General features: G+C 41.7%; 48 protein-coding genes and 1 pseudogene (1 of these 49 running past the window's edge). 28 read left to right on the forward strand and 21 right to left on the reverse strand.

The genetic code is table 11. The annotated features are described in order from the left end of the window. The 7 genes from C3007_RS08300 to C3007_RS08330 form a co-directional block, all read left to right on the forward strand. Positions 1–1,413: tetratricopeptide repeat protein (locus C3007_RS08300; RefSeq protein ID WP_123772540.1), on the forward strand; the 1,413-nt coding region annotated here is incomplete at its 5' end. Positions 1,414–1,714: 301 nt separating this feature from the next. Further along, entirely contained in the window at positions 1,715–2,884 is a 1,170-nt protein-coding gene (gene rlmN / locus C3007_RS08305) for a dual-specificity RNA methyltransferase RlmN (RefSeq protein WP_103854013.1), read from the forward strand. A 30-nt stretch (positions 2,885–2,914) separates the two neighbouring features. After that, entirely contained in the window at positions 2,915–3,466 is a 552-nt protein-coding gene (gene pilW, locus C3007_RS08310) for a type IV pilus biogenesis/stability protein PilW (protein ID WP_103854014.1), read from the forward strand. A gap of 228 nt (positions 3,467–3,694) precedes the next feature. Then, on the forward strand, positions 3,695–4,759 hold the full coding sequence (locus tag C3007_RS08315; protein ID WP_103854015.1) for a RodZ domain-containing protein: 1,065 nt from the start codon (positions 3,695–3,697) through the stop codon (positions 4,757–4,759). Between the two features lie 31 nt (positions 4,760–4,790). Then, positions 4,791–5,897, forward strand: a complete 1,107-nt coding sequence (gene ispG / locus C3007_RS08320) for a flavodoxin-dependent (E)-4-hydroxy-3-methylbut-2-enyl-diphosphate synthase (RefSeq protein ID WP_103854016.1) — start codon at positions 4,791–4,793, stop codon at positions 5,895–5,897. Between the two features lie 10 nt (positions 5,898–5,907). Beyond that, entirely contained in the window at positions 5,908–7,176 is a 1,269-nt protein-coding gene (gene hisS, locus C3007_RS08325) for a histidine--tRNA ligase (RefSeq protein ID WP_103854017.1), read from the forward strand. Positions 7,177–7,188: 12 nt separating this feature from the next. Continuing rightward, the gene (locus tag C3007_RS08330; RefSeq protein WP_103854018.1) at positions 7,189–7,800 is read left to right on the forward strand and encodes a YfgM family protein; all 612 of its coding nucleotides are present in this window, start codon (positions 7,189–7,191) and stop codon (positions 7,798–7,800) included. 318 nt (positions 7,801–8,118) lie between these two features. Here C3007_RS08330 and era read toward each other — a convergent pair whose 3' ends face one another. The 4 genes from era to lepA are packed head-to-tail and all read right to left on the reverse strand — an operon-like array spanning position 8,119 to position 12,581. Beyond that, positions 8,119–9,042 (reverse strand): GTPase Era, encoded by a 924-nt coding sequence (gene era / locus C3007_RS08335; RefSeq protein ID WP_103854019.1) that lies wholly within the window; start codon positions 9,040–9,042, stop codon positions 8,119–8,121. Next, positions 9,039–9,725 (reverse strand): ribonuclease III, encoded by a 687-nt coding sequence (rnc, locus tag C3007_RS08340; protein WP_103854020.1) that lies wholly within the window; start codon positions 9,723–9,725, stop codon positions 9,039–9,041. The genes era and rnc overlap by 4 nt, the downstream gene beginning before the upstream one ends. An 18-nt stretch (positions 9,726–9,743) precedes the next feature. Then, positions 9,744–10,775 (reverse strand): signal peptidase I, encoded by a 1,032-nt coding sequence (lepB, locus tag C3007_RS08345; protein WP_103854021.1) that lies wholly within the window; start codon positions 10,773–10,775, stop codon positions 9,744–9,746. Positions 10,776–10,787: 12 nt separating this feature from the next. Continuing rightward, positions 10,788–12,581, reverse strand: coding sequence for a translation elongation factor 4 (lepA, locus tag C3007_RS08350; protein ID WP_103854022.1), 1,794 nt, complete (start codon positions 12,579–12,581; stop codon positions 10,788–10,790). Positions 12,582–12,907: 326 nt separating this feature from the next. Between lepA and C3007_RS08355 the strand changes: the two genes are divergently transcribed. The 4 genes from C3007_RS08355 to metK all read left to right on the forward strand — a co-directional run bounded on the left by C3007_RS08355 (position 12,908) and on the right by metK (position 18,645). Continuing rightward, on the forward strand, positions 12,908–14,782 hold the full coding sequence (locus C3007_RS08355) for an LTA synthase family protein (RefSeq protein ID WP_243397679.1): 1,875 nt from the start codon (positions 12,908–12,910) through the stop codon (positions 14,780–14,782). A gap of 136 nt (positions 14,783–14,918) precedes the next feature. Then, entirely contained in the window at positions 14,919–15,821 is a 903-nt protein-coding gene (gene corC / locus C3007_RS08360) for a CNNM family magnesium/cobalt transport protein CorC (RefSeq protein ID WP_103854024.1), read from the forward strand. Further along, positions 15,818–17,356: an apolipoprotein N-acyltransferase gene (lnt, locus tag C3007_RS08365; protein WP_103854025.1), complete on the forward strand. Its 1,539-nt coding sequence runs from the start codon at positions 15,818–15,820 to the stop codon at positions 17,354–17,356. Before corC ends, lnt begins: the two co-directional genes overlap by 4 nt. A 134-nt stretch (positions 17,357–17,490) precedes the next feature. Next, entirely contained in the window at positions 17,491–18,645 is a 1,155-nt protein-coding gene (gene metK / locus C3007_RS08370) for a methionine adenosyltransferase (protein WP_103854026.1), read from the forward strand. Between the two features lie 361 nt (positions 18,646–19,006). On the opposite strand, the gene C3007_RS08375 is transcribed toward metK, so the two are convergent. The 8 genes and pseudogenes from C3007_RS08375 to lexA form a co-directional block, all read right to left on the reverse strand. After that, the gene (locus C3007_RS08375) at positions 19,007–19,528 is read right to left on the reverse strand and encodes a DUF5358 domain-containing protein (protein ID WP_243397678.1); all 522 of its coding nucleotides are present in this window, start codon (positions 19,526–19,528) and stop codon (positions 19,007–19,009) included. 29 nt (positions 19,529–19,557) lie between these two features. Continuing rightward, positions 19,558–20,298 (reverse strand): 23S rRNA (guanosine(2251)-2'-O)-methyltransferase RlmB, encoded by a 741-nt coding sequence (gene rlmB / locus C3007_RS08380; protein ID WP_103854028.1) that lies wholly within the window; start codon positions 20,296–20,298, stop codon positions 19,558–19,560. Between the two features lie 88 nt (positions 20,299–20,386). Then, positions 20,387–22,756: pseudogene (gene rnr, locus C3007_RS08385) on the reverse strand (ribonuclease R); the annotation flags it as partial. Between the two features lie 222 nt (positions 22,757–22,978). Then, a complete protein-coding gene (gene rplI, locus C3007_RS08390; RefSeq protein WP_103854029.1) occupies positions 22,979–23,428 on the reverse strand; it encodes a 50S ribosomal protein L9 in 450 nt (149 codons plus the stop codon). 17 nt (positions 23,429–23,445) lie between these two features. Next, positions 23,446–23,670 (reverse strand): 30S ribosomal protein S18, encoded by a 225-nt coding sequence (rpsR, locus tag C3007_RS08395; RefSeq protein WP_035687245.1) that lies wholly within the window; start codon positions 23,668–23,670, stop codon positions 23,446–23,448. 12 nt (positions 23,671–23,682) lie between these two features. Then, positions 23,683–24,009: a primosomal replication protein N gene (priB, locus tag C3007_RS08400; protein ID WP_103854030.1), complete on the reverse strand. Its 327-nt coding sequence runs from the start codon at positions 24,007–24,009 to the stop codon at positions 23,683–23,685. Continuing rightward, a complete protein-coding gene (gene rpsF, locus C3007_RS08405; RefSeq protein ID WP_103854031.1) occupies positions 23,996–24,373 on the reverse strand; it encodes a 30S ribosomal protein S6 in 378 nt (125 codons plus the stop codon). Before rpsF ends, priB begins: the two co-directional genes overlap by 14 nt. Before the next feature lie 416 nt (positions 24,374–24,789). Further along, a complete protein-coding gene (gene lexA, locus C3007_RS08410) occupies positions 24,790–25,425 on the reverse strand; it encodes a transcriptional repressor LexA (protein ID WP_165779971.1) in 636 nt (211 codons plus the stop codon). Positions 25,426–25,649: 224 nt separating this feature from the next. On the opposite strand from lexA, the gene plsB reads away from it, so the two are divergent. Next, positions 25,650–28,082 (forward strand): glycerol-3-phosphate 1-O-acyltransferase PlsB, encoded by a 2,433-nt coding sequence (gene plsB / locus C3007_RS08415; RefSeq protein WP_103854032.1) that lies wholly within the window; start codon positions 25,650–25,652, stop codon positions 28,080–28,082. Positions 28,083–28,389: 307 nt separating this feature from the next. Here the strand turns inward: plsB and recN are convergent, their stop codons facing one another. Both recN and C3007_RS08425 read right to left on the reverse strand, forming a co-directional pair. Continuing rightward, positions 28,390–30,066: a DNA repair protein RecN gene (gene recN / locus C3007_RS08420; protein WP_103854033.1), complete on the reverse strand. Its 1,677-nt coding sequence runs from the start codon at positions 30,064–30,066 to the stop codon at positions 28,390–28,392. Between the two features lie 77 nt (positions 30,067–30,143). Beyond that, positions 30,144–31,061: an NAD(+) kinase gene (locus C3007_RS08425; protein ID WP_103854034.1), complete on the reverse strand. Its 918-nt coding sequence runs from the start codon at positions 31,059–31,061 to the stop codon at positions 30,144–30,146. A 202-nt stretch (positions 31,062–31,263) separates the two neighbouring features. Here C3007_RS08425 and grpE point away from each other — a divergent pair, with 202 nt between their 5' ends. After that, positions 31,264–31,875: a nucleotide exchange factor GrpE gene (gene grpE, locus C3007_RS08430; protein ID WP_103854035.1), complete on the forward strand. Its 612-nt coding sequence runs from the start codon at positions 31,264–31,266 to the stop codon at positions 31,873–31,875. A gap of 46 nt (positions 31,876–31,921) precedes the next feature. Here grpE and tadA read toward each other — a convergent pair whose 3' ends face one another. The 5 genes from tadA to rppH all read right to left on the reverse strand — a co-directional run bounded on the left by tadA (position 31,922) and on the right by rppH (position 35,640). Further along, positions 31,922–32,458 carry a tRNA adenosine(34) deaminase TadA gene (gene tadA / locus C3007_RS08435; RefSeq protein WP_103854036.1) on the reverse strand — a complete coding sequence of 179 codons (537 nt, stop codon included), beginning with the start codon at positions 32,456–32,458 and terminating at the stop codon, positions 31,922–31,924. A gap of 99 nt (positions 32,459–32,557) precedes the next feature. Continuing rightward, positions 32,558–33,409, reverse strand: a complete 852-nt coding sequence (locus C3007_RS08440; RefSeq protein WP_103854037.1) for a thymidylate synthase — start codon at positions 33,407–33,409, stop codon at positions 32,558–32,560. A 12-nt stretch (positions 33,410–33,421) separates the two neighbouring features. Continuing rightward, on the reverse strand, positions 33,422–34,222 hold the full coding sequence (lgt, locus tag C3007_RS08445; protein WP_103854038.1) for a prolipoprotein diacylglyceryl transferase: 801 nt from the start codon (positions 34,220–34,222) through the stop codon (positions 33,422–33,424). 9 nt (positions 34,223–34,231) lie between these two features. Then, positions 34,232–35,023, reverse strand: a complete 792-nt coding sequence (locus C3007_RS08450; protein ID WP_103854039.1) for a sulfite exporter TauE/SafE family protein — start codon at positions 35,021–35,023, stop codon at positions 34,232–34,234. Beyond that, complete coding sequence (gene rppH / locus C3007_RS08455) at positions 35,023–35,640, reverse strand: RNA pyrophosphohydrolase (RefSeq protein ID WP_103854040.1); 618 nt, start codon at positions 35,638–35,640, stop codon at positions 35,023–35,025. The genes C3007_RS08450 and rppH overlap by 1 nt, the downstream gene beginning before the upstream one ends. Positions 35,641–36,300: 660 nt before the next feature. On the opposite strand from rppH, the gene C3007_RS08460 reads away from it, so the two are divergent. After that, positions 36,301–36,921, forward strand: a complete 621-nt coding sequence (locus C3007_RS08460; protein ID WP_103854041.1) for a cation diffusion facilitator family transporter — start codon at positions 36,301–36,303, stop codon at positions 36,919–36,921. 79 nt (positions 36,922–37,000) lie between these two features. Here the strand turns inward: C3007_RS08460 and ampD are convergent, their stop codons facing one another. Next, on the reverse strand, positions 37,001–37,555 hold the full coding sequence (ampD, locus tag C3007_RS08465) for a 1,6-anhydro-N-acetylmuramyl-L-alanine amidase AmpD (RefSeq protein WP_103854067.1): 555 nt from the start codon (positions 37,553–37,555) through the stop codon (positions 37,001–37,003). A gap of 142 nt (positions 37,556–37,697) precedes the next feature. Between ampD and ppdD the strand changes: the two genes are divergently transcribed. Next, the gene (gene ppdD, locus C3007_RS08470) at positions 37,698–38,132 is read left to right on the forward strand and encodes a prepilin peptidase-dependent pilin (protein WP_103854042.1); all 435 of its coding nucleotides are present in this window, start codon (positions 37,698–37,700) and stop codon (positions 38,130–38,132) included. Between the two features lie 12 nt (positions 38,133–38,144). Further along, entirely contained in the window at positions 38,145–39,560 is a 1,416-nt protein-coding gene (locus C3007_RS08475) for a GspE/PulE family protein (protein ID WP_103854043.1), read from the forward strand. Between the two features lie 46 nt (positions 39,561–39,606). Here C3007_RS08475 and C3007_RS08480 read toward each other — a convergent pair whose 3' ends face one another. Then, positions 39,607–44,484 (reverse strand): exo-alpha-sialidase, encoded by a 4,878-nt coding sequence (locus tag C3007_RS08480; protein ID WP_103854044.1) that lies wholly within the window; start codon positions 44,482–44,484, stop codon positions 39,607–39,609. A gap of 284 nt (positions 44,485–44,768) precedes the next feature. Here C3007_RS08480 and C3007_RS08485 point away from each other — a divergent pair, with 284 nt between their 5' ends. The 12 genes from C3007_RS08485 to murD all read left to right on the forward strand — a co-directional run. Next, positions 44,769–45,872, forward strand: coding sequence for a PhoH family protein (locus C3007_RS08485; protein WP_103854068.1), 1,104 nt, complete (start codon positions 44,769–44,771; stop codon positions 45,870–45,872). Next, a complete protein-coding gene (ybeY, locus tag C3007_RS08490; protein WP_103854045.1) occupies positions 45,869–46,336 on the forward strand; it encodes an rRNA maturation RNase YbeY in 468 nt (155 codons plus the stop codon). Before C3007_RS08485 ends, ybeY begins: the two co-directional genes overlap by 4 nt. 2 nt (positions 46,337–46,338) lie before the next feature. Next, positions 46,339–48,339, forward strand: a complete 2,001-nt coding sequence (locus C3007_RS08495) for a tRNA(Met) cytidine acetyltransferase TmcA (RefSeq protein ID WP_103854046.1) — start codon at positions 46,339–46,341, stop codon at positions 48,337–48,339. Between the two features lie 48 nt (positions 48,340–48,387). Next, positions 48,388–48,549 carry a DUF5363 domain-containing protein gene (locus C3007_RS11570; protein WP_164550720.1) on the forward strand — a complete coding sequence of 54 codons (162 nt, stop codon included), beginning with the start codon at positions 48,388–48,390 and terminating at the stop codon, positions 48,547–48,549. Positions 48,550–48,808: 259 nt separating this feature from the next. Next, positions 48,809–49,267 (forward strand): division/cell wall cluster transcriptional repressor MraZ, encoded by a 459-nt coding sequence (gene mraZ, locus C3007_RS08500; RefSeq protein WP_103854047.1) that lies wholly within the window; start codon positions 48,809–48,811, stop codon positions 49,265–49,267. Between the two features lie 111 nt (positions 49,268–49,378). Further along, complete coding sequence (rsmH, locus tag C3007_RS08505) at positions 49,379–50,344, forward strand: 16S rRNA (cytosine(1402)-N(4))-methyltransferase RsmH (RefSeq protein ID WP_103854048.1); 966 nt, start codon at positions 49,379–49,381, stop codon at positions 50,342–50,344. Positions 50,345–50,346: 2 nt separating this feature from the next. Further along, positions 50,347–50,667 (forward strand): cell division protein FtsL, encoded by a 321-nt coding sequence (ftsL, locus tag C3007_RS08510; protein WP_103854049.1) that lies wholly within the window; start codon positions 50,347–50,349, stop codon positions 50,665–50,667. 22 nt (positions 50,668–50,689) lie between these two features. Next, positions 50,690–52,492, forward strand: coding sequence for a peptidoglycan glycosyltransferase FtsI (ftsI, locus tag C3007_RS08515; protein WP_103854050.1), 1,803 nt, complete (start codon positions 50,690–50,692; stop codon positions 52,490–52,492). 20 nt (positions 52,493–52,512) lie between these two features. Then, positions 52,513–53,988, forward strand: coding sequence for a UDP-N-acetylmuramoyl-L-alanyl-D-glutamate--2,6-diaminopimelate ligase (gene murE, locus C3007_RS08520; protein ID WP_103854051.1), 1,476 nt, complete (start codon positions 52,513–52,515; stop codon positions 53,986–53,988). Then, positions 53,985–55,367: a UDP-N-acetylmuramoyl-tripeptide--D-alanyl-D-alanine ligase gene (gene murF / locus C3007_RS08525; RefSeq protein ID WP_103854052.1), complete on the forward strand. Its 1,383-nt coding sequence runs from the start codon at positions 53,985–53,987 to the stop codon at positions 55,365–55,367. The genes murE and murF overlap by 4 nt, the downstream gene beginning before the upstream one ends. Further along, positions 55,361–56,443 carry a phospho-N-acetylmuramoyl-pentapeptide-transferase gene (gene mraY, locus C3007_RS08530; RefSeq protein WP_103854053.1) on the forward strand — a complete coding sequence of 361 codons (1,083 nt, stop codon included), beginning with the start codon at positions 55,361–55,363 and terminating at the stop codon, positions 56,441–56,443. Before murF ends, mraY begins: the two co-directional genes overlap by 7 nt. A gap of 18 nt (positions 56,444–56,461) precedes the next feature. After that, positions 56,462–57,671: the 5' portion of a UDP-N-acetylmuramoyl-L-alanine--D-glutamate ligase gene (murD, locus tag C3007_RS08535; protein ID WP_103854054.1), read on the forward strand. The gene runs 101 nt beyond the window's last position; 1,210 of the gene's 1,311 nt are visible here — the first part of the coding sequence; the start codon lies at positions 56,462–56,464; its stop codon lies beyond the right edge, outside the window.

A 57,671-nucleotide genomic window follows, 5' to 3' on the forward strand; every position in this document is an offset into this window, starting at 1 on the left:
GAAGAGAAAGCGATAGAAACTTGGTCAAGTATAGATCGTGAAGATGATAAGGAGGTTTATGCTAAGAGTCGTTTGAGTTTAGGTTTTTTATATAAAGAAATTAATAACGAAGAGAAAGCGATAGAAACTTGGTCAAGTATAAATCGTGAAGATGATAAGGAAACTTATGCGAAGAGTCGTTTTAATTTAGGTGTTGTGTATAATCAGAATAAAAATACTAAGGAGGCAATAAAGAGTTGGTTAAGTATAAATTGTGAAGATGATAAGGGTATTTATAGTCAAAGTCAGTTTTTTCTTGGAAAGCTATATCGAAAAAATCAGAAAAATGAAGAAGCAAAAAAATGTTATAAAAATATAGTTAATTTTGGAGATGGTACCTTTGTTTATCAAGCTAATATATATTTAAGAATTCTAGAAATAGGTTATGAAAATAAGAAAAAGAAATTGACAGAGTTATCTGAAACAATAGATTTAATACTTAATGAATTACTTGTAGATCCAGATAAGGGTTTAGCCGATTGTTCAGAAGTTGCTCATTATAATCGTGCTTCTACCGCGTTTCTTTTATTAGGAGATAAGAAAAAGGCTAGTAGTTTTCGATTAAGTTCAATTAGAGGGGTAAATGATCCAAAAGAAGGAATGATGTTATATGAATATTTGAAATTAGATAAACTCGTTGAGCAGAGAGAGTTTATTTCCTTTATTAGTTGTTTTACTTTTAATCATGATAGTCTTAATCAGTTTAGGCTTTATGGTAAAGAAAATAATAGAGAGGCATCAGGTGTTAGTTTGGTTTTTAATGTGAATAAATTTTTTAGTTCTAAATATTTAGATAGATTTTCATCTTTTTCAACATTGGATGAGAATTTAGGAGCTAGAAAAGATAGTCCTGAAGAAAATAAGTTTCCTCTTTATCGTTGTATTTATATTGATCCTAAAAGTGATTATCTATCTATTGCTAAAAGAAGTAAGATTACTTTCTTTAGGCAGTATGAGGATGGGAAAGAGAAATGGGAAGAATATCAAGATAAATTAGAAAAGAGAGAAAATGCTGTAAGGAAAAAATTTAACTCAGTAAAAGAAATTATGAGTAAGATTGATAGTAATGACAATGAAGTCAAAGAATTAATACACGATATATTAATGCCTCTACAGTATTTAGTTAAGCATTATGCTTTTGAGGAAGAGCAGGAATGTAGAATGGTAAGCATACGTTCTTTAATAAAAGACTCGAAAATAAAGATAGATGAACAATATAATTCTATGTATATAGAATATCCTATTAGCGTTAGGGATGCTGTGGAAAAAGTCTATCTATCTATTGGTGCTAGAGATAAAGAGCCTTTTTTCATTAGAAAATTGGGTGATCATAGAAAAGTAGTACTTTCAGAAAACCCATTCAGACAAAAGTAAACAGTGAAAAATTCTCAAAAATCCCACCGCACTTTGTTTTTTGAGATTTTATTGTGTTCTCTAAAATTTTTGCGATCGTTATCGCAAAGAAAGTGCGGTGGTTTTTTCTTTTATTTTTCTTTTGGCTAAAATAGCGTTCAGGTTAGGCTGAAATTGCTAGATTAATCAAATAGAACTCTGTACAATCGCAACTCATTTTTTAAGCGGTAGAAATTTTCTTAATTTATAGCGGGTAAACTTAGCCTGAAAAAGCGAAAAAGTTTAGCTATATCAATGCCGTAATGTGTAATAACGAGGCTTTATGTTAGAACAGAATACAACTCAACAAGAAGGCTGCCAGCCTTCAGCAGAACCTAAGAAAAAAATCAATTTAATGAATTTAACACGTCAGCAAATGCGTGAATTTTTTCAAGAACTAGGGGAAAAACCGTTTCGTGCGGATCAATTAGTCAAATGGATTTACCATTTTGGTGAAGACAATTTTGACAATATGACGAATATTAACAAGAAGTTACGCGAAAAATTAAAAGCCGTAGCGGAAATTAAAGCGCCAGAAGTGGCGGTGGAGCAGCGTTCTGCGGACGGCACGATCAAATGGGCAATGCAGGTGGGCGATCAGCAGGTGGAAACCGTGTATATTCCTGAAGCTGATCGTGCGACCCTTTGTGTGTCTTCCCAAGTGGGCTGTGCGTTGGCTTGTACTTTTTGTTCCACCGCACAACAAGGGTTTAACCGCAATTTAACCGTAGCAGAAATTATCGGGCAAGTGTGGCGTGCCTCAAAAATCATTGGTAATTTTGGTGTAACGGGTGTGCGTCCTATCACGAATGTGGTGATGATGGGAATGGGCGAGCCTTTGCTTAACGTGGCAAATGTAGTGCCAGCTATGGAAATTATGCTTGATGATTTTGCTTACGGTTTATCAAAGCGCCGTGTTACCCTTTCCACTTCTGGGGTTGTGCCGGCCTTGGATAAATTGAGCGAAATGATTGATGTGGCATTGGCTATTTCTTTGCACGCACCAAATGATGAATTGCGTGATGAAATTGTGCCGCTCAATAAAAAATATAACATCAAAACCTTGATGGATTCCGTTAATCGTTATTTATCGGTGTCTAACGCTAATCACGGTAAAGTAACCATTGAATATGTGATGTTGGATCACGTTAATGACAGCGTAGAACACGCCCATCAGTTAGCGGAAGTATTGAAAAATACGCCTTGTAAGATCAACTTAATTCCTTGGAACCCGTTCCCTGAAGCACCTTATGCGAAAAGTTCTAATACGCGTATTGATCGTTTCCAGAAAACGTTGATGGAATATGGATTCACGGTTATTGTACGTAAAACCCGTGGTGATGATATTGATGCTGCCTGCGGACAGTTAGCTGGCGATGTGATTGACCGCACGAAACGCACCGCACAGAAAAAGCGTTTTGGCAGCCCAATTAATGCAGTGCAAGTGCAATAAGTAGAAATTATTAACAAAGGAGAGAGAAAAATGAAAATGCGTCAATGTTATCTGGTTATGCTTTTTTCTCTCTTGCTTTGCGCTTGCGTTTCACCACAAACAAGCCAAGAAGATTTTGACAAGCAACAAGCCGCAAAAGCCAGAGTGGAGCTGGGTATTGGCTATTTAGAACAGCGAGAGCTGAGTTTAGCTAAACAAAATCTGGATAAAGCGTTGGCTTATGCGCCTAATTATTATTTAGTGCATTCTGCATTGGCTTATTTTTATCAACTACAAGGCGATAATGAGCGAGCCGAAAACGCCTATTTAACCGCATTAAAATTAGATGATAAGCAAGGCAACGTGTTCAACAATTACGCCGTGTTTTTATGCAAACAAGGCCGTTTTACACAGGCCTATCAGCAATTTCAACAAGCCTTAAATTCACCCAATTATTATCAACAAACGGATACCTACGAAAATCTCGCCCTTTGCGCTTTAGCAGAAAAAAATACCGCACTTTATCAACAGTATCGGGAATTGCTAGAAAAAGTAGCACCAGCCCGTGCCAAATTGCTGCCTTTAAGTGTGATGCAACAATAAATTTCTCTTAGGTTTTTGGGAAAATTAAAGCCGTTTTTCATTGCCGATTTGCATCACCCGATTTTCTTTCTTAATTCGTAAGAAATTCATTGATTAATGGTTGCAAAACGGGAATGACAACTTTAAACTTTACCTTTTGAATTTTAACGCTGAGTGCCTTGATTTTCGCATTTTGTTAATGTGTCGCGCTGAGTGAAATACTACAATTAAATTTTAAGAGAATTCCTTATGGCAACCTCAAATGAGAACCAAGAAACCATTCAACAAAGTTTAGGCGAACATTTTCGCCAAGCGCGAGAAGCATTAAATTTATCGTTAGAGGATGTTTCTAAACAGCTCAATTTACGTCCTTCAATTTTAGAACGCTTGGAAAATAATGAGTTTACTCATAGTTCTATTTCAGCAACTTACATCAAGGGGTATATCCGCAATTACGCAAAATATTTGCGTTTACCTGAAAGCCTTTGGTCGTCCGTAGTAAATTCCCTTGAGGAAACAACGAAAAATGATTTAACTCGTGGCGTGCGTGCAACTCAAGCTGTGAATGAATATTCTTCACATAACCGTTGGATCGGTTGGGTATCAGCGATTGTTGTTATTGCTTTGTTAGCTGTAACCGCGCTTTGGTGGTGGGAAAACTATCAAAAATCGAATGCAGAACGTGATGATCTAGTGCAAAACTATGTAGAAACACAGCAAGAAAACAGTACGCAAAATAATAGTGCAACCTCACAAGAAAACGTGATTGCACTTACACCTAAAGCCATTGATGCGGAAAAAACAGCACAAAATTCTACCGCACTTTCTCAACCTGTTGCGGCACAGCAGCCTACACCGGCAGAAGAAAATAAAACAAGTCCAAAAACGAGTGTAGAGAATGCGCAGCCACAAGTTACAGCTGTTCAATCTGTGAGTGCAGAAAATACGGATCGCCAAGCGGCGCAATCTGAAACTTCAGCACAAGTATTACAATCAGAAATGAATAAAATTAATGCAGGTGAAAATCTCAGTGCAGTGAAAAGTGCGGAAGAAAATTCAGAAGTTTCTACCGCTGCAACCAATGATGTGTTGCGCATTGAAGTAACTGGCGCGAGCTGTTGGATTCGTGTGCGTGATGCGAATCGCAAAGTGCTAGCAGAAAAACTGTATAAACAAGGTGAAGTGCTAAGTTTTGATCAAGATATGCTTTATGATTTAATCATTGGCGTACCAAGCAACGTAAAAATTACTTATAAAGGCGAGGCTTATCCACTTAAAGTTGATGGCCGTGTCGCAAGATTCAAATTGCAATAAGCAAAGAGAAAGAGATTACAAAGAGATAGCAATGTCGTCATTTAAACCGAATATTAAACGTCGTGAATCGACAAAAATTTATGTAGGCAACGTTCCAGTGGGTGGTGATGCACCGATTGCAGTGCAATCTATGACTAACACACGCACCACGGACGTAGAAGCCACAGTCGCACAAATTAAAGCCCTTGAGCGTGTCGGTGCAGACATCGTGCGCGTTTCTGTGCCAACAATGGACGCCGCAGAAGCCTTCAAATTAATTAAGCAACAAGTGAATGTGCCATTGGTGGCAGATATTCATTTTGATTATCGAATCGCCTTGAAAGTGGCGGAATATGGCGTGGATTGTTTGCGTATTAACCCTGGTAATATCGGGCGTGAGGATCGTATTCGTGCCGTGGTGGATTGTGCCAAAGATAAGAATATTCCGATTCGTATTGGTGTCAATGCAGGATCGTTGGAGCGTGATATTCAAGAGAAATTTGGTGAACCTACGCCTGAAGCCTTGCTAGAAAGTGCCTTACGCCACGTTGAGATCCTTGATCGTCTTAACTTCGATCAATTTAAAGTGAGCGTGAAAGCGTCTGATGTCTTCCTTGCGGTAGAAAGTTACCGTTTATTAGCAAAAGCGATCAAACAGCCGTTGCATTTAGGGATTACCGAAGCAGGTGGCGCAAGAGCAGGAGCGGTGAAATCTGCTGTTGGCTTAGGAATGTTATTGGCGGAAGGCATTGGCGATACTTTGCGCGTTTCGTTAGCCGCTGATCCCGTAGAAGAAATTAAAGTAGGGTTTGATATTTTGAAATCCTTGCGCATTCGTTCGCGCGGGATTAATTTTATTGCTTGCCCAACTTGTTCTCGTCAAGAATTTGACGTGATCGGCACAGTAAATGCCCTTGAGCAACGCCTTGAAGACATCATCACACCAATGGACGTATCAATCATTGGCTGCGTGGTGAATGGGCCAGGCGAGGCACTTGTGTCAGATCTTGGCGTTACTGGCGGTAACAAGAAAAGTGGTTATTATGTTGATGGCGAACGTCAAAAAGAGCGTTTTGATAACGAAGATTTAATCAACCAATTAGAAGCGAAGATCCGTGCGAAAGTCGCACAGCAAGATCCAAAAAATCGAATTATTTAAGGAAAATATTGTGGCAAAAACAATTCAAGCAATTCGTGGAATGAATGACTGCGCACCAACGGAAAGCCCGTTGTGGCAATGGGTGGAAGACAAAGTGCGTAACGTTCTGCAAAGTTATGGTTATTCTGAAGTGCGTATGCCGATTGTCGAAAGCACCCCGCTTTTTGCGCGCGCCATTGGTGAAGTTACCGATGTGGTTTCAAAAGAAATGTACACCTTTTGGGATAATGATGAGCAGCTTACCCTTCGCCCTGAAGGCACAGCAGGTTGCGTACGCGCTGCCATTGAACACGGTTGGATTTATAATAACGAACAGCGTTTGTGGTATATGGGGCCAATGTTCCGCCACGAACGCCCACAAAAAGGGCGCTATCGTCAGTTCCATCAAGCTGGGGTAGAAGTGTTTGGCATTTCTAATCCTGAAATTGACGCGGAATTAATCTTGCTTACCGCGCGTTTATGGAAAGAATTAGGCATCGATCAGCACGTCAGCTTACAGCTTAATTCTATTGGTTCATTAGAAGCGCGCAAAAATTATCGCTCTGCGTTGGTTGAATTTTTACAGCAACATATTGATTTATTAAGCGATGAAGAAAAAGAGCGGTTAGAAAAAAATCCGTTGCGTATTTTGGATAGCAAAAATCAAGCGTTGCAAGAAGTGCTTAACGGCGCACCTAAATTGTTAGATTATTTAGATGAAGAAAGTCGCACGCATTTTGCCCAGCTTTGTACCTTGCTTGATGAAATGGGGATTGCTTATGAAGTGAATCCAAAATTAGTGCGCGGCTTGGATTATTACAACAAAACTGTGTTTGAATGGGTAACCAGCGCCCTCGGCGCACAAGGTACAGTGTGCGGTGGTGGCCGTTATGATGGCTTGGTTGAACAGCTTGGTGGGCACGCCACCACAGGCGTTGGCTTTGCAATGGGCTTAGAGCGTTTAGTCTTATTGGTGCAAGAAGTGAATCAGCATATTGACCTACCAAGAGCGGTGGATATTTATGTGGTTCATACGGGAGAAGGCACAACCTTGCCGGCTTTCCAATTGGCCGAAAAACTTCGCACAGATTTACCGCACTTACGCATAATGACACATTGTAGCGGCGGAAATTTCAAGAAACAGTTTAAGCGCGCAGATAAAGTGGGCGCAAAATTTGCCCTTGTTATTGGCGAAAGTGAAGCACAAAATCAGCAAGTGGTGGTAAAAGATTTGCTTGGTGGCGAACAGCAAGTTTTAGCGCAAGCTGATGTGGTAGATTTTTTAAAGACAGCATTTTAATAAGGAAACATTATGGCTTATAGCATTGAAGAAGAACAAGAACTGAATGAACTGAAAACTTGGTGGAAAGAAAATGGCAAATTGGTTGTCGCGATTTTCGTGCTAACCCTTGCAGGCGTTTTTGGTTGGCGTTATTGGCAATCTCATCAAATTGCGCAAAATCAACAACGTTCAGCGCAGTATGAGCAACTTGTTAGCCAATTTCAGGCGGATAAAGCGAATGTGGCGAGCGTAGAACAATTCGCACAAAGCAATGACAAAACTGCTTATGCCGTGTTTGCCTTATTAGATGCCGCCAGTATTTCTGTGCAAAAACAAGATTTCGCGCAAGCAGAAAATTTGTTAAAACAAGCCTTAGCCAATGCAGATGATGACATCTTGCGTTCGGTAAGTGCATTACGCTTGGCTGCAGTGCAGTTCCAACAGCAGCAATTTGATAATGCCTTAGCTTCGCTTGATCAAGTTAAAGGGGACGCGTGGAACAGCGCAGCATTCTTATTAAAAGGCGATATTCAACTTGCAAAAGGCGATAAAGAAAGTGCCAAAGCCAGTTTTGAACAAGGTCTAAAAAATGCCAGCCCAGTGGAAACGGATTTAATCCAAGTGCGGTTGAATAATTTATAATTTTTTAAGGCTTGCAAGTGCAAGCCTTTTTTATAACTAAATTTGGTCAGCTATGAATAGTGTATGTAGTCAAAGCAGCGGAATAGCGAAAATATTCTCTATATCTCTCGTGATATAATGAATCACGTTAATAGCTAAGGCATTAAGGGAAGCCCATTATTGTTAGGCTGTTAATATTTAAGCTATTCTTTAGCTGTATGTAATGCTCTATAGAATTATATGGAGATTGAAAATCCACATGTGTTACATGTGGATTGTTGGCTTTATACCATAGACAAAAGGAAAGAAAGCAGCAATACAAGCTTAATCGCTTTGAGTTTATTCTTCCATATACCCCAGACTGCGCAAGGCACGTTCGTCATCGGCCCAGCCTGATTTCACTTTCACCCAAAGTTCTAAATGAACTTTGTTGTCAAATAAGCGTTCCATATCGGCGCGTGCTTCTGTGCCGATCACTTTGATTTTTTGCCCTTTGTTGCCGATAACCATTTTTTTCTGGCCATCGCGTTCAACCAGAATTAGCGCGTTGATTTCATAAGTACCGCGTTCGTTCGTTTTGAACTGTTCGATTTCAACAGTTACGGAATAAGGCAGCTCTTCGCCCATAAAACGCATTAATTTTTCGCGAATGATTTCCGATGCCATAAAGCGTTGTGAACGGTCGGTAACGTAATCTTCAGGGAAATGATGTACGCCCTCGCGCAAGGATTCACGCACAATTTTTTCCAATTCTTGCACGTTGTTGCCACGTTGTGCCGAAATAGGAATAATGGCTTTAAAATCAAATTTTTGGCTGATTTCGGTGATAAATGGCAGTAAATCCTCTTTATCTTTGATATTGTCGATTTTATTTATCGCCAACACCACAGGTGCTTTAGCACGGCGCAGTTTATTTAGCACCATTTCATCATCGGCATTCCAATGCGTGCCGTCCACCACGAAAATGATTAAATCCACATCGCCAATGGCACTGCTTGCTGCGCGGTTCATTAAGCGGTTAATGGCACGTTTTTCTTCAATATGCAGCCCCGGGGTGTCCACATAAATGGCTTGATAAGGGCCGTCTGTTTGAATCCCTAAAATGCGGTGGCGAGTCGTTTGTGCTTTTCTTGATGTAATGGAAATTTTTTGCCCTAAGATTTTGTTTAATAAGGTAGATTTCCCCACATTTGGACGCCCTACGATAGCAATAAATCCGCAGTAGGTTGGCTGTTCTTGGTGATGTTCTGTTGTTTGTGTCATTTTATATCCAATATTTTTAAGATTTGTTCTGCGGCGGCTTGTTCTGCTTTACGGCGGCTCGAACCTACGCCAATAAAAGTGCGGTCAATTTTTTTGATTTTTTCCACACGACATTCTACGGTAAAGGTTTGGTTATGCGCTTCCCCTTTAATATCAATTACCTTGTAGCTCGGCAAAGGGAAATGGGACGCTTGCAAATATTCCTGTAAGCGGGTTTTAGGGTCTTTTTGGTTTTCCCCTGGTTTGATATTTTTTAGCAGATCTTGATACCATTTTCGCGTAACTTGCGTACTCGTTGGCAGATCTTGATCAAGCGAAATTGCCCCAATAATGGCTTCCACGCAATCAGCTAAAATAGATTCGCGGCGAAAGCCACCGCTCTTTAATTCGCCCGGCCCAAGTAGCATATATTCGCCTAGCTCAAATTCACGCGCCAGTTGGGCGAGGGTGGGTTCGCGCACAAGGGTGGCTCGCATACGGCTGAGTTCCCCCTCGTTGCATTTTGGAAATTGCTGATACAAGGCATCTGCAATGGTGTAGTTTAAAATCGCATCGCCTAAAAATTCCAAGCGTTCATTGTGATTTTTCGCCGCACTTCGGTGGGTTAGTGCTTGCTTAAGCCAATTAATATCTTGGAATTGATAGCCAATTTTACGCTGTAAGCGTTCTAAGTTTTTTGTCATTATTCTGATTATTCGATTTTATTCAATTTTGCTAAACATTCTTTCAAAGCGCAGACCTGTTGGCCATTCGCCTTGTTTTTTATCAAGGCTTAGCCAAATATATTTCGCTTTGCCGACAATATTTTTCTCTGGCACAAAGCCCCAAAAACGACTGTCTGCGCTGTGATTACGGTTATCCCCCATCACAAAATATTCCCCTTCTGGCACAACCCATTCGGTGATGTAATTTTGTTGGTTGCGGTAACCTTGATACAAGTAAGTGGCGTTCGGCGGTTGTGGATCCCAATGAATTTGATGGGTTACATCGCCTGTTTCGGTTACTTTTAACGGGTGAACATTGCTATATACCGGCTTACCTTGGCGATCTTGCCCGATAATAATGTTGAAATCCGCATCAGGTTGCGGTTCGCTATAAGTAAACGCTTTAGTTACGCAATTTTCCGTACATTCTTTGCCGTCTTTGCCATAAGTAATCGTAATATGGCGATCCGCTTCGTTATATTCAATGCGATCCCCTGGAATGCCGATAATGCGTTTAATGTAATCCACATTTGGCTCTGGTGGCGCTTTAAATACGATAATATCGCCACGCTGCGGCTTACCTGTTTCGATCAAGGTATTTTGAAAAACAGGATCTTTAATGCCGTAAGCATATTTTTCTACCAGTAAGAAATCGCCCACACGCAAGGTCGGTTCCATTGAGCCAGACGGAATCTGGAATGGCTCAAATAAGAAAGAACGCAAAATCAAAACAAAAGCAAGCACAGGAAAAAGTGAAGCTAAAAACTCACCGCTCTCTGAAATGGGTTCAATTTTGGCTTTTTCTTCTTCGCTTAACGATTTTCCGCTACGCTGTTCAACACGCTGAATTTGGCGCTCACGTCTAGGCTGCAGTGCAAAACGATAATAAGCCCAAAGCGCGCCACAAAGTGCGGTTAATAAAATCAATAAAATGGTGAAGGTATTTGGCAAGCCTAAATGCTCCAACCATTTCCATATTCCATAACCTGCGGCAATTAATAGAATAAAAAATATGTTTGATTTTGACATTCTCTTTCCTTGTTAATCTTTGCCAACGTGTAAAATGGCTAAAAACGCTTCTTGTGGCACTTCAACGTTACCTAAAGATTTCATTCGTTTTTTACCTTCTTTTTGTTTTTGTAACAGTTTTTTCTTACGGCTTACGTCCCCACCATAACATTTAGCGAGAACGTTTTTACGCAACTGTTTCACCGTTGAACGTGCGATAATATGATTACCAATGGCCGCTTGGATCGCAATATCAAATTGCTGACGTGGAATCAGCTCACGCATTTTTTCCACTAATTCACGACCACGATAAGGGGCGTTATCTTTGTGGACAATCAACGCCAGCGCATCAACACGTTCACCGTTGATCATAATATCCACACGCACCATATCGGAAGCTTGGAAACGTTTGAAACCATAATCCAACGAAGCATAACCGCGCGAAGTGGATTTTAAGCGATCGAAGAAATCCAGCACCACTTCACCCATTGGAATTTCATAGGTCAGCGCTACTTGGTTGCCGTGATATACCATATTGGTCTGCACGCCACGTTTTTCAACGCACAGGGTGATCACGTTACCCAAATAAGTTTGCGGCAACAGCATATTACATTCTGCAATCGGCTCACGAATTTCGCTAATATTATTCAGCGGTGGCAATTTTGATGGGCTATCTACATAGATCACCTCACCGTTAGTTTGCAACACTTCATAGACTACGGTTGGCGCGGTGGTGATTAAATCAAGATTATATTCACGTTCTAAACGCTCTTGAATAATCTCCATATGCAATAAGCCTAAGAAGCCGCAACGGAAACCAAAGCCAAGTGCGGTGGAATTTTCTGGCTCATAGAATAAAGAGGCATCGTTTAGGCTTAATTTACCTAGCGCATCGCGGAAAGCTTCATAATCGTCTGAACTAATCGGGAATAAACCTGCATAAACCTGTGGTTTTACCTTCTTAAAGCCTGGTAACGCGGTGCTTGCAGGATTATTGTGTAGGGTTAAGGTATCCCCTACTGGCGCGCCTAAAATATCTTTAATTGCACACACAACCCAGCCCACTTCGCCGCAGTTTAACACTTGGGTATCCACTTGTTTCGGGGTAAAAATCCCTAAGCGATCCACGTTGTAAGATTGCCCAGTGGACATCACTTTGATTTTATCGCCTTTGCGTAGCGTACCATTTTTAATACGCACGAGAGAAACCACGCCAAGATAGTTATCGAACCAAGAGTCAATAATCAAAGCTTGCAATGGGGAATCAGGATCGCCCTCAGGTGCGGGGATTTTTTTCACAATTTCTTCTAGCACATCTTCAATGCCCTGCCCTGTTTTAGCAGAACAACGCACGGCGTCCATCGCATCAATGCCCACAATGTCTTCAATTTCTTCCGCCACACGTTCTGGCTCAGCGGCAGGCAAGTCGATTTTGTTTAACACAGGCACCACTTCTAAATCCATTTCAATGGCGGTATAGCAGTTTGCCAAGGTTTGCGCTTCAACGCCCTGCCCTGCATCTACCACAAGCAACGCGCCCTCACAAGCCGCAAGGGAACGTGAAACTTCATAAGAAAAATCCACGTGTCCTGGAGTGTCGATAAAATTCAGCTGATAGGTTTCTCCGTCTTTCGCTTTATAATTGAGCGTTACGCTTTGCGCTTTAATGGTGATTCCACGCTCACGCTCTAAATCCATTGAATCTAATACTTGTTCCGCCATTTCACGGTCGGATAGCCCACCACAGGTTTGAATTAAACGATCGGAAAGGGTTGATTTCCCGTGGTCAATATGCGCAATGATTGAAAAGTTACGAATGTTCTTCATATTTTATAAATAAACTAAACTCTAAAATTTGACAAAATTTAACTGGGCGATTGTACCTGAATATGTGTTGCTATGCTATATGAAAGGGAAAGTATTTCTACTTTTGGAAGATTTCGTGAAGAAAACATTAATGCCTTTGAGCGTTTGAATTTATTTTTAGTTTTAAATAAAAAAAGTCAGAAATTACAAGAACTTTTATCATTCTTACCGCTCTAACAAGCACAAACTTTTTTCTTTTTTAGGAATATTATGAACTGCCTTAAAAAACGACTTGGTGCATTTTCCCCTATTTTTATTTTTTCTGTATTAATCTCATTATTTTATCTATTAGCCGATTGTTACTTGGCATTTGGCAAGCCGATCGCATTTCTGCCGTTGAAGGCTGGCTTCCTCTATTCTTACAAGGCATTAGGATTGATGTAGCAAGCCTATGTTGGTTATTTGCCTTGCCCATTTTGCTCACTTGCTTTCTGGCCGGTAGTGGCTCAGTTGGACGGCTGGTAAATGGCTTCGTGCGCGTATGGCTCGTGTTAAGTGGTGTGTTTATTATTTTTATGGAAATTGCCACACCTGCTTTTATCGAAACCTATGATTTCCGTCCAAACCGTTTGTTTGTGGAATATTTAGTCAATCCAAAAGAAGTGTTTACTATGCTCGCAAACGGCCATATTCTGGCGTTAATTTTAACTCCAATTTTGACCGCACTTTTTGCTTATGGCTTCTGGCGACTGTCTGCTAATTTATGGAAAAATGTGTCTTATCCAAAATGGTATTGGCGACCTGTGGTGTTCTTACTTGTCGGCGCACTTACCTTTATCGGCGCGAGATCAAGTTTTCAGCATCGCGGTATTAACCCAGCAATGGTGGCATTTTCTTCTGATCCCTTAGTGAATTCTTTAGTATTAAATTCTAGCTATTCCGTAATGTTTGCCATTCAGCAAATGAAAGACGAAGATCGCTCTTCTGAAATTTACGGCAAAATGCCACTAGACGAAGTGGTGGCAACCCTTAAACAGGTAAGAGGGCGACCTGCCAGTGATTATATTTCTGACAGCTTGCCAACAATGACAAAAAACGTGGCGAGCTATCAAGGCAAGCCAAAAAATTTAGTGATTATTTTGGAAGAAAGCCTTGGTGCGCAATTCGTCCAAACCCTAGGTGGCAAGCCCCTTTCTCCGCATTTTGATGAATTGGCAAAAGAAGGCTGGTTGTTTGAGAATCTTTATGCCACAGGTACACGTTCTGTGCGCGGTATTGAAGCGGTAACCGCTGGATTTACCCCAACGCCAGCCCGTTCGGTGGTGAAATTATCCGGTTCGCAAAATAATTTCTTCACCATTGCGGATTTCTTAAAACAGCAAGGCTATCAAACTTCGTTTATCTATGGCGGAGAAAAGCACTTCGACAATATGGCGAGTTTTTTCTATGGCAATGGTTTTGAAACCATTATTGATGAAAAAGATTATAAAAATCCACGCTTTACCGCCACTTGGGGTGTGAGCGATGAGGATCTTTTCGCCAAAGCCAATGAACAATTTAGCCAATGGCAAACAAGTGGAAAACCATTCTTTAGTCTGGTGTTTACGTCTAGCAATCACGATCCGTTTGAGTTTCCTGATGGCAAAATTGAACTTTATGAACAGCCTAAACAAACCCGTAACAATGCTGCGAAATACGCCGATTATGCCTTGGGGTATTTTTTCCAATTAGCGAAAAAATCCAATTACTGGCAAGATACCGTGTTTTTAGTGATTGCCGATCACGATTCGCGCGTGAATGGTAGCACCTTAGTGCCTATTAAGCATTTCCATATTCCAGCTCTGATTTTAGGGGAGGGGATTGCACCACGCCGTGATAACCGCTTAGTGAGCCAAATTGATATGCCGACTACTTTGCTTTCGTTGATCGGAGCGAGTGGCAATTATCCAATGCTCGGTTATGATTTAACCCAGCCGCAAGATCCGAATCGTGCGCTAATGCAATTCGACCGCACAATGGCTTATCGCAAAGGGGACGATGTTGCGATTTTACAGCAAAATCAACCTGTACAAGGCTTCCGTTATGATGCGCAAGCAGGAAAGCTCATTCCAGCGGAGATTCCCGAAGCAATGAAAAAAGAAGCCTTAGCTTACGCTTTGTGGGGCAGCTATGCTTATAAGCAAAAGCTGTATCGCACGATGCCAGCTACAAAATCGAAATAAAACAAAGTGCGGTGCTTTTTGACGGAATTTTTTCTTTCAATATAAGAAAATCTTCCTTGCCCCTTGCTCAGTGGTTAAGTTTTGATATGATAGCCCGACTATTTTTTCATAAACCAAGAAGATAAGAGATAACAAAATGGCCGATGATAGCCAAAATACTGGCTTAGAAACAGCAAACAAAAAGAGCTTTTTACATTCTCTTTTTGGGCGATTTTTCCAAGGTGAGCTGAAAAATCGTGAGGAATTAGTGGAGGTGATCCGTGATTCCGAACAGAATGAATTAATCGATCAAGATACCCGTGAGATGATCGAAGGGGTAATGGAAATCGCTGAATTGCGCGTACGTGATATTATGATCCCGCGCTCGCAAATTGTGTTTATTGAAACAGATCAGGATCTGGATTCTTGCTTGGAAACCATTATTGAAAGTGCTCACTCACGTTTTCCTGTGATCACGGACGAAAAAGACAACATCGCAGGGATTTTACACGCCAAAGAATTGCTCAAATTTTTGCGTTCTAATGCAGAAGAATTTGATTTACTTTCCTTACTTCGCCCTGTGGTGATCGTGCCAGAAAGTAAGCGGGTGGATAGAATGTTAAAAGATTTCCGTTCTGAACGCTTTCATATGGCGATTGTGGTAGATGAATTTGGTGCGGTGTCGGGATTGGTAACCATTGAAGATATTTTGGAACAAATCGTTGGTGATATTGAAGATGAATTTGATGAAGAAGATGTGGCGGATATTCGTCAGCTTTCGCGTCATACTTACGCAGTGCGCGCATTAACAGATATTGAAGACTTCAACCAGCAATTCCATACCCATTTCGCCGATGAAGAAGTGGATACCGTGGGCGGTGTAGTAATGCAAGCCTTTGGTCATTTGCCGAAGCGAGGCGAAGAAATCACCCTTGAAAACCTGCATTTCAAAGTTACTTCCGCAGACAGTCGCCGCATTATTCAGTTGCGCGTTACCGTGCCTGATGAATGTTTGGAAGAAATGGAAACTCACGAAGAAAATAACGATAGCACTCAATGAAATCAGCATTAATTTATCTCATTGCTTTATTGTCAGGGGGATTAGGCGTTTTTGCCTTTTCTCCTTTTGATTTTTGGGGCGCGGCCTATGTTTCCCTATTGGGATTATTATGGGTGGCAAAAACAGTGAAAAAAAGCACCGCACTTTGTGGCGCATTTTTATGGGGCTTGAGCTTTTTTACTTTTGGGGTGAATTGGCTACACGTTAGTATTCACCAATTTGGTGGTTCACCTTTGTGGCTCAGCTATATTTTGGTGGTGTTGCTAGCGGCTTACCTTGCCCTGTTTCCAACGTTGTTTGCTTATTTAATTCAACGCTTTAAGGTGAATAATCTGGCACTTTATCCCGTGCTTTGGACATTCACCGAATTTTTACGCGGTTGGTTATTTACTGGCTTTCCGTGGTTGCAATTTGGCTACACACAAATCGACAGCCCATTTTCAGGGCTTGCGCCCATCTTTGGTGTGCAAGGGCTAACTTTCTTTGTAATGTGGGTAAGTGCGGTGCTTTTTTCGCTGATTTCTCACCTATTACAAAAAGATAAGAAATGGTTGGTGATCACTTCACAATCGGCGTTGTGTTTAATTGTAAGCGGTTTAGCGAGCTGGTCATCGTGCGCCAATTATACGCAAGAAAAGCCAGAAAAAGCCCTAACCATCACCCTTGTGCAAGGCAACATTGAACAAAATTTGAAGTGGGAACCTCATTATCTTGATCAAACCTTAGGGATCTATGGGCGTCTTATCGCTCAGCATTTAGGTAAAACTGATCTTATTATTTTGCCAGAAGCCGCATTGCCGACTTTAGAGAATGATATTCAGCGATTTTTACTTTCCTTGCAGCAAGCAACCAAAGATACTGGGACGCAAGTGATGATTGGCACAATTTATCAAGACTGGCAAAAAGGGAAATTATTCAATTCCATCATAAACTTAGGCGATCCTGATTTACCTTATAGCGAGCAAACTAGCAACCGCTATAACAAACATCATCTTGTGCCATTTGGTGAATATGTACCGTTGGAAAGTTTGCTGCGTCCACTAGGCTCGGTGTTTAATTTACCGATGTCAGCGTTCCAATCAGGGGAAGAAATTCAGCAACCATTTTTAGCCAAACAGCGTAAATTTACACCTGCAATTTGTTATGAAATTATTTTCGGTGCGCAAGTGCAGAAAAATCTGCACGCAGAAACGGATTTCTTACTGACCATTTCCAATGATGCGTGGTTCGGCAATAGCACCGGCCCTTGGCAGCATTTGCAAATGGCAAGAATGCGTGCGTTAGAATTAGGCAAGCCTGAAATTCGCGCCACTAACACAGGAATCACTGCCTTTATTGATGCCAAAGGTCAGGTGATCGCCCAAGCACCACAGTTCGTGGAAACCACCTTAACCCAGCGTATTGCACCAACCGTAGGCAAAACCCCTTATGCACAATTAGGTGATATTCCATTGTATTTATTATGCTTTTTGCTAGTAATATTGCGAGGTGTGAATCTCTTGTTGTGGCGAATGATGCGTAAAAGAGCGGTGTAAATTTTGCAAATTTTTTCTTTCGTAGAAGCAAGCGTGCAAATGAATTAATGCTTGCTTTCTAAACGAAAAAGCGTATTATAGCCGTCTAGACGCAAAAACATCTAAACAAATTTATTTAAGACTAAAGGAAAGCTATGTCATCTTATTTATTTACTTCTGAATCTGTGTCAGAAGGACACCCAGATAAAATTGCCGATCAGATCTCTGATGCGGTATTAGACGAAATTTTAAAACAAGATCCGAAAGCCCGTGTGGCCTGTGAAACCTATGTAAAAACAGGTATGGCCCTTGTGGGCGGCGAAATCACCACATCAGCTTGGGTGGATATTGAAAATCTTACCCGCCAAGTAATTTGTGATATTGGTTATAAACATTCTGATATGGGCTTTGATGGCCATTCTTGTGCGGTGCTAAACGCCATTGGCAAACAATCTTCCGATATTAATCAAGGTGTGGATCGTGAAAGTCCGTTAGATCAAGGGGCGGGCGACCAAGGCATTATGTTTGGTTATGCCACCAATGAAACCGAAGTGTTAATGCCTGCGGCGATTACCTATGCACACCGCTTAATGGAACGCCAAGCGCAAGTGCGTAAAGACGGCACTTTGCCTTGGTTGCGTCCAGATGCGAAAAGCCAAGTTACACTAAAATATGAAAACGACAAAATTGTTGGCATTGATGCAGTAGTGCTTTCTACCCAACACGCGGAAGAAATCAGCCAAAATGCCTTGCACGAAGCGGTAATGGAAGAAATCATCAAGCCTGTGCTGCCAAGTGAATGGCTCGGCAAATACACCAAATATTTTATTAATCCAACAGGCCGTTTTGTGATTGGTGGCCCAATGGGGGATTGCGGTTTAACAGGACGTAAAATTATCGTGGATACTTACGGCGGTGCAGCGCGCCACGGTGGTGGTGCATTCTCAGGTAAAGATCCATCAAAAGTAGATCGCTCAGCTGCTTATGCGGCACGCTATGTAGCGAAAAACATTGTTGCCGCAGGCTTAGCGGATCGTTGTGAAATTCAGCTTTCTTATGCTATCGGCGTTGCAGAGCCTACATCTATTATGGTGGAAACCTTTGGCACGGGCAAAGTGAGCAATGAGTTGTTGGTGAATTTAGTGCGTGAATTTTTTGATTTACGCCCTTACGGCTTGATCAAAATGCTTGATCTTATTCAGCCAATCTACCGCCAAACCGCCGCTTACGGCCACTTTGGACGCGAACAATTCCCTTGGGAAAAAACCGACCGCGCCGCAGAATTAAGAGCAGCAGCTGGGGTGAAATAAACTAAGTGAGTTTGAAAAAAGCGCTATTGCAATATGTTGTAATGGCGTTTTTCATTTGCTTAGACAGGTAATAGCATAGTTGAAAAATTGTTGTTAAAAAGTGGCTGAAAGCCTTATAGTACAAGATATTAAGCAAATTGATCAAGTTCAAGCATTTAGATGGTGGTTCAGGATATAAATGCACGTACTACCATTGAAAGTTATTATCCCTATAACATCGTTATGTTTGAGGGCTTATGCAAATCTGAAATGCTATCAAAATTATCTTTTTACTTATGAAAAGCAGGGATTTAGGCTCTGAAAAAACAACTAATCGTTTAAAAAATGACCCTTTTTTCTACTGTGCAAATTTTTGTGATTTTTATAGCAGTAGGGTAGCCCCCCATTTAATAATATCAAAGAAGAATTTATTATCATTAGTGGCAACGCCGTTGCTTGCTTTGCTGTCTTCTTTGCTAACCTCTGCCATACCACTTTTATATTGCCCTTTCACCACGGCTAAATCATCGCGAGCTTTAAGGCGTAGCACATTACATTCAGCCTGAGTTAAAGGTTCAAATTCGGTTTGTTTGAATTTTTTGAATTGGTATTGTGCATATCCCATTGATTTTTCATCATCTTGAATGATTTTGAGGTACTCTTCACCGATAATGTTTTCTAATGGATAGAAGAACACATATTGCGCGTGGATATAAGCATCTTCTTTACTAAAATGCGCTTGCTGAATGCGAGTTAAATTGGGGTAAATACATTGTTCCGCTTGGCGACTTGCTGAAACCCAACGCTGTGCATCTTTATCGGATAACACATAATCTGCCCCAGCAAATTGAGCTGGAATAGGTGTTGTAGCACTATGCCAACTGCACGCCGCAACTAAACTCATAAAAAAAGTGAGAACGAATTTTTTCATTGTTAGCCTGCCAAGCGCTGTCTAGCAATTTCAAATAAACACACGCCCGTCGCAACCGACACATTCAGGGAAGAAACCGATCCCGCCATTGGAATACTCACCAACTGATCGCAAGTTTCGCGGGTTAAGCGGCGCATTCCGTCCCCTTCTGCACCCATTACTAACGCAAGCGCCCCCGTTAATTTGCTTTGGTATAAGGTTTCCGTTGCTTCCCCTGCGGTGCCAACCACCCACATATTATAATGCTGTTGTAACTCTCTTAGGGTGCGGGCTAAATTGGTTACACGAATCAATGGCACCACTTCTGCCGCCCCACAAGCCACTTTGCGTGCGGTGGCATTGAGCTGTGCTGATTTATCTTTTGGCACGATCACTGCACACACGCCTGCTGCATCAGCAGTACGCAAACAGGCTCCCAGATTATGCGGATCGGTTACGCCATCTAGCACCAATACAAGGGGATTTTGCTGATCGCGTAAAATACGATCCAGATCATTTTCATTTAATTCTTTGGCAGGTTGCACGCGGGCGATGATCCCTTGATGTACTTCGCCGTTGGCTTTTTTATCCAGCGTTTCGCGGTTAAGGAATTGCACGGAAATGCCAAGCTGATAAAGCGTATTGAGAACAGGCTGTAAGCGTTTATCCTCACGTCCTTTTAGCACATAAACTTCAATTAATCGTTCAGGTGCATTTGCCAAAAACGCACTAACCGCGTGGATTCCATAAATATTTTCAGACATTGTTATCCTTTAACATTGATACATAAAATTAGGCGGAATTATACGCTTGTTTGCCGTCCTTCCGCCAGTTTTTCGCAAGTGTATTTAATTAAGTGCGGTGCGATTTACGTTTATTTTTCTTAGCAGAAATTTCTGATTTTTTCACCGCACTTTTGTTTTTCGCTTTTTTCGTTGATTTAGTGGCGGATTTCCCTTTTTGTTTTTTCGCACTTTCAGCATAGCGGAAGCCTTTTTTCGCTTTATCCTTGGCGGTTTTGCCTTCGCGCCGTGGCTTGCGTTCAGTTCTGATGAGTGAGAAATCCACTTGGCGCTGTTCAAGGCTAACGGCTTCTACGCGCACTTCCACTTTATCGCCTAAACGATAAATCCGTCCGCTGTTTTCACCGATTAATTGCTGGCGGTTTACATCAAATTGGTAATAATCGTTATCCAAAGTTGAAATATGCACAAGCCCATCAATGAACAAATCATCTAAACGGACAAATAAGCCGAATCCTGTTACGGCGGAAATTACGCCCGTAAATTCTTCGCCTACGTGATCTTGCATATATTCACATTTGAGCCAGTCTGCCACTTCGCGAGTCGCGTCATCGGCGCGGCGTTCGGTCATTGAGCAATGTTCGCCTAGGTTATCCATTTCATCAAAGGAATAATGATAGTCGCCTGAATCTGTGGTTTTGCGTTTTGAACCTTGCAATTTAGCCAATAAGTATTTAATTCCACGATGTAATGTTAAATCGGGATAGCGGCGAATTGGTGAAGTGAAATGCGCATATTGCTCTAGTGCTAAGCCAAAATGCCCAATATTATCTGGGGAATAAATCGCTTGGCTGAGAGAGCGTAGCAACATGGTTTGGATAAGCTCGTGATCAGGGCGCTCTTTCACTTGTGCCAGTAATTTGGCGTAATCTTCGGTGGTTGGCTTTGCACCACCGCCTAGACTTAACCCTTGCTCTGCGAGATAAGCACGGAAAGCACTGAGTTTTTCTTCACTTGGCCCTGCGTGAATACGATATAACGCAGGTTCATTGTGGGTTTCCATAAAATTCGCCGCGGCAATGTTGGCTAAAATCATACATTCTTCAATGATTTTATGGGCATCATTGCGCACCACTGGCTCAATGCGTTCAATGCGGCCCATTTCATTAAACACAAATTTGCTTTCGATGGTTTCAAAATCAATCGCGCCACGTTGTTGGCGAGATTTTACCAAGGCTTGATAAAGATGGTGTAATTCTTGCAAATGGGGAACAAGGGATTCATAGCGCTGTTGCAATTCTTCATCACCTTCCAAAATGCGTGCCACTTTGGTGTAGGTTAAACGCGCGTGAGAATTCATCACGGCTTCGTAAAAGCGGTAATCGGTCATTTTGCCTTTTGGTGAAATACTGAGTTCACACACCATACATAAACGATCGACCTGTGGATTGAGCGAACACAAGCCGTTAGATAGCACTTCTGGCAACATTGGCACAACGCGATTTGGGAAATACACCGAGTTCCCGCGATTATAGGCTTCGTTATCTAGTGCCGTGCGCAGGCGAACATAGTAGCTCACATCGGCAATGGCAACCCAAAGTTTCCAGCCGCCTTTTTCTGTGCGCTGACAATACACCGCATCATCAAAATCTCGCGCATCTTCACCATCAATGGTGACTAAAGGAAGTTGGCGTAAATCCACCCGCCCTTTTTTTGCCGCTTCAGGCACTTCTTCGGTGAGTTTTTTGACTTGTTTTTGCACCGCACTTGGGAAAACGTGCGGAATATCGTGATTGCGAATGGCGATTTCGGTTTCCATTCCTTTTGCCATATTTTCGCCTAACACTTCAATAATCATTCCCACTGGGCGGGTAAACATTGCGGTGCGCGGTTTGAGTTCCACCACCACAACTTGCCCCATTCGTGCGCCATGGCGATATTCATTTGGGATCAAAATATCACGATTGATTCGGCTGTCATCAGGCACAACATAGCCAATCCCTTCTTCTAAAAAGAAACGGCCCACAATATGCTTTTTGCGTCCTTCAAGTAAACGCACGATGCGCACTTCTTGACGCCCTTTGCGATCAAAACCACTTGGCTGTGCAAGGACATAATCACCGTGCATAACTTGCTTCATTTGTCCATTTGGAATGAATAAATCTTGCTTTGCACCGTCCACTTGTAAAAAGCCGTAGCCTTCTTTATGCCCAATCACCATTCCTTTGATTAAGTCTAATTTTTCTGGTAAGGCATAGCGTTTACGTTTAGTAAAAACAAGTTGCCCTTCATTTTCCATCGCGCGTAAACGGCGACGCATTGCCTCTTGGCGCTCTTCATCGTGAATCGCCAAAACGGCATATAATTCTTCTTTTGACATTGGCGCATTATGATCACGAATAATATTGAGAATAAACTCACGACTTGGCACAGGGTTGCTATATTTTTTTAATTCCTGCTGATAATTTGGATCGGAAAGTGCGGTGGTTTTTTTGTTATTTTTTTAGCCATAATGATTTCCTTATAAGGCATAGATTGCTGTAAGTTTGACATTGCAGGAAGGGGAAAGCAAGGAAAGAATTGGGGGTATTTTAGGCAAAGTGCTTTTTATCGTTATTATTTGTAAAACAGCAAGGGGAACATACGCTTACAAACAAAAACCCAGCGCGTGCTGGGTTTTTTATCTTATAAAAAGCTGTGATTATTCAGCAACTACGATAAGACGTAAGTTTGCGAATACTTCACCGTGAAGTTGGAAACGAACTTCGTGTTCACCGGTAGTACGGATTAAACCGTTTGGTAAACGAACTTCGCTTTTCGCTACTTCAACACCACGAGCTGTGATTGCATCAGCAATATCACGAGTACCGATAGAACCGAATAAACGGCCTTCATCACCCGCTTTACTTGCGATGGTTACAGACTCAAGGGCTTCAAGACGCTCTGCGCGATCCATTGCTGCCACAAGTGCTTTCGCTGCTTTTTCTTCTAATTCTGCACGACGTGCTTCAAAATATTCAATGTTAGCTTTAGTTGCCATAACTGCTTTCCCTTGTGGGATTAAGAAGTTACGCGCATAACCAGATTTAACATTAACTTGATCACCTACATTACCAAGGTGAACAACTTTATCTAAAAGAATTACTTGCATTACCGTATTCTCCTTAATTACTGATTATCAGTGTATGGAAGTAACGCTAAGAAACGCGCGCGTTTGATTGCACGAGCTAATTGACGTTGATACTTCGCACGAGTACCGGTAATACGGCTTGGAACAATTTTGCCGCTCTCTGAAATATAGTTCTTTAACGTTGCGATATCTTTGTAATCGATTTCTTGAACGTTTTCCGCTGTAAAGCGGCAGAACTTACGACGACGGAAATAACGTGCCATTTGGCTAGTCTCCTAATCTATAAATTCGATTTGCTCGGCATGTAATACTAATTGACTTAAACCATTTGCAGATTTATGTGAAGTGATAAACCCCACAATCAATAAATTACTGCCGACCGTAATGCTTTGAGTTTTTGCAATTAACTGATTGCCACTAACTTGAACTGCGATTTTACACCACGCTTGACGGGGTAATCCTGCCTCTTGTTGTTCAGAACGATGCTCTAAATAAAAACGGCAGTGTTCAATTCCGTTAGGGCTTTTGCTTCGTTTGGGAAAGTCGCTGACTTGACCAATTAATGAGAAGCGATTATCAATCTTTGAATTACTCTTCAGCATCCTCAAAATCGTTGTTTTCAACTTCAGCTAAAGGTTTACGCTCTTCGCGTGCTTTAACCATTGGGGACGCTTCTGTTACGGCGTGCTTAGTACGAATAATTGCGTTACGAAGAACTGCGTCGTTGTAACGGAAAGTTGTTTCTAGCTCGTCGATGACTTCTTGAGGCGCTTCTACATTCATTAGCACATAGTGTGCTTTGTGTAATTTGTTGATTGGGTAAGCTAATTGACGGCGACCCCAATCTTCTAAACGATGGATTTGACCGCCCGCTTCTTTAATAGAATTGGTATAGCGCTCAATCATCGCTGGTACTTGTTCGCTTTGGTCCGGATGAACCATAAACACGATTTCGTAGTGACGCATTACTGCTCCTTACGGGTTAATCAGCCTCCGACTGTAAGACCAGCTACCAATCTTGCGGAAGCAAGGAACGAAAATGATGATGTAGCTGTAAGGTGTGCGATTATACAGGATTAGCGAAAAAGCACAAGGGGAATTTATGTTATTTTATAAGGAAATTTTGAGTTTCAAATTGCACACTTTTAATATATGTAAAAAGCATCAATTTACTCAAAATTACTCAAAAAATTTCGCAAAAAACAACCGCACTTTAATGGAACTTATTCAGCAAAGCCGATGAGCATTACAATTCAAAGATAGCTTGTAAAACTCAGGCTCTTGTCACCTCATCGCTAGCTTTGTAAACACTAGTATTTATAAACAAAAGTGCGGTGCAATTTTTCTGAATTTTTTAATAGCGAATAAAGCAAATAAATGAGTTACATCCACGCATTATTACGAATGATCCCTACCGCAATGCCTTCAATTTCAAATTGTTCTGTTTCAGCAAGATCAACCACAATTGGCTCAAACTCTTCATTTTCTGCGTGGAGATAAACAATCGAGCCTTTGCGCTCAAGGCGTTTTACGGTAACTTCGTCTTCAATGCGAGCCACGATCACTTGGCCATTGCGTACGTCTTTGGTGCTATGCACGGCTAATAAATCGCCGTCTAAAATGCCGATGTCTTTCATTGATTGACCATAGACTTTCAGCAAGAAATCCGCTTGCGGTTTGAACATATTAGCATCTACTTTATAAGTGCCTTCAATATGCTGTTCTGCTAAAATAGGCTCACCTGCGGCGACACGCCCAATAAGCGGCAAGCCCTCTGATTCTTCTTCCGTATTTTCTTCTGCAAGCAAACGAATACCGCGCGATGCGCCTGGGATAATTTCAATTACGCCTTTTCGTGCAAGGGCTTTAAGATGTTCTTCTGCCGCATTTGGTGAGCGAAATCCCAATTCACGCGAAATTTCCGCACGGGTAGGTGGCATTCCTGTGGTTTCTAAGTGGCGTTTTAGTAGATCATAAACTTCTTGCTGACGGGCTGTGAGGGCTTTCATCATTGTCATTTTATTCCCCTGTTTTTATATACATATTCACTGGTATTATATACAGAAACAGAATTGTTGCAATCTTCTTTTGTTTTATTAATGGGATTTGTTTGATTTTTGTTAGATTTATGCGAAATTTTAGCGCTAAATCAATTTATATCAGCGTAAATTGAAAAAAATGCCAAAATTTTGTGGTAAAATGGCGTAACTTTTTATCTAGATGAATAAATTACGGAATTTATATGGCAAGTATGCTTAATTTATATAGAAAATTATTAGAATTACCGCTTTCTGTATTAGTTAAAAATAATCCGATCCCTCACAATCCTATTGAAGAATTATCTTTAAATGTGCAACAGCCTATCGTTTATGTGCTGCCTTACACATCGCAAACGGATTTAGTGATTTTCCGCAAAAATTGTTTAAATGTTGGCTTGCCTGATCCTTTTGAGAAAAATGAAATTGGTGGCATTTCGTTGCCACGTTTTGTGTTTTTAGATGAAGGACGCCGCATTTTTAAATCTAAAGGGGCAAAAAAGGAAACCATCGCCATTTTTAATAAATACCTAGAATTACACCGCACTTTAGCTGATCTTGATGTGCAGCTTATTCCTGTTTCGGTATTATGGGGACGTTCGCCCGGCCACGAAAATAAAACAGGCTTGCCAAATTTACGTTTATTAAATGGTATTCAAAAATTTGCCGCTGCGATTTGGTTTGGGCGTGATACCTTTGTGCGCTTTTCGCAAGCTGTTTCATTGCGTTATATGGTGAATGAACACGGCTCAGATGAAAAAATTGCAGCGAAGTTAGCGCGAGTTGCGAAAATTCACTTTTCTAAACAACGCATTTCAGCCACAGGGCCACGCTTGCCAAATCGTCAAGCGATGTTTAATAAATTGCTGCAATCTCCTGCGATTATAAAAGCCATTGAAGATGAAGCCAAAAGCAAGAAAATTCCAATGGAAAAAACGCAAAAAGAGGCGTATAAAATCTTAGATGAGATCGCCGCAAATGTGAGCTATGAAGGCTTGCGTGTAGCGGATCGTTTCTTGCGTTGGCTATGGAATAAACTTTATCAAGGTATTGATGTGCAACACGCTGATCGTGTGCGCAAATTGGCACTTGAAGGACACGAAATTGTTTATGTGCCTTGCCATCGCAGTCATATTGATTATTTATTGCTTTCTTATGTGTTATATCATCAAGGCTTGGTAACACCACATATCGCTGCTGGAATAAACTTAAATTTCTGGCCTGTGGGCGCAATGTTCCGCCGTGGTGGCGCATTTTTTATTCGCCGTACATTTAAAGGTAATCGCTTGTATTCAACCATTTTCCGTGAATATTTAGCGGAATTATTCCATCGAGGTTATTCGGTTGAATATTTCATTGAAGGTGGCCGCTCTCGTACCGGGCGTTTACTTGCGCCAAAAACGGGAATGATGTCAATGACCTTGCAAGCCTTGCTGCAACGCCAAACGCGCCCAATTTCTGTCGTGCCTGTTTATGTGGGTTATGAACACGTTTTAGAAGTGGACACTTACGCCAAAGAATTGCGTGGAGCGGCAAAAGAGAAAGAAAACGCAGGGCTGGTGTTACGCGTAATCAAAAAATTGCGTAATTTAGGCAAAGGCTATGTGAATTTTGGCGAGCCGATTGTATTAAGCAGTTATTTGAACCAACATTTCCCAGAATGGAAAGAACCGCATTCAGAAGATGAGCGTTTACAATGGTTTAATAAAGCCGTTGATTCCGTTTCAAACCAAGTTATGGTGAATATTAATAATGCAGCAGCGGTTAATGCGATGAATTTAACAGGGACGGCATTGTTGTCATCTCGTCAGCGTGCCTTAACACGTAAACAGTTATTAGAGCAGTTAGCAAGTTATCAGCAATTTTTGCAGAATGTGCCTTATTCTGATGATGTGATTGTGCCAAGCGAAACGCCAGAAGAAATGCTCGATCACGTTTTAAACCTTGACCGCGTAGGCGTTCTGGTTGAAAAAGATAATTTTGGCGAAATTATTCGCTTAGAGCGTAATTCTGCTGTGTTGATGACTTATTACCGCAACAATATTCAGCACTTATTCGCTTTGCCTTCTTTGGTGGCCAGCATTGTCTTGCATTATGGTGCAATCCAAAAAGATCTTGTGTTGGAGGCAGTTGGAAAAATTTATCCGTTCTTGCGCGGTGAATTATTTTTACATTTTAGCGATGATGAATTAAAAGAGCGTGTAGAAAATATTATTCAAGAATTGCAACGACAAAATATTATTCAGTGCAATGAGAATTTGCTCGCAATTCATAAACCGCAAGTCAGAATGTTGCAACTTTGGTCATCGGGCGTGAGAGAGATTTTGCAGCGTTATTACATCACAGTGAGCATTCTACAAAATGATCCAACGATTTCTCGTGCGACATTGGAAAAAGAAAGTCAATCGGTAGCGCAACGTTTATCTGTGTTGCACGGTATTAATGCGCCAGAGTTTTTTGATAAAGCGGTGTTTTCTGCGTTTGTGGGTAACCTAAAACAATATGGTTATTTTGATGAGAATAACCAAGTGAACGAGGCGTTACTTGACGAACTCAGCGAAATTCTTGCGCAAATGATTTCTACTGAAGTTCGACTCACAATTAAAAGTGCGGTGGAAAAAACAGAAGAAATTGATTAATCCTGCGATTTAATATTTTCAAATAAGTAAAAAACCTTAGCAAATAGCTAAGGTTTTTTTGTATTTTGAAATGTGGTATCTATTTTAGGTGGCAATCCGATTGCTAGGTAATCAAGAAACGCAGAGAAAAGTTTTCACCGAGATGATTAATGCTGAAATCAGGTTCACTATAAAAAATCAGTGGAACAAAGAGTGGTGGAAAAAGTGCGGTGAAAAAAACGGAAGAAATTGAGCAATTTGTATCTCAATCATCTTAGCAACACACAATAAGAAACCCTAGCTGCTCGCTAGGGTTCTTTCTATAAAGCTATGCAATTAAACTGAGCATTTCTTCCGCATTGGCTAAGGCGCTTTCGGTAACTTTGGTTGAACCAAGTAATTTGGCTAAGGCTTTCACACGCTGTTGCTGAGAAAGTGCGGTCATTTTTGTTTCAGTTTTTCCGTCAATGGTTTGTTTTTCTACGCAAAAATGTTGATGTCCGCAGCACGCCACTTGCGGTAAGTGGGTAACACAAATCACTTGGCATTTTTGCCCTAACTTGCGTAATAATTTCCCTACCACACTTGCGGTTGCGCCGCTGATTCCTACATCAATTTCGTCAAAAATAAGCGTTGGAATGGCGGATTTATCAGAAGTCAGCACTTGTAACACTAAAGCGATACGAGAAAGTTCCCCACCCGATGCCACTTTTGCCAAAGGCTGAGCAGATTGTCCAAGGTTTGCTTGCAGAATAAATTGCACCTGATCCATTCCGTGAGCGGTCAGTTTATTTTCCGTTTGTTCCACGCAAATAGAAAATTCAGCATTTTCCATTGCCAGTTGTTTAATCCCTTTGGTAACTTGCGCGGAGAGCTTTTCTGCCCCTTTTTGGCGGCTTGCACTCAAAGCTCGAGAATTTTCTAACAGCTGGGCGTAAGCCTGTTTTTCCTGTTCAATAAGCGCATCTTCGCTATCCGCAAAATCTACCAGCTGATCGAGTTCTTGTCTTAAGGAGCGATGTAACGCAACTAATTCCTCGGCTTTTACATTGTGCTTACGCGCAAGTTGAAGAGCTTGGCTCATTCGGTTTTCTACTTCTTGTAAACGATAAGGATCGGGTTCAATATTGCTAGATAGATGTTGGATCTCAGAGCTGGCTTCTTGCACTTGAATCAGCGCGTCTTGCAACATTGTGAGTGCATCATTGTAGTGCGGATCAAGTGCGTGCAATTCTTCTAAATTTTGCACCGCACGATAGAGTAGGCTATCCACGTTCAGCTCATCATTTTCACTTAATAAATTTAGCACTGACTGCGAAAGGGCGGTAAGCTCTTCACTGTTGGCAAGACGGTTGTATTCTTCTTCTAATTCCGCAAATTCATTTTCTTGCAAATTAAACTCATCAAGTTCTTCTACCTGATATTGCAAAAGTTGTTTTTTTGCTTCATTTTCGACGCATTTTTGTTGGAAGTTTGCCACTTGTTGTTGCAGATCTTTCCATTGGTGATAGTACTTTTGCACTTTGGCAAGGAGATCATTATGCGCACAATAGTGATCTAATAAGGTGAGTTGATAGTCATTTTTTAGTAAACGCTGTGAGGAATGTTGTCCGTTCACTTGAATTAAAAACTGACCCAGCTCTTTCAGCTGGCTTGCAGAAACGGGAATACTATTAATAAAGCCTTTGGAGCGCCCATCTGCGCTGATCACACGGCGTAAAATACAGTTTTCTGGATTATCTTCATCTTGCAAGTCTTGGGCTTTGAGCCATTTATCCGCAGGGCTGTTTGGCGCAATGTGGAATGTGGCACAAATATCCGCACGGTTTTGCCCCTCACGCAGCATCGCACTTTCGGTACGTTGCCCTAAACACACGCCAAGAGCGTCAATGGCAATGGATTTTCCCGCACCCGTTTCACCTGTGATGACGGACATTCCTTGTGCTAATTCAATATCAAGATGATGAACAATGGCAAAATTATTGATCGTAAGTTGAGTAAGCATAATACACTCCCGTTTAACTGTATGTATATCAGTTTATAACTGTTTTTATATACAGTAAAGGGTTTTGTGCAAATTTTTTATGCAGAATTTCTCAACCAGCCTAATTTTGTGCTTAACACATTGTAATAATTATAATTTTTTAAGTGCAATAAACGCAGTTTATGTTTGCTTTTATAAATATGCACCACGTCATCAGGGGTGAACGGCAGGGCAACTTGGCTATCACAACCCACTTCTAATTGTGGTGTGTTGTAATCGGCAAAGCGAATGGAAATCTTACTTTCGCCGTCAATAACCAAGGGGCGAGAAGAAAGCGTGTGCGGAAACATTGGCACAAGGGCAATGGCGTTTAGTTGTGGGGTAAGAATAGGGCCGCCAGCAGAAAGGGAATAAGCCGTTGAGCCGGTTGGAGTTGAAATAATCAAGCCGTCAGAGCGCTGTGAAAATGCCAGTTTATCATCAATATAAACGTGGAAATCGATCATATGCGCAATTTTGGCAGGGTGAATTACCGCTTCATTTACCGCATTGCTGGTAGCAATAATTTGCCCTTCGCGTTCAATCGCGGTTTCCAAAAGAAAGCGTTCTTCCACGAAAAACTCACCACGATCTAAACAGGCTTCCAGCTGCGCATAGGCATTTTTTGGATCAATATCCGTGAGAAAACCTAAATTGCCACGGTTAATACCAATTAAGGCAATATCATATTTTGCTAAGATTCTGGCACGCCCAAGCATATTGCCATCACCACCAATCACGATAGCTAATTGCGCACGTGTACCAATTTCATCTAACCCTGCAAGATGTTGCGCTGGCAAGTCTAAACGCTCACCAACCCCTTTTTCTACTAGCACTTGATAGCCTTTTTCGGACAGCCATTGAAATAAATTTTTGTGCATTTGCAAATTTACATCATTGCGCGGACGCCCTACCAAGCCAATGGTATGGAAAGAATTATGCAAGGTTTTGTTGTCGATTAAATGAGTTGTGGACATAATATTTATTTTTATGCGAAAAACAGACCGCACTTGAATTCAAGAAATTAGGGGCTATATTACACATAAACTGTGTCAGTGGCTAGTCTTAGGGTCTGTTGATAACTCAAATACAAAATGAATTATCAACAGACCCTAGCAACTGTCAATTTTTATGTTTTTTGTTACAATAACGCAAACTTTTGAACAGATGGAGAAAACAATGTCAGAACAAGAACAACAAGTGGAAAAAAACGAATTAGATCAAGAACAAACGGAACAAGTGGAACAAGCAGAGAATGCACAAGAAACAGTAGAGCCGCAAGAAAACGCTGAAAATCTTGAGGGCGATGCTTTAGAAGAAGCCATTGCTCGCGTGCAAGAGCTTGAAGAACAGCTCGCTGAAACAGCAAAAAAAGAGCAAGACATTTTGTTACGCAGCCGTGCGGAAATGGATAATATCCGCCGCCGTGCTGAGCAAGATGTGGAAAAAGCGCATAAATTTGCCTTAGAAAAATTTGCTAAAGATCTGCTTGAAACCATTGATAACCTAGAGCGTGCGCTAGCAACGCCAGTTAGCACGGAAGATGAGAGCTTAAAAGGCGTGCTAGATGGTGTTGAGTTAACCTTAAAAGGTTTATTGGCAACGGTTGCACGCTTTGGTGTGGAAGCCGTGGGTGAAGTGGGCGAAACTTTCAACCCAGATTTACACCAAGCCATTTCAATGCAGCCGACAGAAGGCTTCGCAAGCAACCAAATCACCGCCGTATTACAAAAAGGCTATTTGCTAAACGGTAGAGTGATTCGCCCTGCAATGGTGATGGTGGCGGCGTAATAAAAGGTCATCATAATAAACAAATAAAAATAGGCGAGTGTATCGCCTATTTTTTTTCGTCTAAAGTTTCGTTGATATTTTTCTGCGCGAGTTTTTCTTGCTTTTTCTGTTCACGCCGTTTTTGAAAGAAAGCGCTGAGTTTTTGGCTACATTCTTCTTGCAGCACACCACCTGTAATTTCAAGGCTGTGGTTCATTTTATAATCATCAAAAAAATGAAAACGCGACCCCACTGCCCCAGTTTTGAGATCATAAGCCCCGAACACTAACCGTTTGATTCGACTATGCAAAATCGCCCCTGCGCACATTGTGCAAGGTTCAAGGGTAACGTATAGCGTAGTATTGAGTAGGCGGTAGTTTTGTTGCGCTTGCCCCGCTTGTCGCAACGCCACAATTTCTGCGTGCGCGGTAGGATCGTGCTGAATAATGGATAAATTCCAGCCTTCCGCAAGAATATTACCTGCTTCGTCCACCAAAACAGCGCCAACGGGGATCTCCCCCAAGGCTTCCGCTTTATCGGCAAGGCTTAGGGCGTAGCGCATCATTTTTTCATCAAAATCCGACCGCACTTTTGTTTTCCTTATGCGCTGAAAGAATGTGAAAAATCAGCCATACATTGGCTGATTGAGAAAATAAAGTGCGGTGCTTTTTGGCGTAATTTTTTCATTTTGCTATTTTGATCTTTACACCGAGAAAGGATATTTAATCGCAGGGTGAGATTCATAGCCAATCACCTTGAAATCGTCCATTGTTACCCAAGTTTCCAGATCTTCAAGGGTTTTGATGTCAGGATTAATTTCTAACTTCGGTAGTGGCAATGGTTCACGCTTGAGTTGAACATTTTGCATAAGCTCAAGCTGATCTTCATAAATATGCGCATTGACGATTTTATGATACGCCATTCCTGCTTTTTTCCCTGTAATCTGCGCCATTAATGCTAAGAAAGTAAACACTTGAATTTGATTAAAATTCAGCCCGAGTGGCACATCGCAAGAACGCTGATAGCTGGTTAAATAGAGCGTATCACCAAGCAAAGAAAAGGTGTGCGTGTGCATACAAGGGCGCAAACAGCCGAGTTCAATTTCTCCCGGGTTGTAAAACGTGATGATTTCACCACGATCATCTAGCCCTTTGGTTAAGTCATTCACTACCTTACGCAACTGGTCGAGAGTTTCGCCGTTAGGTTTACGCCAAGCGCGCCCTTGTACGCCATAAACACGTCCCATATCGTCCGTGCCTTTGCGGTATGGATTATTCAACCAAGCCTGATTTTCATTGGCGTTGGCGTCCCACGTTTTTGTACCAAGCTGGCGGAAATCTGCGGCGTTGTCATAGCCGCGAATGTAGCCTAAAAATTCCGCAATCGCCGCTTTCCAGTAACTTTTTCGCGTGGTGATTAGTGGAAATTCATTGTCCGCCACATTGTAGGTAAGATCAGCGTTAATCAGGGTTAAACAGCGTTTTCCAGTACGTTCATTTTCCACCCAAGTGCCGTTATCAATGATGTTTTGGCATAAATCTAAATATTGACGCATTGTAAATTTCCTCTATTTTTTCACCGCACTTTTGTAAGCTATAAGCATAATCAGCGCACCGAGTAAAATCATTGGCAATGAGAGAATTTGCCCCATTGAAATGTGCTGTTGGAAGAATAAGCCGAGTTGCGCATCAGGCTCACGGAAATATTCAATAATAAAGCGGAATGTGCCGTAGCCGACTAAAAATAATCCCGCCACAGAACCTGCTGGACGTGGCTTTTTGATAAACAGATTAAGGATAATAAATAACACCAAGCCCTCTAACACTGCTTCGTAAAGTTGCGAAGGGTGACGAGGTAAATAACCGCCAGAAGGGAACAATACCGCCCAAGGCACGTCTGTTACACGCCCCCAAAGCTCATCATTAATAAAGTTACCAATACGCCCCATTCCTAAGCCAAAAGGAATAAGCGGCGCAACAAAATCTGCTGTCGCCCAAAAGCCGCGGTGTTGTAATTTTGCGGTGATAAACATTGCCAAAATCACACCAATTAAGCCACCGTGGAAAGACATTCCCCCTTCCCACACGCGGAATAAATACATCGGATCTTGCAAGAAATAATCGAACTGGTAGAACATCACATAACCGATGCGACCACCAAGAAATACACCAAGAAAACCGTTAAATAGTAGGCTGTCCACTTGTTCCGTTGTCCAGCCGCTATTTGGGCGGTTAGCACGGCGAACCGCAAGCCAGCGCGCAAACACAAAGCCGATTAAATACATTAATCCATACCAACGCAAGGCAACAGGCCCTAGTTGGAAAATCACCGGATCAAATTGGGGAAAAGTTAAAAATTGTGAAGTCATACAGTTCCTTTATTTCATAAGCATATTGATCGCAATACAGATCAATAGCACGGCAAAATAACGTTTTAGGGTTTTCACTGGCAATTTATCTGTGGTGCTAGCCCCGAGTTTTGAAGTAAAAAATGAGGTTGCCGTAATCCCCACCACAGCAGGTAAATACACATAACCTAATGAATAACTTGGCATATTTGCTTGTCCCCAGCCGCCCACAATAAAGCTTAGCATTCCTGAAAGGCCAAGCAACATTCCGCAAAATGCTGATGAGCCGATGGCTTTTTTCATTTCAATACCACGTCCATTCAAAAACGGCACAATAAAACCACCGCCGCCAATGCCCGCAATGCTGGAAGCTATCCCAATCAGAATCCCACCAATCACAGAAGAGGTAGTAGTGAGCGCTTTTTTCACTTCTTTCGGTTTAATCGAAAGCAACATTTTCACCGCGAGATACACTACCAAGCAGGCAAATAATTTGCTTGATACGCTTTTATCTAAATTGCCGACAAAAAGCCCTGAAATAAAGGTCGTTACCATAATCACAGGAGCAAGCACTTTCACCGCAGGCCAAACAATATTGCCGAGCTTGTGATGACGTTGCGCCGAAGAAAAGCCTGTTACCACAATGGTGGCGAAAGAGGTTCCCAATGCTGTGGACATCAAAAGTTCGCTAGGCACATCAACCATTGGCAACAAATAAACTAACACGGGAACAATAATCAGCCCGCCGCCAATGCCAAATAAGCCCGCTAAAAAGCCGACCACACAGCCGACAATTAAACAAATAAGAAAAAAGCTCAACATTATGCCCCCCTTGTTCGATGAAATGAACGTTTATGGAATTTGCCTGATGAATATTTTTTACCAGAATGCTTGTTCGCCGTATTTGTTGCAGAATGGGCTGGCGAAGACTTCTGTTCTTGAGAATAGGAATTTGGCTGATTTTTCCCATTAAATAATACCGCCGCAAATTCCTTCATTGCCTTGCGGTACACTTCTTTTTTGAAAGGCACAACCTGACGCACAGGATACCAAAAACTCACCCAACGCCAGCCATCAAATTCTGGCGATTTGGTGGTTTGCATATTAATATCTTTTTCGTCCGAAACTAATTGCAATAAGAACCAACGTTGTTTTTGTCCGATGCACATTGGTTTGCTGTCGTAGCGTAATAAGCGTTTAGGAAGTTTATAGCGCAGCCATTGTTTTGAAACATAAAGCAATTTAACATCTTTACGGGTTAAACCCACTTCTTCAAAAAGCTCACGATACATCGCCTGCTCAGCCGTTTCATTATCGTTTATGCCGCCTTGCGGAAACTGCCACGAATTTTGCCCATAGCGTTTCGCCCACAAAACCTGACCTTTACGGTTACAAATGACAATTCCCACATTCGGACGGTAGCCATCGAAATCGATCACTATCGTTCACCTTAGTTTTAAAAATTTTAAATTCTGAATTGGTGAATTGTTTCACAAACTCAAGGTTTTAACAACCCGCAAACACGCTTTTAAGGCGGTTTTCTATCAGAATTTAACTCGATAAAATCTTCCCACCTGTTAATAAATTGAATAAAAATCACAACGCTGTGCATAACATTGTGAAAAGTACGGGAATAAAATCAAATTATTTGTGCATAAGGATAAAAAATGCTTTGTTTTAAAATAAGTTAAAACAGATCCTTGTTGATCATTAAGATCTAAAATCAAGATCCAAGATCGCATTTTTTTACTCCAATTACCGCCTAGAAAAAAATCATACTGTATTTTTATCAGGATTTTCACCGCACTTTTATTGCCAAACTGTGAGTTATTCAGCATTTCTGTGGATAAAATTGTGGTTTTATACAGAATAGGTGGGAATTAAATGCTAAATTTGTCATAAGCATAATGAGAAAAAAGAATAAAACCATTAAAAATCAAAATGATAGCGTAATCAAAAAGTGTTTTAGCATTGTGACTTAAAGGCTCAGAAAGGACTGGTTATTAATTAATCGAAGATCAAAGTGCGGTGCTTTTTTCTTGCGTTTTTTATAAAACTAGCCCTAAAACTTGACCTTTACCAGCTGTTAAACCTATACTATGGCAAATTTTTATTTAGGATCATTTATGCACCACGATCACGGCTCACAAAATCAACGCATTTTAGCCTTCAGCTTCGCCATTATCACCGCTTATATGGTGATCGAATTTCTTGGCGGCTATTATTTCAACAGCCTAACATTAATGGCGGACGCAGGCCATATGGCAAATGATAGCCTCTCTTTATTACTTGCCTTTGTCGCCCTGTTTTTCAGCCATAAAACACAGAAATATTTCGCTCTGCTCAATGCGATTTCTTTAATTATTGTGGCGATTTGGATTTTATGGGAAGCCCTTGAACGCTGGCAAAATCCTTTACTGATTAATGCCTTACCAATGCTAGGCGTGGCAATAGTGGGGTTGTTGGTCAATATGATTGTGGCGTGGTTAATGCTAAAAAGTGATCACGAAAATCTAAATATTCGCGCCGCCTATTTACACGTTCTGGCTGATTTATTTGGCTCTGTTATCGCGATCATTGCGGGGCTAAGCGCCTGGCTGTGGCAAATTCAGTGGATAGATATTGTCGCCAGCGCTATTTTAAGTATGTTTATTTTGCGCAGTGGGCTGAGCATAATGAAAGCCACAATAGCGGGGCAGCATTTGGGGCGTTCTCATTAAGCTAAATGCCTGCAGAATAGATATTTGATGAAAACGAAGTGCGGTGGAAAAATTCAAAAAATTTCCACCGCACTTGTGTTTATAGGCTGTTTAAATATTTTTCCCAATCGAAATATTGCCCGGGGTCGATTTTTCTTCCGGGGGAAATGTCGCTATGTCCTACAATGCGATCTTTACGAATTTTTGGATAACGTTGCATTATGCTTTGCGTGAGCGTTGTCAGTGTTGCATATTGCTGCTCTGTAAAGGGCTGATTGTTGCTCCCTTCTAATTCAATGCCAATCGCAAAATCATTACATTTTTCACGTCCTTGAAAGCAGGATACGCCTGCGTGCCAAGCACGATCATTGAAGCTGACATATTGCGTAATTTTTCCCTCACGATTAATCAGGCAATGCGCTGACACGCGGAGATCTTTGATTTCTTCAAAATAAGGGTGCAGGCTTGGATCTAAGCGCCCTTGGAAAAAGGCATCAATAAAATTTCCGCCAAATTGTTCGGGGGGAAGACTGATGTAATGAATGACGAGCAACGAAATATCTTGCGGATCGGGTCGTAAATCATAGTGGGGCGAGGGGCAATGTTTTTGTTTTGCCAACCAGCCTGATTGATCAATGGAAAATGTCGATTTCATAGTTTTTTTGCGATCGTGATCGAGAAAAAGTGCGGTGCTTTTTGGCTTTATTTTTAATTTGCGCCACACTTATTCGCACGGGTTATTCATTGCCTGTATTTTATCGAAAATTAATGTTAAGAGAAATCAACAAGGACAGCTTATGAACAGATTTTCTACTCGTTTGAAGAATCAAGAGGGGTTTACGTTAATTGAATTAATGATTGTGATCGCCATTGTGGCAATTTTGGCAACAATCGCCGTGCCAGCTTATCAAAACTATACGAAAAAAGCGGCAATTTCAGAGCTTATTCAAGCTGCAAGCCCTTACCGCTCTGAAGTGGAACTTTGTGTGTATAACACAAATTCAACCAACAAATGTAATGCAGGAACAAATGGCATTCAGAAAAAATTAACCAATAAGGGCAAAGTGGGTTCGATTGATGTGCAAAAAGGGAAAATTACCGTTACAGGCAGAGAGAACTTGGCAGGGATAGGCTATTCTTTAAGCGCAAGTGGTGATGCTGCCAAAGGGGTTACTTGGACGGTGAAATGCGATAAATCTGTTGAATTATTCCCTGCGGGATTTTGTGGATGATGGGGATAAACAATGGCGGAATATGCGTTACAGCCGCAAATGACAGTTTGTGCGGTAGATGGAAAATTTTTTGAAATTCCACCGCACTTATGGCAGCAAAACCAACAGCAAAAAGCCCTGCTAATTCGCTATTTTGCTGTGCCATTGCAAGAAAATGCGCAAACGCTTTGGTTAGGCATTGATGATTTGAATAATCTTTCTGCTTGCGAAACCTTTTCTTTTTTAACAGGAAAAGTGGTTGAACCCGTGTTGTTGCAAGGGCAAGATTTGAAATTGCTCTTGCAAAGCCTTGCGCCAAATGTGGCGGAAGAACCTGCTGTACCCGATTTTTATCGCCCCACTGAGCAGATTAAAACGGAAAATGTGCAAGAAAAAGCCGATGAACCCGTTATTCAACTCTTAGATCGGCTTTTTGAAAAGGCGTTGCAACTGAATGCCTCAGATATTCATTTAGAGCCACAGCGCGAGCAGTTGCAAATCCGCTTTCGCATTGATGGCGTATTACAATGCCAGACGCCATTATCTACGCAAATTAGCCAGCGTTTAATTTCTCGCTTAAAATTGCTCGCTCGCCTTGATATAAGCGAAACGCGGCTGCCACAAGATGGACGCTTTCATTTTAAAACCACCTTTTCTGACGTGTTAGATTTTCGCCTTTCCACTTTGCCCACCCAGTATGGTGAAAAAGCGGTGTTACGTTTGCAGAAAAACAAGCCTGTCAGCTTAGCGTTTTCACAGTTGGGAATGAACGCAGCACAACAAAAGGCTTTGCAGCAAGCCCTTTACCAACCTCAAGGCTTGATTTTAGTTACAGGCCCAACAGGGAGCGGAAAAAGTATTACCCTTTACACCGCACTTGAATGGTTGAATCATTCGGAAAAACATATTCTCACCGCCGAAGATCCCATTGAAATAGAGCTGCCGGGCATTATCCAAACGCAAATTAATCCACAAATTGGGCTAGATTTTAACCGATTGTTACGCACATTTTTACGCCAAGATCCTGACATCATTATGCTTGGCGAAATTCGAGATGCAGAAAGTGCAGCGATCGCTTTGCGTGCAGCACAAACAGGGCATTTAGTGCTTTCTACGCTACATACCAATAATGCTCATTCAGCAATTTCACGCTTGTTGCAGCTCGGTATTCAGCAGCACGAAATTGAAAGCAGTTTGTTGCTTGTTATCGCTCAGCGTTTAGTGCGCAAAATTTGTACGCATCACACCGAAAATTGCGATTGCTATCAAGGTTATAAAGGGCGTTGCGGAATTTATCAATTTTTACAACCGCACTTTAATAATGGGGAAATTTCTTATCAAACGGATTATGCTTCCTTACGAGAAAGCGGATTGGAAAAGGTAAAGCAAGGAATAACAGATTTCGCTGAAGTAGAAAGAGTGCTAGGGAAATTGATGGAGAGCGAATAAAAAGTGGGAGAAAAATAAATTCTCTCCCACTTCAAAGGTGAGTTGATTAGAAACGATATTCTAATTTACCCGCAAAGTAAGTTTGTTTTAGTCCATAGTCAGAAAGGGATTTTCTATGGCTAATTTGGGCGCTGATGTTTAGGTTTGGCGTAATATCATAACCTGCGCTGGCAGAGAATAATAAGGCGTTGCCTAATTTACCCGTTTTGTATTGCTGGGTTGTTCCATCATTGAGGGTTAAGACAGGAGTATTTCCTGTATTGTGTTCATACATTGTACGGAGTTTCAATGATTTCCACGCAATTTCACCCCCAATTTGTTGAGTGAAAATATATTGTCGATCATTATTGATATTCCAACTGAAGGTATGATCCTCAATATTGGCTTTACTACTTTGGTATTGTAACGCAATAATCGGCGTTAAACGGACTTCATTTAGCAAGAAATGATAGCCTGTTTCTGCACCAATGCCCCAAGAATGGCCTCTCACTTTGGCTAAATCTTTATGTTGTGAAGTGGAAATTTTACCGCGCATATATTGATAGTTTCCACTAAGATTAACATAGCTTTGTTCGGTCAGTTGATTCTCTAAGGTGAACAATACTCCCACAGAGTTATATTTTGCAGAACTACTGCCTTCAATTTCTGTGGTTTTTGGTTCAACTGAGAATTTACTGAGAGCAAGTCCTAAGTGAAGGTGATGTTTATCGTTGAGATCAAGACGACCGCCAAATAGAGTGCTATTTGTGGTGGATTTGTAGCCATAGCCATAATCTCCAAAGCCAAGATTGCTATTATAAGTGGCTTTACGATGTTGTTGTAAAACATAGAAATTTTTCGTGCCTTGCGTAATATTTTGCGCAAAGATCTGAGCCTGCATATAACTATGTTCTAACAAAGCTAAATTCGTTACCAAATAGGCAGGCACTTGGCTATTTAATGCTGGGCGATAGGTTGAGGCACTTGCGGCTGTCGCATTTCCTGCTAATGGCGTAACTGTTGCATTACCTGCTGGAGAAGCAGTTTCCGTGCTGTTATCCACATTCCCTGTATTTGGATTAGCAGGGGCGACTACCACAGCATTATCCACTGGGGAAGTGGTTTCTGTGCTGTTATCCGCATTTTCTGCATTTGGATTGGCAGGTGGTGTTACCGCAACATTATCCACTGGGGAAGTGGTTTCTGTGCTGTTATCCGCATTTTCTGCATTTGGATTGGCAGGTGGTGCTACCACTGCATTATCCACAGGAGTTGTAGTTTCACCGCTATTGTCAGTATTCCCTTCATCTTGGTTTGCTGGAGGGGTTACTGTCGTGTCCGCGGTTGGTGGTATTGGGGCAGCTGTGTCATCAGCTTTAGGGCTTTCCTCTTTTGGTGGTGTTGATGGGGCTTTAATAATTGGTGATAACGGTTCGCCATCTTCATTAATTAGCAAGGTTTGCAAGCGGTAATCGTTGAAATTGCTGTTGTTCTCACCAAAACTATTTTCACTTGCCGTAGTTGCCCCTTTTTCAACGCTAACTAAGGTGTAGCGATTAATATGGCTTTCATCATTATGAACAGCTTTCGCCAAATTGAACGCATCTATGCGGCTGGTTTCACCTTTCACTTGAATGAGTGAAATACCCTCATCAGCATCGTAACGTTCATTTTTATTGGTATCTGAATGACCAATTTGACTATTAAGTAAATTAATGTTTACTGGAATTGATTGGGTTGTAGTTAAATCTCCATTAATCAACACGCGATCCGCACGCCATTCTGTCATATTTTCGGAAACGTTATCCACATTTAATGTAATATCCGCCCCCTCATTGGTTACACTCCCAAAGGATAGGGTTTTAGGTTGGAAATTGACATTTCTGGATTTGCTGCCGTTTGCCGTATGATTTAAGTGCGGGGCATTATTCGGTGCAATATGGGCATTGGCTTGCCAATAAGTATGTGAATGAACGATCCCATTTCCCGTTAAACTCGCATTTTCTTTGATATATAACGGTGAATGATTTAGTTCCCCTTCTAAGATGGTTACCCCTTGATTTAACAAGGTTTTTCCTGTGTGATTGAATTGCCCAATTAAATATAGTGTCCCCTCTCCATTTTTGCTTAAACTACCTTGCCCTTGCGTATCTGCAAATAAACGGCTTGTTTGGTTGGCACTAATATCTGCATTAATTTGACTTGTGTCATCAAGAGCAATGGTATCAAAGCGAGCAATCACATTATCTTTTATGCTTAATGTGGCGTTATTCGCTAAATTTGCATTTTGCGTTAAATGTGAGGTGTTTGGTGCATAAATTATTTCACCTTGGTTGATGGTAAGCTCGTTTAAGGTTGAATTTGTTTCCAAGGTTAAGTGGTTATTATTAAGTGCGGTCGGTTTATAGGCAAAATTTAATTTACCTTGATCATCACCAAGCATTTCACCCTTAATTTTTCTTACCCCAGATTGCAAATAGTTAAGCGTGCTAGCTTTGGTTGCATTGCTATTAATAATATTGCCGTTAATTGTTTCAGCTTGCAGCCCTTTATCCTCGCCATTTTCAATGGTGAAATTATTGCCATTTAAGTCAAACGTTCCTTTATTCAAGCTGAGATTTTCGGCTTTAATTTGGTTTTCACCGTATAATTTTACTGTGCCTTCAGGGTTTACAATAATGTCGGAATAGGCTTGAACTTGACCATCTTTTTCCTGCTGTTTTAAACCTAATGTGCCTTCATTAACTACCATTTTGGCAGGGTTTACCCCTTCACCGATTTTAATAATTTCCCCATCACCAATTTTATAGAATGTTTCAGCAACGGTGCTATTACGATCATATTCAAATGGCGTGTTCCGTTTATCACGATGTAAGATATTGTCTTGCCATACAAGCTCTTGAATATTTAAGCGAACAAAATCAATTTTTCCTTCCGCCCCTTCATAAAGCAAACCAATATCGCCATTTGGTAATTCAGTTAAACTGCTGTAGGCGTAATTATTTGGTGTAATCGTGGTGGTATATTTCCATTCGATAGAACCATCTTCTTGCACTTCACCAAGCCAGACTTTACCGTTATTTCGCCCGTTAGAATGCGGATTGGCAAAAAGGATATGTTCTTTGCCATTAATACGTTTGGAGTATTTAATCACTGAAAGTTGGCAATAAGGTTCTAGTAACACGTCATCTAAAATAACGTCTTTTTCCCAAGTGTAACCACCGTCATAACTGGTGGAAATATGCACGCGATTATGTGGTGTTACACGAGAAAAGAGTTTTAATTGTCCATTGTCTAACTCAATTACTTGGGATTCGGTAATCTCATAGCCATAAGTGCCGTTAAGCAGACGTGATCCGCCTTGTGCCGCAAATCTGCTATCAATTGGTGATTCACCACGTTCCCAAGTTTTGCCACCGTCTTTACTAATGATAACCGCTGCTGCTTGTTTATTATTGTTATTGGTGTAGTAAACCGGCATCACTAAAGAGCCGTCTTTAAGCTGAATCCCTGTTCCGGGGCCAGTTCCCATAAAACGCATCCAATCGGCTTTCACTTGAGAGTTAATATTGACCGGGTTAGACCAAGTTTCACCGTCATTATCACTATAAGTGAGCCATAAATTGCTGGTGATGGTTGATTTCAGTGGGGCGCTATCATTACCTTGATTTTTCGTTTGTAAATAAATATTTCCTAAACGTGTATCGCCTTGATATAAATCACCGAGATCTTTAAATGCTAATTCAGGATTACCATTAATAACAACCCGATAATCTGTTGGTTTATTTTTATCATTATAAACAATGCCGTTTTCACGAATGGTGTAGCGATTATTATATTCGTCAGTTAATAATTGATAATATTTCCCGCCGATATTTTTATAACCTGAACCTTCTGCGTTTGGATTTTGGATACCAAAGAAGCCTCGTGTTTCAGGGAACATATCCACAATCATAAAGACACGCCCATTACGTTTGTCTTGCACCATAAGGGGATCGATTAAGAACGCAGAATTTTGACCGCCATAAGATTGGCTAGCAAGATCAATCACAGTTTGGCTTTTTTGCCAAGTTAAGCCACCATCAAAACTGCGGCGGATTGCGGTGTCAATATTTCCCCAGTCAGCAGAATGTTGCCAACGCTTGTCGATAGCGGCAATAACAACGCCGTTTTGCGTGGTGAGTAAAGAAGGAATGCGATAGTTTTTTGCATCATCTTGATTTGGTTGAAAGAGCGATTCTTTTTCCGTTAGCATTGCCCCTGAAGCGCGATGTTTATCCGCATTCTCGCTTTCGTTTCGGCGATAAGTTTCCGCTAATTCTTGGTGTAACGCTTTGATTTTTTCTCCTGACAATACTTGTTCGGTAACTCCCGCAGAATAAATATTTCCACTAAAACGCATTTCATTACCAGAGCTTCTTGGCGTTTTTCCTAAATAAGCAATATTTAAGCTTTCAATATCTTTGAAGAATTTAGAATTATTATGTGTTTGTTTTAATTCGCCATTCACATAAATTTTAATTTGGTTATTTGTTTTATCAAACGTATAGGTAATGGTTTGATAATCTTTATTTTGATTATCAACATTTGCGGTAAGTGCTGAATTATTAATTAAATAGCTATTCTTATTTCTTAATTCTAAGCCAAAGGTATCCGTGCCTTGTTTCCTTAACATATAGAAATTAATATAGTGGTTGGTGTGCCCACCTTGGGTTGAAGCACCTAAAAGAGAATAAACATTATCACCACCATTGGTTTTAAAACCAAAAGTTAAAGAACCATTCTCTAAATTAAAAACATCATTTTTAGTGAAGGTTTCAGTGATATTAAGTGGCTTGAAAAATTCGGTATTTGATTTGAAATCTAAGATTCCTTCGCTACTCGCCATGGCATATTGGCTGATAAGACACGAGGAGATTAAAGCTGCCAATGTTGTTTTTTTCATAGGGCATCCTTTGTTTGATGTGAAATTAGGAGTATCTCAGCGCTGATGATATTTTTGCTCCATAATGGAGTAAATAATGATAATTTCACTTCGTGATGTTCTTCACAGAATCATTCTTATTTTCTATCAAAAATGAGAGATTTCTCGCATTTCTACAAAAAGAGAATTTCTCAAAGAGCATTAGAGCCTGTATTTAAAACGTGGTAATATGCCCATCAACAATCAAATGATTCTGACAGTAGCAGGAAAAAACAAAATAAAAGGAACACAACTTGTCCACCCCAATGAGCGAACTAAGCGAAACCTTTACTCTTGAACCGCAAGATAATGCCCGTTTGCAGGCATTGTGCGGGGCATTTGATGAAAATATCCAGTTGATCGAAAAAGAATTTTTCTTGGATATTGCACGGCGTAATTTTACGTTTACGCTGAAATCGAAAGATCCCAATCCGAAATCTCATCACGCTAAATTGTTAAATAAAGTGGCGGCGTTGATCCAAACATTGTATTTGGAAACCACACCTGTGCGTGGCGTGGTTAAGGAAATTGATTTGTCTGATGTGCATTTAGCCATTCAGGAAAATCGAATGTTATTACAACAAGATAGCGAACAGGCAGAACAAAATGCGGTGCCCAAAGTGTATCAAACCACGATTAAAACCAAGCGTGGTTTAATCAAACCGCGTGGCGCAAATCAAATTCAATATTTGCACAATATTTTGCGTTATGACATCAGTTTTGGTATTGGGCCAGCAGGCACAGGGAAAACCTTTCTTGCTGTGGCAGCAGCGGTGGAAGCCTTAGAGCGACAAGAAGTGCGCCGCATTTTGCTCACTCGCCCTGCGGTGGAAGCAGGGGAGAAATTGGGCTTTTTGCCGGGAGATTTAGGGCAAAAAATTGAGCCTTATTTACGCCCGCTCTATGATGCCTTATTTGAAATGCTGGGCTTTGAAAAAGTGCAGAAATTAATGGAACGCAATGTGATTGAAATCGCACCGCTGGCTTATATGCGTGGACGCACGCTGAACGATAGCTTTATCATTTTAGATGAAAGCCAAAACACCACTACCGAACAAATGAAAATGTTTTTAACCCGTATTGGGTTTAATTCTAAAGCGGTGATAACAGGCGACATCACGCAAATTGACTTGCCACGCAGCCAAAAATCTGGTTTACGCCACGCCATTGAAGTGCTAGAAAATGTGCCAGAATTGAGTTTTAATTATTTTGATAGTAAAGACATCGTTCGTCACCCAGTGGTTGCCAAAGTGGTGCAAGCCTATGATAAATGGGACGAACAGGAAGAAATTCGCCGTCAAGAACGTGCCTTACAGCGTCAGCAAGAACAGGCCAAACAACAAGCCTTAGAACGAGAAGAAATAGAATGAAAGATGTCATCGTTGATTTACAAATCGCAGCAGAAAATAGTGAAAACTTGCCGACAGAACAACAATTTCAACAATGGGCAACCGCCGCTGTGCAAGCAGAAAACCTGCAACCTGAGATCACCATTCGCGTGGTGGACGAAGCGGAAAGCCAAAGTTTAAACGCTACTTATCGTGGTAAGGATTATCCAACCAACGTGCTTTCCTTCCCTTTTGAATGCCCTGAAGAAGTGGAATTGCCGCTGCTCGGCGATTTAGTGGTTTGTCGCCAAGTGGTAGAACGAGAAGCGCAAGAACAAGGCAAACCCTTGATGGCACATTGGGCGCATATGGTAGTACACGGCTGTTTGCATTTGCTGGGCTACGATCACATTGAAGATGATGAAGCAGAAGAAATGGAAAGCCTTGAAACGGAAATAATGCAAGATCTTGGCTTTGCCGACCCTTATTTAGCGGAAAAAGCCTAGCCTTGCAGCCACGTCAGCTTTGTATCTTAGTTGGGGAAAATGCGTGGTTACAAACTCAACTTTCCCCTTTATTTTCTGATTTCACTCGCTTTGAAAAACAAAGTGCGGTGCTTTTTTTTGATGAAAATTGCACCGCACTTTTTCCCGAGCAAAACATCACGCCAATTCCCTTTCGCAAAGTGAAAAATCAGCTTGGGCGCGAACATTCCCTGGTTATTTACGATGCCAGACAAAGCCTAAATCTTGATGCCCTTGCCATTGCCGCAGGTACATTGCAAGCAGGCGGGCAGCTTTATTTATTGTTCAACCATTGGCAACATTTAGCCACGCAAATTGATTTGGATAGCCAGCGTTGGAGCGGTGTTCCGCAAGGCATTTGCACACCAAATTTTGTCCAATTTATGCAGCAAAAAGTGCGTGAATACGGTTTTCCTATTTATCAGCAACAAAATGGCGATAGCTTTTTGCCAGCACCGTATAACTCAGCCATTGATCTGATAAAGCACTTTCATTCTGCCACGCAGGATCAACAACGTATTTTGCAACAGCTATTAAATGCTCCGAAAGAAATTAATGTGATCACCGCCAAGCGTGGGCGGGGGAAATCCGCCTTGGCAGGCTTATTTGCTTCGCATTTAGACAAGGTGATTCTCACCGCACCGAATAAAAGTGCGGTGCAAATTTTGCAAGATTTTGCCGAGAAAGATCTGTTTTTTATTGCGCCCGATGATCTTGCTCAACAAGTGCAACAAGATCCCGATAAATTTTACGATCATTGGCTGCTCATTGATGAAGCAGCAATGATCCCGCTACCTTTATTAATGCAGCTCACAGCGCATTTTCGGGCGATTTTCTGTACTACCACGATACAAAGCTATGAAGGAACAGGGCGAGGTTTCTTGCTTAAATTTATGCAAAAAAATCACCGCACTTTGCAACATTTTGAACTCAGCACCCCGTTGCGTTGGCGAGCCGATGATCTGATCGAGCCTTTTATGTCTGATTTGCTTTTATTAGAAGCAGAAAACCAATTAGCTCAGCCTGAGTTTCAGCCTAACTTCGTTCCTAATGCAGACTTGCATTTTCATTGGCATCATAGCCACAGCCTTTTCCAGCAAGGGGAATATGAAGATTTTTACGGATTGCTGACTCTCGCCCATTATAAGACGTCCCCTGTGGATTTACGCCGTTTGCTCGATGGCAAGCATCAGCAATTTTTACTGGCAAAATTCAATCAGGATTTATTGGGCGCGCTTTGGCTGCTGAATGAAGGGGCAATGCAAGATAGCACGTTGATTGAAGGCATAATGCAAGGTGTCCGTCGCCCGAAAGGTAATTTGGTGGCGCAAATATTGTGCCAAGTAAGCCTAAATGAAGCAGCGTGCAAGCTGAGTTCTGCACGCATTTCTCGCATTGCCGTGCAACCCAAATGGCAACATCAAGGGATAGGGCAGGCGCTAATGGCAGAAGTGAATCAGCCAAGGCAGCAGAACCAAGATCACACGCAAGATTTTTTATCGGTGAGCTTTGGCTACACGCCCGAGCTTGCTCAATTCTGGCAAAAGTGCGGGTTTAATTTGGTTTATTTAGGCAGCCATAAAGAAGCCAGCAGTGGTTGTTATAGCGCAATTAGCGTAAAAGGCGTAAGCCGCGCAGGGCAAGATTTTTGTACAAAATTATTGGCTCAATTTGAGCGAGATATGCCTCTATCCTTTCACCCTTTAGCCACGCAGCTATGCCCACAAGGGCAACAAGAAAGGGATTTTTCCCTGAATGAACAAGACATCAAAGCGTTACATTATTTTGCTCATTATCAACGAAATTTAGCCAGCACGATCCCAGCTATTCGCCGTTTATTATGGGGCAATCAGGGGGAAATATTGCCTTTGTTGTCGGCATATTGTGAACAAAAAATCTTACCAAGCACGGGCAAAAAGCAATGGGTGCAAGCTTGTCGCGAAGAAGTAAAACGATGGTTGCAAAAGCCAAAAATTCTTTTATGATTAAGGAATACATAAGGCAAAGAATAAATCGCAAAATAGGGGGAAATAATGGCAAATCAACAAAAAGGTGTGCTGCGCAGATTATGGGATAAATACAGCGAATTTTGCAAAGAGTTAGGGATCGATCAAGGCGCTTGCCGCAGCTGTGTGCCAGTGGTGAAATTTGATGAAGATCCACCGAAAAAAAGCAGAGCAAGAGAAAGTAGCTAAATCTTAGGATCAGATCGCGATCTTTACATTTCTCATTTTTCAATCATTCCTTACAAAGCCATTTGGCGCATTGCTCAAATGGCTTTCTTTTTGGGCGAAATATACAAATCTTTACATAAGATCCGGATCAAACTGCTTGCAACTTAGTCAAACTAATACTAAACTTACGAATAAGTGGTAAAAAGTGGTGTTTTGTGGTAAAAATTGCAAAATTCTGTAAAAAATAATCGCACTTATTTTTAACAAGAGATCTCAAACAATGTTTCGTGGCGCATCATCGGTAAATCTGGATTCAAAGGGACGGCTTGCCATTCCTACCCGTTACCGTGCCGAGATCCTAGAAAAAAATAATGGGCAAATGGTTTGCACGGTGGATATTCGCCAACCTTGCTTGTTACTTTATCCCTTAGATGAATGGGAAGTGGTTGAGCAAAAATTATTAAGTTTGTCGAATTTTGATCCTGTGCAACGCAGTTTACAGCGTGTGATGCTTGGTTATGCCACGGAATGTGAGCTGGATAGCGTAGGGCGAATTTTAATCAGCGCGCCATTACGTCAGCACGCGAAACTAGAAAAAAGCACGATGTTAGTGGGCCAGTTAAATAAATTTGAAATTTGGAGCGATGTAGAATGGCAGGCTCAAATTCAACAAGATATGGCTCTCGGTGCAAGTGGTCAGCTTGCCCAATCTCCTGAATTAATCACGTTGTCTTTATAAGAGAAGATTAACTTCCACCAAGACAGCGGCACTAGCAGAGATAAGCGGTATACTTAGGTACACCGCGTTATCTCATTTTAACATTTAATTTTTATTATTTAATAACGACTTATGAACGCGCAGAACCTTTTTTCTTCCCCTGAACATTTCACCGTTTTATTAAATGAAGCGGTGGACGGTTTGGCGTTGAAAGAAAAAGGCATCTATATTGATGGCACTTTTGGGCGTGGCGGTCATTCTCGTCTGATTTTATCTCGTTTATCCCAAGATGGCAGATTAATCGCCATTGATCGCGATCCGCGTGCGATTGCGGCGGCAGCGCAAATTCAAGATCCGCGTTTTCAGATTGAACACAATAGCTTTTCTGCGATCCCTGAGATCTGCGAAAAATTAGGTTTAGTCGGTAAGATTGACGGTATTTTGCTCGATCTTGGCGTATCTTCCCCTCAATTAGATGAAGCCGAGCGCGGTTTTAGTTTTATGAAAGACGGCCCGCTTGATATGCGAATGGATACCACCCAAGGTTTATCAGCGGCAGAATGGTTGCAACAGGTTTCTGAGCAAGATTTGGCTTGGGTGTTGAAAACCTTTGGTGAAGAGCGTTTTGCTAAGCGCATTGCACAAGCCATTGTTAATTATAATAAAAATGCACGCCAAAACGGCACAGAACCACTTAATCGCACCTTGCAATTAGCTGAGCTGATTGCGCAATCGGTTCCTTTTAAAGATAAACATAAACACCCAGCTACGCGTAGTTTTCAGGCAATTCGTATTTTCATTAATGCTGAATTGGAAGAGCTAGAACGTGTTTTACAAGGGGCTTTACAAGTATTAGCGCCGCAAGGACGGTTGTCGATCATCAGCTTCCATTCCCTTGAAGATCGTATGGTGAAACATTTTATGCGTAAGCAAAGCAAGGGCGAAAGTTTGCCAAAAGGTTTGCCGTTGCGTGAAGATCAAATTCAGCGTAGCCAAACCTTAAAAACTATTGGCAAGGCGATTATGCCAAGTGAACAAGAAATTGCCCAAAATGCCCGCTCAAGAAGTGCGGTGCTGCGTATTGCGGAGAGAGTATAAAAATGGTTGAAAATTCAGAACGTTATCCATTGCGTAGCATTATTGCTGAAGATCTCTTTGCCTTGAATAAATTAGTGATGGCGTTAATGGTATTGGTGATTGTGAGTGCATTAAGCACCATTTGGATTACTCACAAAACGCGTGGCTTGATCGCCGAAAAAGGCGAATTAGTGTTGCAACACCAAGCCTTGGAAAATGAATTTTTAAATCTCAAGTTAGAAGAAGCAACCCAAAGCGATAATACTCGTGTTGAAGCAATTGCAACAGGCAAATTACAGATGAAACGTGTTGTGCCAGAACAAGAAGTTTTGTTATTGGAATAGTTAATAGACCCTAAGGTGCAAAATGATCAAGAAGAAAAATCACAGAACAAAGCGTAGCACCAGCACAGGCAGTGCAATTAAACGCAATAAACCTAAAATTTCCTACCATAATAGTTTTTTGAAAGGTCGTTTTTATTGGTCGATCGCCGCTGTCGTACTTGGGTTAAGTGCCTTGATTGCACGCGCGGCTTATATACAAGTGGTAAATGCCGATCCGCTGGCTGATGAGGCGGATAAACGCTCAGTGCGTACTCAGCAAGTGCTTTCTGTGCGTGGTTCAATTTTAGATCGCAATGGACAACTTCTTTCTGTCAGCGTACCGATGTATTCTGTGGTGGCTGATGCTAAATTCGTGTTTGAAGAAAATTCTTTGCAAGATAAAGAACGTTGGCAAGCGCTCGCCAAAGCCCTTGGGGTTTCTTATAGCAATTTAATTAAGCACGTGGAAAAAGATCCTTCTTCTCGCTTTGTATATTTATCTCGTCAGGTTTCTCCAACCGTTGCTGATTATATTAAGCAGCTGAAAATCAAAGGCGTTGTGTTAAAAACAGAAGCACGCCGTTTTTATCCAAGAGTGGAAGAAACCGCCCATTTAATCGGTTATACCAATATTGACGGTGAAGGCATTGAAGGCATTGAAAAAAGTTTTAATTCCTTACTAGTGGGGAAATCGGGTTCACGCACTTACCGTAAAGATAAATTTGGGCGTGTGGTGGAAGATATTGCCGATGTTAAAAAATACGATGCACATAATGTTACGCTAAGTATTGATGAAAAACTGCAATCTATGGTTTACCGTGAAATCAAAAAAGCGGTTACAGCAAATAAAGCAGAATCAGGCACAGCTGTGTTAGTAGATATTCGCACAGGTGAAGTATTGGCAATGGTGAATGCGCCTTCTTATAACCCGAATAATCGTACTGGCGTGAAAGCCGATCTTATCCGCAACCGTGCAGTAACGGATATTTTTGAGCCGGGTTCTACGGTAAAACCTTTTGTTGTTTTAACCGCACTTCAACGTGGCGTGGTGGGACGTCATCAAGTGATTAATACAGGGCGTTTAGTGCTAAATGGACACGAAGTCAAAGATGTGGCACCAAGAGATAGCCAAACCCTTGATGAAATTTTAGAAAACTCCAGTAACCGTGGTATGAGCCGTTTAGCCTTATTAATGCCACCAAGTGCCTTAATGGAAACCTATGAAAATGCAGGCTTAGGAAAACCGACAGAACTTGGGCTAAGCGGTGAGCAATCAGGCTTATTAAATGCAAACCGTAAGCGTTGGGCAGATATTGAGCGTGCCACCGTGGCTTATGGTTATGGCTTGAATGTAACGCCAGTGCAAATTGCACGTGCTTATGTGACCTTAGGCAGTTTCGGGATTTATCGTCCACTTTCTATTACCAAGGTTGATCCGCCTGTTATCGGACAGCGTGTATTTTCCGAGAAAATCACCCGTGAAGTGGTGAATATGATGGAAAAAGTGGCGATCAAAAATAAACGCGCAATGGTGGAAGGCTATCGTGTTGGGATCAAAACAGGGACAGCGAAAAAGCTAGAAAAAGGCCGTTATGTGGATAAATATATTGCTTACACCGCAGGCATTGCGCCAGTGAGCGATCCGCGCTATGCACTGATCGTTTTGATCAATGAGCCGAAAGCGGGGCAATATTATGGTGGGGCGGTTTCTGCACCATTGTTCTCAAATATTATGGGCTATGCGTTACGAATGAATAACGTTCCGCCTGATGCGGTGGAGCAACAAAAAGTCGCCAAACGCACCGTTCGTTTAAACACTCAGAAAAAAGATGAAACAACGAACTAATTTTTGATCAAGGAAAAATAATGAAAAAACTCACCGCACTTTTGGGGATCGATCATTTGCCCCAAGAAGTTGAGCTGACCGAAATGACGTTAGACAGCCGCTCTGCAAAGACTGGCTGTCTTTTCGTTGCTATAAAAGGGCATCAAACGGACGGCAGAAACTACATTCCGCAAGCTATTGCTAATGGCGCAAGTGCGGTGCTTTTTGAAGCAGATTTTGCGCAGCAACACTTAACCGTCAAAATGGAACAAGGCATTCCGCTCATTGCCTATTATGAATTACCGCAACATTTATCGCGTCTTGCAGGGCAATTTTATAATGATCCTTCAGCCCATTTAACCCTCGTTGGCGTAACAGGAACGAACGGCAAAACCACGGTGGCTCAGCTTGTGGCACAATGGGCAAACTTGCTTGCTCATAAAAGTGCGGTAATGGGAACGATTGGAAATGGCTTGCTTGGGCAAATTAAGGAAGCGGCAAATACCACCGGTTCAGCCATTGAAATTCAAGCTACCCTTGCAGAATTTGTACAGGCTGGCGCAGATTTTGCCGCCATTGAAGTGTCATCACACGGCTTAGTGCAACATCGCGTTGAAGCACTGCAATTTGCCGTGGCCATTTTTACCAACCTGAGCCGTGATCATCTTGATTATCACCACACAATGGAAAATTATGCTGCTGCGAAATACCGTTTATTCAGCGAGTTAAATAGCACATATAAAGTGATTAACGCCGATGATCCTGTGGGCGCACAATGGTTACAGCAATTACCCAATGCCATTGCGGTGAGCTGTAAAGCGGATTATCAACCAAACCATAAACAATGGCTCAAAGCAGAGCAAGTTCAATTCCACAATCAAGGGGCGATTATTCATTTCACATCAAGTTGGGGCAAGGGTGAATTGCATAGCCCATTGATTGGCGCATTTAATGTCAGCAATTTATTATTTGCTTTCGCCAGTCTGCTTGCCTTAGGTTATTCATTAGACGAACTTTGCCAAAGTGCGGGGCAATTACAAGGTGTTTGTGGGCGAATGGAACGTTTGAATGCGGCAAATCAAGCCACGGCGATTGTGGATTATGCACATACGCCAGATGCCTTAGAAAAAGCGTTGCAAGCAGCACGTTTGCATTGTGAAGGCGCGCTTTATTGCGTGTTTGGTTGCGGCGGTGATCGGGATACAGGGAAGCGTCCGCAAATGGCACACATTGCAGAGCAGTTTGCCGATTTTGTAATTGTTACGGACGACAACCCACGCACAGAAGATGCCGAAAAAATTATGCAAGACATTCAAGCGGGATTTGTGGATTTAAGCACGGTGCAGATTATTCATCAGCGTGATCAAGCGATTCAACAAGCGCTCAAAATGGCACAACCGCAAGATGTGGTGCTGATTGCCGGCAAAGGCCACGAAGATTACCAAATTATTGGCACAACGAAATTGCCGTTTTCCGATCAAGCGACAGTAAAACAATATTTTAGTGAAACGAAATGATTAAATTAACCACCCAACAATTGGCTGATATTCTCAATGGCACGCTTTATGGTGATGGGCGTATCGCGATTGAAAATATCAGCACGGATACCCGTCAAGCCAATCCGCAAGGGCTATTTTTTGCTTTAAAAGGTGAGCGTTTTAATGGGCATCAATATTTAGCCAATGCCGTGGAACAAGGCGCATTGGCGGTGATCGTCGATCATCAATGTGAAATAGATGTACCACAAATTGTTGTGGCGGACACTCGTCTTGCCTTAGGACACCTAGGCAAATGGCTAAAAGCGCAAATTAACCCTTTAACGGTGGCGATCACGGGATCATCAGGCAAAACCACGGTGAAAGAAATGACTGCCGCCATTTTGCAACAAAGTGCGGGGGATTTTTCCCAAGTTTTATTTACCAACGGTAATTTCAATAATGATATTGGCGTGCCATTAACCTTATTACGCCTTACCCCGCAGCATAAATTTGCGGTGATTGAATTGGGCGCCAATCATCTAGGTGAAATTGCGTACACCACGGAATTAGTGCGTCCTAACGTGGCGATGGTGAATAATGTGGCCGCTGCACATTTGGAAGGTTTTGGTAGCCTTGCAGGCGTGGCACAAGCCAAAGGCGAAATCTATCAAGGGCTTGCGCAACAAGGTATCGCCTTGATTAATTTAGATTGCAATTATCTGGTGGATTGGCAAAAGAATATTGGCGATCACCAAGTGCGGTCGTTTTCTTTAACAAATTCACAAGCGGATTTTTATGCTGCGGATATTCAGCTCACCGGGCAAGGATCGCAATTTACCTTACACAGCCCACAGGGCGAGATTGCCATTCAGCTGCCTTATTTAGGCGAGCATAACATCAGCAATGCGTTGGCAGCAACCGCGTTAGCGATGAATGTGGGCGCAAGCCTTTCTGATGTGCAACAAGGCTTGGCAAAAGGCGCAAAAGTGAAAGGGCGTTTATTCCCGATTCAGCCTTGCGAAAATTTATTGTTACTCGATGACACTTATAACGCCAATGTGGATTCCTTGCAGTCGGCGATTCAAGTGTTACAAAAATATCCCGCTTTTCGCATTTTAATTGTTGGCGATATGGCAGAATTAGGCGAAAATAGTCAGCTTTGCCATCAGCAAGTGGCGGACGCGGCGAAAGCGGCACAATTAGATTTTGTGGCAAGTTTTGGTCAGGAAAGTGCGGTGATTTCAGCTCAAAGTGGTGGAACACATTTTACTGAACAAGCCGTCTTGGCGGATTTTATTACTCGCTTAATTAAAGAAAAATTAGCACAAAATCAATCCGTTGTGGTGTTAGCCAAAGGCTCTCGCCGAATGCAATTAGAAAATGTAATTGAATTATTAAAGGATAATTTCCAATGTTAGTTTGGCTCGCGGAATATCTCCAGCAATATCAAAGTGGCTTTAATGTCATCTCTTATATTACCGTGCGTGCGATCTTGGCATTATTGACCGCACTGTTAATTTCATTATGGATCGGCCCTAAAGTGATCCGCCGTTTACAAATTCTTAAATTTGGCCAAGAAGTGCGTAATGACGGGCCAGAAAGCCATTTAAGCAAAAAAGGTACGCCAACTATGGGCGGAATTATGATTTTATTCGCCATTACCGTTAGCACCTTGTTTTGGGCGAATTTAGCTAATCCTTATGTTTGGTTTAGCTTATTTGTGTTGCTCGGCTATGGCGCAGTGGGCTTTGTGGACGATTACCGCAAAATTACCCGCAAAAACACGGACGGCTTAATTGCACGCTGGAAATATTTTTGGCTATCGGCCATTGCGCTCGTTGCGGTATTTGGTATGTATGCCGTGGGGAAAGACACCGATGCCACACGCCTTGTCGTACCATTCTTTAAAGAAGTGATGCCACAGCTCGGCTTGTTCTATGTGGTGTTGGCCTATTTTGTGATTGTGGGGACAAGTAATGCGGTGAATTTAACAGACGGTTTAGACGGCCTTGCCATTATGCCAACTGTCTTTGTGGCAGGGGCATTTGCTTTGATTGCGTGGGCAACAGGTAACGTAGAATGGTCAAATTATTTGTATATTCCGCATATTAAATACACTTCTGAACTGGTGGTGTTCTGTACCGCCATTGTCGGTGCGGGATTAGGCTTCCTTTGGTTTAATACTTACCCAGCGCAAGTGTTTATGGGCGATGTGGGATCGCTCGCACTGGGCGGCGCATTAGGTGTGGTGGCCGTGCTAGTTCGCCAAGAATTTTTATTAGTGATTATGGGCGGTGTGTTTGTAATGGAAACCCTGTCTGTAATTTTGCAAGTGGGGTCTTACAAACTGCGTAAACAGCGTATTTTCCGTATGGCACCCATTCACCATCATTTTGAATTAAAAGGCTGGCCTGAACCGCGCGTGATTATTCGCTTTTGGATTATTTCCTTAATGCTTGTATTACTTGGCTTGGTTACTTTGAAGTTACGTTAAAAAGGTTAAGAGCAAACAATGAATCAATATCAAGATAAAAATATCTGTGTAGTAGGCTTAGGCAAAACAGGGTTGTCTTGCGTGGATTATTTGCTTGCGCAACAAGCTAAGGTGCGCGTGATGGATACCCGCCAATCACCAGCGGGTGTGGAACAATTACCGCCAAATGTGGAAGTGCATACAGGCGGCTTAAACCCACAATGGTTGCTGGAAAGCGATATGATTGTAATCAGCCCAGGGCTTGCAGTAAAAACACCAGAAATTTACACCGCACTTCAAGCTGGCGTTGAAGTGGTGGGCGATATTGAATTGTTCTGCCGTGCTGCCGATAAACCGATTATTGCCATTACGGGCTCAAACGGCAAAAGCACGGTAACCACCTTAGTAGCAGAAATGGCGAAAGCCGCAGGCTTAAAGGTGGGAATGGGCGGCAATATTGGCATTCCAGCCCTTTCTTTGCTTGAACAAAACCACGATATTTATGTGCTAGAGCTGTCGAGCTTTCAACTGGAAACCACTTACAGCTTAAAAGCCATTGCCGCGACCGTATTAAATGTGAGCGAAGATCATATGAACCGCTATGTGGATTTAGAAGATTATCGCCAAGCCAAATTAAACATTTACCATCATTGCCAAACTGCGGTGATTAATGCAGAAGATCCGTTAACCCAACAAGACGGCACAGAGCGAGCGAAGCAGCAAGTGAGATTTGGCGAAACGAACGCTGATTATTGGCTAAAAAGCGAAAACGGTAAGCAATATTTAATGGCTTATGAAGAAATGATTTTACCTTGCGATGAAATAAAATTGACAGGTCGCCATAATTATATGAATGCACTGGCAGCTATTGCTCTTGCACAAAGTGCGGGGATAAATTTGCACGGAATTTGCACCGCACTTCGTGAATTTACAGGGCTAGAACACCGCTTTCAACTCGCCCATTTCTCCAATGGCGTGCGTTGGATCAACGATTCTAAAGCCACTAATGTGGGTAGCACTGTGGCAGCACTCATAGGCTTACAGGTGGCAGGTAAACTTTATCTATTGCTCGGCGGTGATGGCAAAGGCGCTGATTTTTCTGAACTCGCTGCGTTGATTAATCAACCGCATATTGAGTGTTATTGTTTTGGGCAAGATGGAGAAAAATTGGCGAAACTTTCAGAGCAAAGTCATTTGTTTGACACAATGGAACAAGCAATTGAAGCCTTTCGTTCGCAACTCAAATCAG

The organism is Avibacterium gallinarum, assembly GCF_002921135.1.
Taxonomy (GTDB): domain Bacteria; phylum Pseudomonadota; class Gammaproteobacteria; order Enterobacterales; family Pasteurellaceae; genus Avibacterium; species Avibacterium gallinarum.

Bases quoted from the DNA above. Each gene is read 5' to 3' on its own strand.
- rlmN (WP_103854013.1), top strand. From the start codon at position 1,715: ATGTTAGAACAGAATACAACTCAACAAGAAGGCTGCCAGCCTTCAGCA.
- pilW (WP_103854014.1), top strand. From the start codon at position 2,915: ATGAAAATGCGTCAATGTTATCTGGTTATGCTTTTTTCTCTCTTGCTT.
- C3007_RS08315 (WP_103854015.1), top strand. From the start codon at position 3,695: ATGGCAACCTCAAATGAGAACCAAGAAACCATTCAACAAAGTTTAGGC.
- ispG (WP_103854016.1), top strand. From the start codon at position 4,791: ATGTCGTCATTTAAACCGAATATTAAACGTCGTGAATCGACAAAAATT.
- C3007_RS08330 (WP_103854018.1), top strand. From the start codon at position 7,189: ATGGCTTATAGCATTGAAGAAGAACAAGAACTGAATGAACTGAAAACT.
- era (WP_103854019.1), bottom strand. From the start codon at position 9,042: ATGACACAAACAACAGAACATCACCAAGAACAGCCAACCTACTGCGGA.
- rnc (WP_103854020.1), bottom strand. From the start codon at position 9,725: ATGACAAAAAACTTAGAACGCTTACAGCGTAAAATTGGCTATCAATTC.
- lepB (WP_103854021.1), bottom strand. From the start codon at position 10,775: ATGTCAAAATCAAACATATTTTTTATTCTATTAATTGCCGCAGGTTAT.
- lepA (WP_103854022.1), bottom strand. From the start codon at position 12,581: ATGAAGAACATTCGTAACTTTTCAATCATTGCGCATATTGACCACGGG.
- corC (WP_103854024.1), top strand. From the start codon at position 14,919: ATGGCCGATGATAGCCAAAATACTGGCTTAGAAACAGCAAACAAAAAG.
- lnt (WP_103854025.1), top strand. From the start codon at position 15,818: ATGAAATCAGCATTAATTTATCTCATTGCTTTATTGTCAGGGGGATTA.
- metK (WP_103854026.1), top strand. From the start codon at position 17,491: ATGTCATCTTATTTATTTACTTCTGAATCTGTGTCAGAAGGACACCCA.
- C3007_RS08375 (WP_243397678.1), bottom strand. From the start codon at position 19,528: ATGAGTTTAGTTGCGGCGTGCAGTTGGCATAGTGCTACAACACCTATT.
- rlmB (WP_103854028.1), bottom strand. From the start codon at position 20,298: ATGTCTGAAAATATTTATGGAATCCACGCGGTTAGTGCGTTTTTGGCA.
- rplI (WP_103854029.1), bottom strand. From the start codon at position 23,428: ATGCAAGTAATTCTTTTAGATAAAGTTGTTCACCTTGGTAATGTAGGT.
- rpsR (WP_035687245.1), bottom strand. From the start codon at position 23,670: ATGGCACGTTATTTCCGTCGTCGTAAGTTCTGCCGCTTTACAGCGGAA.
- priB (WP_103854030.1), bottom strand. From the start codon at position 24,009: ATGCTGAAGAGTAATTCAAAGATTGATAATCGCTTCTCATTAATTGGT.
- rpsF (WP_103854031.1), bottom strand. From the start codon at position 24,373: ATGCGTCACTACGAAATCGTGTTTATGGTTCATCCGGACCAAAGCGAA.
- lexA (WP_165779971.1), bottom strand. From the start codon at position 25,425: ATGACAATGATGAAAGCCCTCACAGCCCGTCAGCAAGAAGTTTATGAT.
- plsB (WP_103854032.1), top strand. From the start codon at position 25,650: ATGGCAAGTATGCTTAATTTATATAGAAAATTATTAGAATTACCGCTT.
- recN (WP_103854033.1), bottom strand. From the start codon at position 30,066: ATGCTTACTCAACTTACGATCAATAATTTTGCCATTGTTCATCATCTT.
- C3007_RS08425 (WP_103854034.1), bottom strand. From the start codon at position 31,061: ATGTCCACAACTCATTTAATCGACAACAAAACCTTGCATAATTCTTTC.
- grpE (WP_103854035.1), top strand. From the start codon at position 31,264: ATGTCAGAACAAGAACAACAAGTGGAAAAAAACGAATTAGATCAAGAA.
- C3007_RS08440 (WP_103854037.1), bottom strand. From the start codon at position 33,409: ATGCGTCAATATTTAGATTTATGCCAAAACATCATTGATAACGGCACT.
- lgt (WP_103854038.1), bottom strand. From the start codon at position 34,222: ATGACTTCACAATTTTTAACTTTTCCCCAATTTGATCCGGTGATTTTC.
- C3007_RS08450 (WP_103854039.1), bottom strand. From the start codon at position 35,023: ATGTTGAGCTTTTTTCTTATTTGTTTAATTGTCGGCTGTGTGGTCGGC.
- C3007_RS08460 (WP_103854041.1), top strand. From the start codon at position 36,301: ATGGCAAATTTTTATTTAGGATCATTTATGCACCACGATCACGGCTCA.
- ampD (WP_103854067.1), bottom strand. From the start codon at position 37,555: ATGAAATCGACATTTTCCATTGATCAATCAGGCTGGTTGGCAAAACAA.
- ppdD (WP_103854042.1), top strand. From the start codon at position 37,698: ATGAACAGATTTTCTACTCGTTTGAAGAATCAAGAGGGGTTTACGTTA.
- C3007_RS08475 (WP_103854043.1), top strand. From the start codon at position 38,145: ATGGCGGAATATGCGTTACAGCCGCAAATGACAGTTTGTGCGGTAGAT.
- C3007_RS08480 (WP_103854044.1), bottom strand. From the start codon at position 44,484: ATGAAAAAAACAACATTGGCAGCTTTAATCTCCTCGTGTCTTATCAGC.
- C3007_RS08485 (WP_103854068.1), top strand. From the start codon at position 44,769: ATGAGCGAACTAAGCGAAACCTTTACTCTTGAACCGCAAGATAATGCC.
- ybeY (WP_103854045.1), top strand. From the start codon at position 45,869: ATGAAAGATGTCATCGTTGATTTACAAATCGCAGCAGAAAATAGTGAA.
- C3007_RS11570 (WP_164550720.1), top strand. From the start codon at position 48,388: ATGGCAAATCAACAAAAAGGTGTGCTGCGCAGATTATGGGATAAATAC.
- mraZ (WP_103854047.1), top strand. From the start codon at position 48,809: ATGTTTCGTGGCGCATCATCGGTAAATCTGGATTCAAAGGGACGGCTT.
- rsmH (WP_103854048.1), top strand. From the start codon at position 49,379: ATGAACGCGCAGAACCTTTTTTCTTCCCCTGAACATTTCACCGTTTTA.
- ftsL (WP_103854049.1), top strand. From the start codon at position 50,347: ATGGTTGAAAATTCAGAACGTTATCCATTGCGTAGCATTATTGCTGAA.
- ftsI (WP_103854050.1), top strand. From the start codon at position 50,690: ATGATCAAGAAGAAAAATCACAGAACAAAGCGTAGCACCAGCACAGGC.
- murE (WP_103854051.1), top strand. From the start codon at position 52,513: ATGAAAAAACTCACCGCACTTTTGGGGATCGATCATTTGCCCCAAGAA.
- murF (WP_103854052.1), top strand. From the start codon at position 53,985: ATGATTAAATTAACCACCCAACAATTGGCTGATATTCTCAATGGCACG.
- mraY (WP_103854053.1), top strand. From the start codon at position 55,361: ATGTTAGTTTGGCTCGCGGAATATCTCCAGCAATATCAAAGTGGCTTT.